This is a genomic window from Lysinibacillus sp. NPDC093688 (assembly GCF_050280145.1).
GTDB classification, from domain to species: domain Bacteria; phylum Bacillota; class Bacilli; order Bacillales_A; family Planococcaceae; genus Lysinibacillus; species Lysinibacillus xylanilyticus_B.
On record NZ_JBNNUX010000008.1, the window covers coordinates 57,672 to 100,925 of the forward strand.

Annotated in this window: 34 protein-coding genes and 1 pseudogene; 8 read left to right on the plus strand and 27 right to left on the minus strand. The window is 38.2% G+C overall.

From position 1 onward, the window contains the following. Positions 1–52 precede the first annotated feature (52 nt). From ACQKN2_RS08960 to ACQKN2_RS08980, 5 genes and pseudogenes are all read right to left on the minus strand, one after another. Entirely contained in the window at positions 53–2,011 is a 1,959-nt protein-coding gene (locus ACQKN2_RS08960; RefSeq protein ID WP_427414668.1) for a beta-glucoside-specific PTS transporter subunit IIABC, read from the minus strand. Positions 2,012–2,444: 433 nt separating this feature from the next. Next, positions 2,445–3,263, minus strand: a complete 819-nt coding sequence (locus tag ACQKN2_RS08965; RefSeq protein WP_427414669.1) for a histidine phosphatase family protein — start codon at positions 3,261–3,263, stop codon at positions 2,445–2,447. 17 nt (positions 3,264–3,280) lie between these two features. Then, positions 3,281–3,508, minus strand: a pseudogene (locus tag ACQKN2_RS08970) (family 1 glycosylhydrolase); the annotation flags it as partial. Between the two features lie 790 nt (positions 3,509–4,298). Beyond that, entirely contained in the window at positions 4,299–5,156 is an 858-nt protein-coding gene (gene licT, locus ACQKN2_RS08975; RefSeq protein WP_427414670.1) for a BglG family transcription antiterminator LicT, read from the minus strand. 364 nt (positions 5,157–5,520) lie between these two features. Beyond that, positions 5,521–6,249, minus strand: a complete 729-nt coding sequence (locus ACQKN2_RS08980) for a MurR/RpiR family transcriptional regulator (RefSeq protein ID WP_427414671.1) — start codon at positions 6,247–6,249, stop codon at positions 5,521–5,523. 277 nt (positions 6,250–6,526) lie between these two features. Here ACQKN2_RS08980 and ACQKN2_RS08985 point away from each other — a divergent pair, with 277 nt between their 5' ends. Next, the gene (locus ACQKN2_RS08985; RefSeq protein ID WP_427414672.1) at positions 6,527–7,855 is read left to right on the plus strand and encodes a 6-phospho-beta-glucosidase; all 1,329 of its coding nucleotides are present in this window, start codon (positions 6,527–6,529) and stop codon (positions 7,853–7,855) included. Between the two features lie 299 nt (positions 7,856–8,154). On the opposite strand, the gene ACQKN2_RS08990 is transcribed toward ACQKN2_RS08985, so the two are convergent. From ACQKN2_RS08990 to acsA, 3 genes are all read right to left on the minus strand, one after another. Then, positions 8,155–9,507: a glucose-6-phosphate isomerase gene (locus ACQKN2_RS08990; protein WP_427414673.1), complete on the minus strand. Its 1,353-nt coding sequence runs from the start codon at positions 9,505–9,507 to the stop codon at positions 8,155–8,157. A 458-nt stretch (positions 9,508–9,965) separates the two neighbouring features. Further along, positions 9,966–10,151, minus strand: coding sequence for a hypothetical protein (locus tag ACQKN2_RS08995; RefSeq protein ID WP_427414674.1), 186 nt, complete (start codon positions 10,149–10,151; stop codon positions 9,966–9,968). A 210-nt stretch (positions 10,152–10,361) separates the two neighbouring features. After that, the gene (gene acsA / locus ACQKN2_RS09000) at positions 10,362–12,089 is read right to left on the minus strand and encodes an acetate--CoA ligase (RefSeq protein ID WP_427414675.1); all 1,728 of its coding nucleotides are present in this window, start codon (positions 12,087–12,089) and stop codon (positions 10,362–10,364) included. 333 nt (positions 12,090–12,422) lie between these two features. Here acsA and ACQKN2_RS09005 point away from each other — a divergent pair, with 333 nt between their 5' ends. The 3 genes from ACQKN2_RS09005 to ACQKN2_RS09015 are packed head-to-tail and all read left to right on the plus strand — an operon-like array spanning position 12,423 to position 14,886. Beyond that, entirely contained in the window at positions 12,423–13,055 is a 633-nt protein-coding gene (locus tag ACQKN2_RS09005) for a GNAT family N-acetyltransferase (RefSeq protein WP_079561699.1), read from the plus strand. A 23-nt stretch (positions 13,056–13,078) separates the two neighbouring features. Beyond that, positions 13,079–13,729, plus strand: a complete 651-nt coding sequence (locus tag ACQKN2_RS09010) for an acetoin utilization AcuB family protein (protein WP_323649164.1) — start codon at positions 13,079–13,081, stop codon at positions 13,727–13,729. Next, entirely contained in the window at positions 13,726–14,886 is a 1,161-nt protein-coding gene (locus tag ACQKN2_RS09015; RefSeq protein ID WP_323649166.1) for an acetoin utilization protein AcuC, read from the plus strand. The genes ACQKN2_RS09010 and ACQKN2_RS09015 overlap by 4 nt, the downstream gene beginning before the upstream one ends. A gap of 105 nt (positions 14,887–14,991) precedes the next feature. On the opposite strand, the gene ccpA is transcribed toward ACQKN2_RS09015, so the two are convergent. Then, the gene (gene ccpA, locus ACQKN2_RS09020; RefSeq protein ID WP_323649168.1) at positions 14,992–15,996 is read right to left on the minus strand and encodes a catabolite control protein A; all 1,005 of its coding nucleotides are present in this window, start codon (positions 15,994–15,996) and stop codon (positions 14,992–14,994) included. A gap of 478 nt (positions 15,997–16,474) precedes the next feature. Next, on the minus strand, positions 16,475–17,560 hold the full coding sequence (locus tag ACQKN2_RS09025; protein ID WP_323649169.1) for a bifunctional 3-deoxy-7-phosphoheptulonate synthase/chorismate mutase: 1,086 nt from the start codon (positions 17,558–17,560) through the stop codon (positions 16,475–16,477). 181 nt (positions 17,561–17,741) lie between these two features. Between ACQKN2_RS09025 and ACQKN2_RS09030 the strand changes: the two genes are divergently transcribed. Beyond that, positions 17,742–19,895, plus strand: coding sequence for a cell division FtsA domain-containing protein (locus tag ACQKN2_RS09030; RefSeq protein ID WP_427414676.1), 2,154 nt, complete (start codon positions 17,742–17,744; stop codon positions 19,893–19,895). Positions 19,896–19,952: 57 nt separating this feature from the next. Here the strand turns inward: ACQKN2_RS09030 and ACQKN2_RS09035 are convergent, their stop codons facing one another. From ACQKN2_RS09035 to ACQKN2_RS09075, 9 genes are all read right to left on the minus strand, one after another. Then, the gene (locus ACQKN2_RS09035) at positions 19,953–20,453 is read right to left on the minus strand and encodes a YtxH domain-containing protein (protein WP_323649171.1); all 501 of its coding nucleotides are present in this window, start codon (positions 20,451–20,453) and stop codon (positions 19,953–19,955) included. A 133-nt stretch (positions 20,454–20,586) separates the two neighbouring features. Then, positions 20,587–21,093, minus strand: coding sequence for a DUF948 domain-containing protein (locus ACQKN2_RS09040; protein WP_323649173.1), 507 nt, complete (start codon positions 21,091–21,093; stop codon positions 20,587–20,589). Between the two features lie 111 nt (positions 21,094–21,204). Further along, positions 21,205–22,518, minus strand: coding sequence for a UDP-N-acetylmuramate--L-alanine ligase (gene murC, locus ACQKN2_RS09045; protein ID WP_427414677.1), 1,314 nt, complete (start codon positions 22,516–22,518; stop codon positions 21,205–21,207). 228 nt (positions 22,519–22,746) lie between these two features. Continuing rightward, positions 22,747–26,109, minus strand: coding sequence for a DNA translocase FtsK (locus ACQKN2_RS09050; RefSeq protein ID WP_427414678.1), 3,363 nt, complete (start codon positions 26,107–26,109; stop codon positions 22,747–22,749). A gap of 550 nt (positions 26,110–26,659) precedes the next feature. Further along, entirely contained in the window at positions 26,660–27,274 is a 615-nt protein-coding gene (gene ytpR, locus ACQKN2_RS09055) for a YtpR family tRNA-binding protein (RefSeq protein WP_427414679.1), read from the minus strand. Continuing rightward, a complete protein-coding gene (locus tag ACQKN2_RS09060; RefSeq protein WP_427414680.1) occupies positions 27,271–28,095 on the minus strand; it encodes a DUF1444 domain-containing protein in 825 nt (274 codons plus the stop codon). The genes ytpR and ACQKN2_RS09060 overlap by 4 nt, the downstream gene beginning before the upstream one ends. Before the next feature lie 400 nt (positions 28,096–28,495). After that, on the minus strand, positions 28,496–29,014 hold the full coding sequence (locus ACQKN2_RS09065; RefSeq protein WP_427414681.1) for a hypothetical protein: 519 nt from the start codon (positions 29,012–29,014) through the stop codon (positions 28,496–28,498). 94 nt (positions 29,015–29,108) lie between these two features. Further along, the gene (locus tag ACQKN2_RS09070) at positions 29,109–29,630 is read right to left on the minus strand and encodes a DUF84 family protein (RefSeq protein WP_427414682.1); all 522 of its coding nucleotides are present in this window, start codon (positions 29,628–29,630) and stop codon (positions 29,109–29,111) included. 78 nt (positions 29,631–29,708) lie between these two features. Then, entirely contained in the window at positions 29,709–30,785 is a 1,077-nt protein-coding gene (locus ACQKN2_RS09075; RefSeq protein ID WP_427414683.1) for a M42 family metallopeptidase, read from the minus strand. A 305-nt stretch (positions 30,786–31,090) separates the two neighbouring features. On the opposite strand from ACQKN2_RS09075, the gene ACQKN2_RS09080 reads away from it, so the two are divergent. Beyond that, a complete protein-coding gene (locus ACQKN2_RS09080; RefSeq protein WP_053485038.1) occupies positions 31,091–31,405 on the plus strand; it encodes a peptidase M4 in 315 nt (104 codons plus the stop codon). A gap of 822 nt (positions 31,406–32,227) precedes the next feature. On the opposite strand, the gene ACQKN2_RS09085 is transcribed toward ACQKN2_RS09080, so the two are convergent. The 8 genes from ACQKN2_RS09085 to pepV all read right to left on the minus strand — a co-directional run bounded on the left by ACQKN2_RS09085 (position 32,228) and on the right by pepV (position 40,459). Further along, complete coding sequence (locus ACQKN2_RS09085; protein ID WP_427414684.1) at positions 32,228–33,454, minus strand: ATP-grasp domain-containing protein; 1,227 nt, start codon at positions 33,452–33,454, stop codon at positions 32,228–32,230. 605 nt (positions 33,455–34,059) lie between these two features. After that, on the minus strand, positions 34,060–34,923 hold the full coding sequence (locus tag ACQKN2_RS09090; protein ID WP_427414685.1) for a YtnP family quorum-quenching lactonase: 864 nt from the start codon (positions 34,921–34,923) through the stop codon (positions 34,060–34,062). A gap of 11 nt (positions 34,924–34,934) precedes the next feature. After that, the gene (trmB, locus tag ACQKN2_RS09095) at positions 34,935–35,582 is read right to left on the minus strand and encodes a tRNA (guanosine(46)-N7)-methyltransferase TrmB (protein WP_427414686.1); all 648 of its coding nucleotides are present in this window, start codon (positions 35,580–35,582) and stop codon (positions 34,935–34,937) included. A 223-nt stretch (positions 35,583–35,805) separates the two neighbouring features. Further along, positions 35,806–36,738 (minus strand): diacylglycerol/lipid kinase family protein, encoded by a 933-nt coding sequence (locus ACQKN2_RS09100; RefSeq protein WP_427414687.1) that lies wholly within the window; start codon positions 36,736–36,738, stop codon positions 35,806–35,808. Between the two features lie 3 nt (positions 36,739–36,741). Next, positions 36,742–37,746 carry a nuclease-related domain-containing protein gene (locus ACQKN2_RS09105; RefSeq protein ID WP_427414688.1) on the minus strand — a complete coding sequence of 335 codons (1,005 nt, stop codon included), beginning with the start codon at positions 37,744–37,746 and terminating at the stop codon, positions 36,742–36,744. Between the two features lie 86 nt (positions 37,747–37,832). Then, on the minus strand, positions 37,833–38,024 hold the full coding sequence (locus tag ACQKN2_RS09110) for a hypothetical protein (protein ID WP_427414689.1): 192 nt from the start codon (positions 38,022–38,024) through the stop codon (positions 37,833–37,835). A gap of 146 nt (positions 38,025–38,170) precedes the next feature. Further along, on the minus strand, positions 38,171–39,025 hold the full coding sequence (dat, locus tag ACQKN2_RS09115; protein WP_427414690.1) for a D-amino-acid transaminase: 855 nt from the start codon (positions 39,023–39,025) through the stop codon (positions 38,171–38,173). Between the two features lie 27 nt (positions 39,026–39,052). Continuing rightward, the gene (gene pepV / locus ACQKN2_RS09120; protein WP_427414691.1) at positions 39,053–40,459 is read right to left on the minus strand and encodes a dipeptidase PepV; all 1,407 of its coding nucleotides are present in this window, start codon (positions 40,457–40,459) and stop codon (positions 39,053–39,055) included. A 354-nt stretch (positions 40,460–40,813) separates the two neighbouring features. Between pepV and ACQKN2_RS09125 the strand changes: the two genes are divergently transcribed. Together ACQKN2_RS09125 and ACQKN2_RS09130 are read left to right on the plus strand one after the other, a co-directional pair. Beyond that, entirely contained in the window at positions 40,814–41,035 is a 222-nt protein-coding gene (locus ACQKN2_RS09125; RefSeq protein WP_049667439.1) for a DeoR family transcriptional regulator, read from the plus strand. A gap of 559 nt (positions 41,036–41,594) precedes the next feature. After that, positions 41,595–42,764 (plus strand): MDR family MFS transporter, encoded by a 1,170-nt coding sequence (locus tag ACQKN2_RS09130; protein WP_427414692.1) that lies wholly within the window; start codon positions 41,595–41,597, stop codon positions 42,762–42,764. The last annotated feature ends 490 nt before the right edge of the window (positions 42,765–43,254 follow it).

The window sequence follows — 43,254 nt, forward strand, 5'->3', positions numbered from 1 at the left end:
TGCGACATCTGCCGGATGAGGCTTCCCCTCCGACTGAATACTAACTTATCACTTAAAGAAGTGGCAAACTACTGTCTGAAGTTACTCCCTCCAACTCGATTAAACGATCACCGACTTCAACGTGCTTAATTCCCGTTATCACTAGATTGTAGTTATCAGAATTGGTCACAACGATTGGTGTTGTTACAACGTATCCCGCTGCCTTAATTGACGCAATCTCAAATTCAATCAGAAGCTGCCCTTTCTCTACACGAGCACCTAGTGCTGTATGAGCAGTGAAATATTTGCCATCAAGTTGGACAGTATTCATCCCTAGATGAATTAAAATTTCTACCCCTTGATCGGTTGTAATCCCAATCGCATGATTTGTTGGAAAAAGCGCAGAAACCGTTCCGGAAATGGGTGAAAATAATTTCCCTTCTACAGGCTCAATGGCAACTCCTTTTCCGAGTGCACCTGATGCAAACGCTGCATCTTTCAGATCCGATACACTCATCACTTCACCTGTTAATGGACTCGCAATCACATCATTTTCAACAGGCATTTCAGGTTCTACGCGGTTCGTATTTTGTGTTGCAGCTAGCGTATTTCCAGCAGCTTGCGCCGTTTTTGTTCCTCTTCCCATTCCAAATAAAAATGTCAGGATAAACGCTAGTACAAAACCGACAAGAATCGCGATAATGGCGCCTGAAAATCCAGCAGTGAACCCGTTTTCCGGATCGATAAAGGTTGGAAAACCAAAGATTCCTAGGCCCCCCATCATAAAACTACGAGTTCCCGACACTCCTAAGATTGCTCCTCCAACAGCCGCAGCAACACAACTCATAATAAACGGTTTTTTCAATGGAAGGGTCACTCCATAAATCGCTGGCTCGGTGACACCGAAAATACCAGAAATAAACGCTGGAATACTAAGAGTTTTCAACTTTTGCTGTTTCGTTTTCATCCACACTGCCAGAACTGCTCCGATTTGAGCGAAAGAAGCCGCAAATGTCAATGCTAAAATTGGATCTGAACCCAAAACCGAAATATTGTTTATCGCAACCGGAACCAAACCCCAGTGCAGACCGAAAATAACAAACACTTGCCACAAACCACCTAGAAAAGCTCCGGCCACTAATGGGCTTAGTTCATAAATCCAAATTGTTCCTTGTCCTAAAAGTTGACCAGCCCATGTTGCAATGGGTCCAATGACCATGAATGTAATCGGTACAATAACAAGCAATGTAAAGAAAGGCACCAAAAACATTTTCACAACATCGGGAATTACTTTTTTAAACCCATTCTCTACTTTTGCCCCAAAATAAGTGGCAAGAATGATCGGAATAACAGACGATGCATAAGACATTAAAATAACTGGAATCCCTAAAAATGTTATATGAATAGGTGATTCAATTATCGTGCCCGCAAACAATGTGTAAAGGGGGTCACCAGTTGTTAGACCTGACAGCGTTGGATAAACCAACGCGGCTCCGATGGCCATCCCGATAAAAATATTTCCCCCGAATTTCTTACTAGCTGTGTAACCGAGGAAGATTGGGAAAAAATAAAACAACGAATCGCCAATCGCGTTTAAGATTTGATAAGTCCCTGACGTATTGCTTAACCAGCCCAATGTTACAAACAGAGCATTAAACCCTTTAATCATCCCGGTTGCCGCTAAAACACCTAGAACCGGAGTAAAGATACTCGAAACGACGTCGATAAATTGGGTAAATAACCCTTCTTTCTTTTTATCAACATCTTCTACAGGCGCTTCTGTACGAAAACCGCCAACCTCGATAACTGCTTTATAGACATCCGGTACATGATTTCCGATGACCACTTGATACTGACCACCACTTTTCATGACCGTAACGATTCCTTCCATATTCTTTAGGACATCTGTCTGTGCCTTTCCTTCATCTTTTAACTTAAAACGCAAACGAGTAATACAATGAACAACGCTGATCACGTTTTCCTTACCGCCAACATTTTCAATAATATCTTTTGCCAATTGTTCATACTTCAACTGATTCCACCTCCACTTTTTATCCTTTTTTTTATAAATGAACACAGACATCAATAAAAACCTACTTAAATTAAATCTCTTAAACCAGATATAACTTCCTTATAGTAGGAATATTAAACCGAAAAGTCGTTCTCTTTTTGAAAAGAGCGAGTCCGGCAAGCCGGGTTCAAAACAGCATCCTAATTTATTGGTAACGCTTTCTCGATAATGGCAAAAAGCTTACCACCTCCTTTAAGGTGAGTCGTCGACACACAATGAGCACTCCTAAATCAGCAACCATTTTGCTAGTGAGAAAACATCTAAAACGAGTGATGGTGATTTTTTCAAATAAAAAACCTGATTCGACTTGAATACAAAGCACAATTCATACATCGTGCCGTTCAAATCAAATCAGGTTATGCCCACAGATGGTAACATTCCTTCCAAAAGATATTTAATTTTGCCCTGCTTCAATATAGCTTAAGTCGTTGACTTTATCTAGCGTATACTTTCCATCTTTGTATTTCACTGTACAAACACTAGCGTTTTTCAAACCGCCTTCAGGAATCTTATAATCATCAAACAATGTAGCTAACAATGCAGATATACTTAATCCATGTGAAGTGATCAATACATTTCCTGTCCCTTCATTCTTCATCTCTTTTTCAACGATGTCTTCAATACCTGCTTTAAGTCTGGTTGTAATCGTCTTATAGTCCTCTGCTGGCCAGTTGATTTTTGCTTCTTCAACATTTTTAGCATCTAATTTTGCTACACTATTAGCAAATGATTCAGGTGTCATATTTTTCATGAACTCTTCTAATGTAACACCTTGATCATCGGCAATATCCTGCCACATCGTATGATTCAAATCACCTTCATACGTACCAAAGTTGAATTCTCTTAATCGCTCATCTGTAATAACTTTTAAATCGGATGATTTTTCATTTTCTTTCACGATCAGATTGGCTGTCTGGATAGCTCTACCACTGTCACTGCTGTAAACATTTTGAAATTCAACATCCTTTAATCCAACCCCCGCAGCGGTTACAACTTCTTCTCCTGCTTTCGTCAATACTGCATCTGACCAGCCTTGAACACGATTAGTTGTGTTCATCATCGTTTTACCATGACGTACGATATACAACGTCAATTCTTCTGGTGTCTTTTTAGCTGTTGCAGCATCGTCTTTTTTCCCATTGCCAGTACTACACCCTGCAACTACTAATAAACTTAGCATTAAAATCCCTAATATTTTTGCTAATCTTTTCATCTTTTTACCCCTCCTTTTTATGTGTTCGTTAAATCTTCCCCATTTGTAGCGATTACTTTTTTATACCAGTCAAATGATTTTTTCTTCGAGCGTTTCAATGTCCCATTCCCTTCATTGTCGCGATCGACATAAATAAAGCTATATTGTTTTTTCATTTCTCCAGTTCCCGCTGAAACAAGATCGATACAGCCCCATGTTGTATAGCCCAGTAGATCAATGCCGTCCAGTTCTACAGCGTCTTTCATGGTCTGGGTCCGGCAGGCCGGGTTCAAAACAGTAACCCAATTTATTAGTAACGCTTTCTCGATAACCTTCCGCCACTTTTAAGGTGAGTCGTCTGCACATAATGAGCACTCCTTGATCAGCAACCCTTTTGCTAGTGAGAAAGCACCCAAAACAAGTGATGGTGATTTTTTCAACAAAAAAACCTGATTCGACTTGGAACAAGGCACAATTCATACATCGTGCCGTTCAAAGCAAATCAGGTTATGCCCAAAGATGGTAACATTCCTTCAAAAGATATTTAATTTTCCTTAGATTATTCACCAACATATACAAAATCCCATAGAAAAACTAAACTATCAGCTTTTCTGTTGGATTAACTTTTTTACTTAAAATATAAAAAAAAATCCATTTCTGTTAAGGTTATCGCGTTGAAACAAACACCAAAGAAAAGAATTCTTATATTGACTACTTTATCGCAAGTACCCTTATATTTCATTCGTTTTATTAAATTAACCCAAGTTGTTTAAAAGGGTTCTCATGCCCGACAATTTTTCTAAAACCTTTTAAGTAATCAATAGAATTAGTTAACTAATAAGTAGTAATGATTCTAAAATTAAATATGTTGATTGATTAGAGGAAGTATTTTCTCTACTTTATTAATAGTTACTTTTTTCATAGTATCCGCATCCCTTATTAGTTGTTTTTTAATAGATTGATAATTATCTTGTAATCACAATATCCAAAGTTGATAGAAAAGTCAAATTTTTCAGTATTTTTTAGAAATCTTACGTTTTTATTCAGGTGAACCAGCTAATTCGTGTATCGGTTGGTGATACGATGAATGTGCAATGTTAAATAAGTTATTTCTTCGTTCGATATAACCCAGCCATACGTATTCTCCAAATAGACCATAATCTTTTGACTGCAGTGAAAGGCCGTTGAATATTTATTTTTTACTTGTTTATAAAGGAATGGGTCATTTCTTTTGGCCTCTTTCTCTTTCTCTTTCTCTTTCCGAATAAACCGGATTGCAGAGAAACGAAGATGTGTTAAGAAACGTTCATGGTTGATTGAGCTTTCATCTAATTCCATCCGGAAATGATATTTAACAATATTCAAAACATTGTTAACAATTTCAGTAACTCGCACGGCTTCAGCCATATCTTCACTGAATAGTTGACTGTTCACTAAATGCAAGGCAATCGAAGCGGCCTCATCTTCCCCAAGTCGGATTCCTGTATCACTTTCAATGATATCTAAGGATTTCAAGGCAATTTGAAACTCCTGCTTATAATATTTTCGAATTTCCCATAACAACACGTTCTTTAAATAAATCCCTTGTTTGTGTCTGCTAATTGCGAGGCTTAAGTGATCGGTTAATGCAACATATAAATATTCATCCAATTTGCTTGAAAGTTCGGATTGGGCATAGTCAAAAATTTTTGAAGAAATATTCACGTATAGTTCAGAAGTATCTTTCAATAAAATAGAAAGCTTCTCAGAGATCTCATGGTTCTCCAATACAAAGGTCTTTTCAATTTTGGAAGCATCAATCGTCTCTCCAATTTTCTTTTGAAAAGCCAATCCCTTCCCCATAACTACAATTTCTTGATTCAATTTAGTAGTCGTCACAACGACATTATTGTTTAAAATCTTTTTGATATACATTTAGACTCCCCCTTCACGAGTTGTTTGCAAATAAAAAAACGATGACATAAAAATCTAAATGTGGATTTAAGAATAGCCTTTTAGCGATTCGATTACAAACGTAGATCTTGCCTGCAAAACAGGAACAACACATGCATTCACCTGTAAGCGTTTTCTTTTTGTTATCTTAACAATTATAATCGTTCTTGGTAAGAACAATATACATCTTGAGTTTTACAAAATGTATAAAATAAACATAAGAAGACGCTGACAAAAGAGAGCGGGCGTAAGTTTATAAGAGTCCGCTCGGAATACTGAAATTGTCTAAATAAAGATCAAAAAATATTTTTTATTACCTTCTACGTTGACAAGGGGAGAATCGTAACTAGTTTTCTTCTTGAGTAAGTCTATAGATTTCTCGGGCCACTGATTCTAAGATATAAATAACGGGTACCTGTGTCGTAATATCTGCGTTTTCAAACCGTTCTTCTGTTACATAATAAGGAATATTTATATCAGAGATTTTCGCAATGGTCGAATGTTTACTATTGGTAATGCTAATAATCTTACTTCCTTCTTGTTTCAACTGATTGATATGAGTGACCGTAAAATCATTTTCTCCTCTGACGGATAAAACGATTGTTACGCTATTTGAGTTGGCTTGAATACGAAAGAACGGATCTTTTATATACACAGAAAATTTACCTAAGCTTGAGAAATATCGTGCTCCGTATTCAGCTAGAATACCAGAACCTCCAATTCCAATAAAAATGACATTATCTGATTCTGACACAACACGAGCAGCTTCCTTAATATTTTCTTCTAGATTTCCTGTTAATGTCCTCTCGAAAAATTCCATCACAGAATGCCCGGAGCCTTTTAACTGAATCGCATTATTTTTTTCTAAATGCCATTTAAGCTTCACTTTAAATTCTGAAAAGCCCTCACAATTTACTTTTCGACAAAAACGTAAAATCGTAGTGGTTGATACATGGGTTTCATCTGCAAGTTCACGTATCCGCATATAGATCACTTTTTCACCGTTTTGACAAATATAGTTGTAGATAGATGTCTCTAACTCATTGAATGACGCAATCGCCTCAATTGTAAACATGACTAAATGATTCTCCTTTCCTTATAAAATGGGGAGACAACCAGTACAATACTTTGAAGGTAGCGTAACATATCTTTTCAATAAAACACAACGTTACGTCGTTGTAACAAATACGTTCTTTTGTTATAAAAAACTAAATGCTCTTTCCCTCTTCACCATCTTACTGAATCGAGTTTACAATCAAATCAGAAAGTGAGAATACGTCACTTTGTAATTCCCTTAAGAGTTAAGAAATTTGATTGCTAGGTTTGCTAAATTATACGGAGGTGCTTAGACGATGACAAAAGGGGTTAAAATTGCAACAATTGGCGGAGGATCAAGTTATACACCTGAATTAGTAGAGGGTTTCATTAAACGCTATGATGAATTACCTCTAAAGGAACTATGGTTAGTCGATGTAGAAGCTGGAAAAGAAAAGTTAGAGATCGTTGGAGAGCTTGCCAAGCGCATGATCAAAAAAGCAGGACTTCCCATCGAAGTGCACTTAACACTTGATCGAAGAGCTGCTTTAAAAGATGCGGATTTTGTGACGACTCAATTTCGGGTAGGACTGCTAGATGCTCGTGCAAAAGATGAAAGAATTCCATTAAAATATGGAGTCCTTGGTCAAGAAACAAATGGACCAGGCGGTTTATTTAAAGGTTTGCGTACAATTCCGGTTATTTTAAATATTTGTGAGGACATGGAAGAGCTCTGCCCTGATGCATGGTTAATCAACTTTACAAATCCTGCTGGCATGATAACAGAAGCCGTATTGCGTTACTCTACCATTAAAAAAGTTGTTGGCTTATGCAATGTTCCAATCGGAATGGAAATGGGGATTGCCAAGTTACTAGATGTAGACCATTCTCGCATCCGTATTGACTTTGCAGGTCTCAATCATATGGTTTATGGATTAGACTTTTATGTGGACGGGGTAAGCGTTAAAGATCAAGTCATTGATCTGTTAATGGACCCTAATAATAGCAGCTTTGTAAAAAATATAGAAAACTTAGATTGGGAACCAGAGTTCATTAAAGCTCTTGATGTTCTACCTTGCCCTTACCATAGGTATTACTACAAAACGAGAGATATGGTAGAAAAAGAAATTGAAAACGCTAAAAAAGAAGGGACTCGTGCCGAGGTCGTTCAAAAGTTAGAAACCGAATTATTTGAACTGTACAAAGATCCGAACCTAGCGATTAAACCACCTCAATTAGAACAACGTGGTGGCGCACATTACTCGGATGCAGCCGTTCGCTTAATTTCGTCTATCTATACAGACAAAAGAGACATTCAACCAGTTAACACACGAAATAATGGAGCAATCGCCAGTATTCCAAATGACTCGGCAGTAGAAGTGAGTTGTATTATTACAAAAGACGGTCCTAAACCAATTGTGATGGGAGATCTTCCTGTACAAGTTCGAGGGTTAGTCCAACAAATCAAGTCATTTGAAAGAGTAGCAGCGGAAGCCGCAGTAACAGGGGACTACAATAAAGCAGTTCTTGCGTTAACAATCAACCCACTGTCTCCTTCTGACACCATTGCCAAAGAAATTGTAGATGAGATGTTAGAGGCACACAAAGAGTTTTTACCTCAGTTTTTTCAAAACGTTACATCCTAAAAATACACCAGTATACGTTGATACTGGAACAATCCGATGATCGCCAAAAGGGCTTGGGAATGAAAAATTCTCAAGCCCTTTCGAGTTGTTCAATTTTATTCGTGTAAAAAGCTTTTGGTTTTCTCGTCATGTTCCTAGCAGAGGCTGATCCTATTCTTGCTACTCTTTCCTACTGTCAAGAGTAGAGTGGACTTGCACCACAGAGTTATCACATACGCCAAGCGCATACCAAAAACCAGTAAAAGAAATAACACTTCTACTGGCATTTATTGTGATCGGATTCAATTTAATTTCAAACGTCATTTTTGCAGTCGTTTCTCCAACAGAGCTTGTTGCTTTTCAAAACCTGGTTTTCCAAGCAAAGCGAACAAATTTGTCTTATACGCTTCAACCCCAGGTTGATCGAATGGGTTAACCCCTAACAAATAGCAACTCATAGCGCATGCCAGTTCAAAAAAGTACACCAAATACCCAAAATGATACTCGTTCAATTCAGGAATTGTAATAAGCAAATTAGGAACGCCTCCATCAGTATGGGCGAGCATCGTTCCTTGAACAGCTTTATTATTGACAAAATCAATCGTTTTCCCGGCTAAATAGTTGAGATCATCCAAATCTATAGCTGCAGCTTCAATTGTCAATTCTTCGCGAGCTTTTCTCACATTCAATACCGTTTCAAATAAGTTGCGACGCCCCTCTTGAACATACTGTCCCACAGAATGTAAATCGGTCGAGAAATTAGCCGAAGCTGGAAACAATCCTTTACCATCTTTTCCTTGACTCTCTCCAAAAAGTTGTTTCCACCATTCCGCTACATAATGCAACGAAGGCTCGTAATTGACAAGCACCTCTGTCGTCATCCCTTTATCGTATAAAATGTTCCTCACAACAGCGTATTGATACGCTTCGTTCGTGACAAGAGAAGGATCATTAAAATTGTTTTGAGCAGCAAGAGCCCCATCCATCATTGATTGAATAGACAGTCCACTGACTGCGATCGGTAAAAGGCCAACAGCAGTCAGTACAGAAAAACGCCCACCTACGTCATCTGGGATAACAAAACACTCATATCCTTCGGTCATCGCGAGTGTTTTAAGAGCCCCTTTCATTTTATCGGTTGTTACATAAATTCGTGATCGTGCTTCTTCTTTCCCATACTTCTCTTCCAGGAATTTTTTTAAAATACGAAAAGCAATCGCTGGCTCTGTAGTTGTTCCTGACTTTGAAATGACATTGACAGAAACATCCTTCCCTTGGAGTAAGGAAAGCAGATCGCTTATATACGTAGAGCTAATATTGTTGCCAACAAAAAACACTTGCGGCCTTTTTCGTTGTTTAGACGATTGTATATTATAAAAGGAATGATTTAATGCCTCGATCGCGGCTCTTGCTCCTACATAAGAACCACCTATCCCGATGACAAGTAGGACATCGCTATCAGCCGTTATTTTTCGAGCAGTCGCTTGAATTCTTGAAAACTCATCTTGATCATATTTCTGCGGTAGATCAAGCCAACCTAGATATTCGCTTCCTGCTCCTTTTCGACTATGTAATGAATGATGCGCCGATGTAATAAAATCTTGCTTGTACTCCATTTCATGATGCCCCATAAATCGCAACGTTTGATCGTACTGAAAACAAATTTTTTCCATCTTAATAAGCCTCCTTCATACCCGTTATGCTACCACTGTACAAAATGTCTCTTCAAAAAGCAAACAACTAAAAATAAATGGATTGATGGCACAGTTCCCTTTTACTATTGATAAAAAAAGGGAACACCTTGATTGTTGGCCATGTAGGCTAATAGCATAACAGCTACCCTTCGTAGGCTAAAAGAAATGGTTGTATCGACCCCTGTAAACATTGAAATGGCCTGCTTAATTTCTGGTATATGCTGATGTACATTCGTTTTATAGATTGATAAACTTTAATTCGCCTCACTAAAATGCGTTGTTTACGATGGCTTATTTCCAGCTCCTGAAACCCCACTTTTCGAATCAATCAATCGCTCTTTTAAGCAATGGTAACACCGAAAGTAAAACCGCTGTTGGATAGCACCCTGGATTTGCGATAAGAGGAGCATATTGAACATTTTCTGCATTCCGTTCAGTTAAGCCATATACACTTTGTTGAACGATTTCCAATGCGCTTTTTTACCGTACCACGCTTCATAGCTCGCTGGATTTTGTAAACGAAAGTCACCAGACAAGTCTATTAATATAGGACCTTTCCCTACCAATGGAGGATAATAGCTCACTTGTCGCCCCTGAAGGCGTACTCGTAAAAACAGCATCACTCTAGAGCCCCATAATCAATTTTTTGTAAAGGTGTATCGGCAATATGAACGAGATGACCAAACTTAGAAGAAAAAATATACCTTCTTCTTTTGAAATAAGTTAAACGAAGGCGGAAACTCATTCACTTTTCGAATGAATCCCCGCCTTCTATTTATGCACTAGACGTATAAATATTTAATTTTTTCAATACCCATACTTATACTACAAAATTAATCTTCCATCGTAGATAAATCACCTGTTGGTAAATTTAACTCCCATGCCTTTAACACACGTCGCATGATCTTCCCACTACGTGTCTTTGGTAGCTTATCCTTAAATTCGATTTCACGAGGTGCTGCGTGTGCAGATAAGCCCTTCTTAACAAAATTACGAATATCCTCAATCAATGCATCTGAAGGTGCTACACCTTCACGTAAGGATACAAAGGCTTTAATAATTTCACCTCGTACAGGATCTGGCTTTCCAATCACCCCTGCCTCGACTATATCAGGATGCTCTAGTAGCTTACTTTCTACCTCAAAAGGACCTACCCGCTCACCAGCTGTCATAATCACATCATCTACACGCCCTTGGAACCAGAAGTAACCATCATCATCCATATAGGCGGAGTCCCCAGACACATACCATTCACCTTTTAAGAAATAGGATTCATAACGCTCTGGATTCCCCCAAATTTGACGCATCATCGCTGGCCAACCACGTCGAATTGCTAGATTCCCCATTGTAAAAGGTGGTACTTCATTACCAGCGTCATCAACAATCGTCGCATGGATACCTGGTAATGGTTTTCCCATTGATCCTGGCTTAATATCCACAGAAGGATAGTTACAAATCATATGTGCACCCGTTTCTGTCATCCACCACGTATCATGAATACGGTGTTTGAGCTCATCAATCCCCCAACGAATTACCTCTGGATTTAATGGCTCACCAACAGATAAAATGTGGCGTAACGAAGATAAATCATAATTCGCAAGCATACCACTACCAGCACCCATTAACATTCTGAAAGCTGTTGGTGCACTATACCAAACTGTTACACTATAATCCTCAATTGCTTGGTACCAAGCTTGCGGAGAGAATCTTCCACCGACAATTAACATTGTAATACCATTTAACCATGGACCAAAAATGCCATATGCTGTTCCAGTTACCCATCCCGGATCAGCCGTACACCAGTAAATATCATCTTCACGCAAATCTAGTACCCATTGCGTCGATTGATATTGTTGAAGCATTGCGTTATGAACATGCAATACGCCCTTTGGTGCTCCAGTTGATCCTGAAGTATAATGAAGAATCATACCATCCTCTCTGTCCACCCATTCAATGTCAAATTGAGAAGATGCTTCTTTCAAGCGTCTATTAAAATCAAAAATTTGTGTTGTTTCCTCTATATCAGATCCTACTAAAAAGACATGCTGCAAATGTGGTAGCTTTGATAAAGGTACACGTTCCAGTAACTCTGGTGTTGTCACTAATACTTTAGCTTCACTATCTGCAAGTCTGTCATAAACAGCACCTTCCATAAATGCCTCGAATAATGGACCTACAATAACACCCATTTTCAATGCACCTAATAAAGAAAAATAAAGTTCCGGTGAACGTGGCATGAAAATAAATAATCGATCACCTTTTTCTAAATTTGTTGCGTCCTTAAAAACATTTGCAGCTTTATTTGTCAGCTTCTTCATTTCATTGAAAGAATAAGCCTCTTTACGTTTTCCATCATTAAAATAAAGTGCAATTTTGTTTTTTCGATGCGTTTCTGTATGACGATCAATTGCCTCATATGCCATATTCACAAGCCCTGTTTCATACCAACTAAATCCCTTTTCTGTCTCTGCCCAATCATGTGTTGCCGCAACTTTCTCATAATCAAGCAAATTATATTGCCCCGGTAAAGCATTCAACTTCTCCAACATTTTCATCCCCATGAAACTACCCCTTTCTTTGCTATTGCCTTAGTACATTAGTAAGCAAATTAATTTCATTATTTACCCCTTCAAAATCCGCCACCTTCTCCAAAGACAAATACGTTATGCGGCACTTGTTATATAACAGTTTAGTCAGTGTAAAATTAATGAATGCTATTCACACTACATTTATCTGTTGAATAACAGATGCAATATACATATATTTTACACGAATTCACCGTTAATGTCTTAATATTTTTACTTTTCCGAAAATACAGGTATATTTTGCAAATAATAGCGTTTTTCCGCAGGAAATCAGCTATAATGGAATTATTAAACTCAGGTGGTGTAATCATGGAACATAAAAGAACTTTTTTTTCTGTCACAAAGGAAACTAAGCACGGTACTGTGTATGTGGAAGGACCTGTTCCTCCAGAAAAATTAGCTACATATTCATTCCACGAAGGCTTGGTTGCTTTTAGACCTCCAAAGCAACAGCAGCAAGCCATTATAGAAATTGCAGGGCTTCCTGAAGGACGAATTATTATTATTCGAAATGAAAACATTATTGTAGGCTACGTCACTTATTTATATCCCGATCCACTTGAACGATGGGCGGAAGATCGAATTGATAACATGATTGAGCTAGGTGCTATTGAAGTCATTCCAGAATATCGTGGTACAGGTGCTGGTAAGGCACTACTAGCCGTGTCTTTTATGGGAGATGAAATGGAAGACTATCTTGTTATCACTACCGAATATTATTGGCATTGGGACTTAAAAGGGACTGGTTTAAATGTTTGGGATTATCGCAAAATGATGGAGAAAATGATGGGCTCTGCTAACTTCGAATATTTTGCTACAGATGACCCTGAAATTACATCACATCCTGCTAACTGCTTGATGGCACGTGAAGGAAAACGCGTGCCCCCTGAGACAATGGAAAGATTTGATAGACTTCGTTTTAGAAATCGCTTCATGTATTAAAACCAACACAAGGGGATGAGTATATGATCGTAGAAGAAATTATGAATGATGAGCCTCACACGCTGGCTCCGACAAATACAGTGTTTGAAGCACTGAAATTAATGCGTGAGAAAAAAGTACGTCATTTGCCAGTTGTAGATGAGGAACATCACGTTCTTGGGGTTATCACTGAAAGAGGTATTAAAGAGGCTTTACCTTCCTCTTTACGGGATGAGCCTAATTCTCCAGTTTTTAATGCAAAAGTGGAAGAAATTATGATTAAAAATCCACTTGTCGGTCATCCACTTGATTTCGTAGAAGAAGTGGCTCTTACTTTTTATGAATCCAAAGTAGGCTGTTTACCCATTGTCTCTGGAGGGAAATTAGTTGGGATTGTAACTACTACGGATTTACTCTATACATATATAGAGTTAACAGGTGCCACTGAACCTGGCTCAAAAATTGAAATTCGTGTAGCCGATACGCCAGGAATATTATTTGAGATCACAAAAGTTTTTCACGAGCATCATGCAAATGTCCAAAGCGTCTTAGTTTATCCTGACTCTGAAAATACGCAAAACAAAATATTAAGCATCCGAGTAAAAACCCTGAATCCACTGGCCATGATTGAAGATCTTCGTAAAGAAGGCTTTGATGTATTATGGCCAAATTTACCAGGTGTTTCATTACAATGAAAAAAGCAGTATTTGTTTACTCGCCAGAACAACTCGGATATAAATTTTCAGATACTCATCCTTTTAATCATAAACGCTTGACGCTTACAATGGATTTGCTAAAGAATATTGATGCTCTTAATGATTTGGATATTGTTCCAGCTCGTGTCGCAACAGAGGAAGAGCTTTTACTTGCCCATGATCCAAAATATATTGATATCGTTAAAAGAGCCGGACACGGTGAGCTTTCAGAGGCACAATGTGAAAGCTACGGCATCGGCACAGAAGATACACCCATTTTTGAAAATATGCATGAAGCAAGTGCACAGCTTGTCGGTGGAACGTTAACAGCTGTCGACTATGTTATGGAAGGAAAGGCCGAGCACGCCCTCAATCTAGGTGGAGGGCTACATCACGGCTTCCGTGGTCGTGCATCAGGTTTTTGTATTTACAACGATAGTACAGTAGCCATTCGCTATTTACAGGAAAAATACAATGCTCGTGTACTTTATGTAGATACTGATGCCCATCATGGAGATGGGGTGCAATGGAGTTTTTATGAAGATCCGGATGTTTGTACATTGTCCATTCATGAAACAGGGCGCTATCTTTTCCCCGGAACAGGTAATATTACGGAACGCGGAAATGGACAAGGCTATGGCGCTTCTTTTAATTTTCCAATTGATGCTTTTACAGAAGATGAGAGTTTCCTAGAAATATATGAAAAAGCTATGCGAGAAGTCTTTGAATTTTTCAAACCGGATGTTGTGCTAACGCAAAATGGCGCAGATGCACATTTTTTCGATCCATTAACACATTTATATGGAACAATGAATATTTATAGAGAAATTCCAAAGCTCGCACATAAATTAGCACATGAATATTGTGGAGGCAAATGGATTGCTGTCGGTGGTGGCGGGTACGATATTTGGCGTGTTGTGCCTCGTGCATGGTCGATGCTATGGCTTGAAATGACAGATCAGCAATTACCGACTGGCCCCCTCCCTCAAGCATGGTTAGATCGTTGGCAGCCTGAAGCGCCAGTGCCTTTTATTCCAACTTGGGAGGATCCTAACCCATTGTATGAACCAATCCCTCGAAAGGCTGAGATTGAAGAAAAAAATGCGCAAATGCTAGCCAAAGCGCTACATATTATTCGTAATGAAAAACGCGTTTAACACTAGCCTCACGACAATCGTGAGGCTTTTTCATTTGCCCTCAGTCATCTATCCGTCTACATAAAAACACGTAAATCCTTAAACAGATTTACGTGTTAAGTATCGTTATTTACTTTTGACAGATTGGCGATGCTCAATACGATGCGGTAAAATAACCGCTTCGTCTTCAACAGGCTCTTTGTTCATTAATTTTGTTAGCAGGCGCATTGCGACAGCTCCGATATCGTACAGTGGTAACGCGACACTTGTTAACTGTGGACGAACCATGCGAGCTAATTTTGAATTTTCAAAGCTGATTACTTCGATATCCTCAGGTACATCTTTGCCTGCATCCTGTGCACCATGAATCAATCCAATTGCTAATTCATCACTACCTGCAAAATAAGCAGTTGGAGGATTTTCAAGTGAGGATAATGTTTCCCACGCCTCTAAGCCCATATCATAGCTCGATTCATCTGCAGCGATTAGTGATTCATCTATAGGGTAACCTGCATCTTGTAAGGCTTTTTTATAAGCTGCAAGTTTGAATTTTCCATTAATAGTATACGAAAGCGGACCTGTTACGAAAGCGATTCGCTTATGACCATTTTGAATAAGTAATGTAATCGCCTCATAAGCGGCTTGGTAATAATCAATATTAACAGTCGCAATTGTTTGTGATTCATCTACTGAACCTGCGAGTACAATTGGCACTGGAGAATGATCCATAGTTTGTTGCATTTTTTCAGTTACTTCATCACTCATCATGACAATACCGTCAACCTGTTTTCCCAGCATTGTATCCAGTAGCTGAAGCTCTTTATCTTCATGTTGGTCTGAGTTGGCTAAAATAATATTGTAACGATACATTGTTGCAATATCCTCTACCCCACGTGCCAGTTCCGCATAAACATTGTTTGCAATATCCGGGATAATCACGCCAACTGTTGTTGTTTTCTTACTTGCTAATCCTCGCGCTACTGCGTTTGGACGATACTCTAATCGTTCAATTACTTCTAATACTTTTTTTCGTGTTGCCGGTTTTACGTTTTGATTACCATTGACTACACGAGAGACAGTTGCCATAGAAACATTTGCTTCTCTTGCAACATCATAAATTGTAACAGTCATCGTACGTGCCTCCCTTTTTCCTTTTATAGCCTTATCATACGATAATTTTAATATTCTTTTCAAGAAGCAGTATGTACATGAAAAGAAAAACCAAGTACAAGTAGTACTATTCTAGACATTATTTTGTCACTATATAGTAAACACCGCCTGCCGATTAAAGCAAGCGGTGTTTATCAACACATCAATTATACCCCGGCATCATTGCGTCTGGAATCAGCTTTGTGCTTAGGCCTGCTGAAGGCCGACACGATGTCGGTCATTTCGGTAATGCCACAGGACGTGGCGTTTTTACCGATGCAGGTCAGTTAGCCGTTATCGCATGGATGCGATGATTTTAGGCTAACATAAGAACTCCTTTCCGATTCCGTGACATCCGCCGGAGGCTTAGGCCAACGTGATGTTGGTCACTCAGTCGTTGCCACAGGAGTGGCGTTCTTAGACTGAGTTCCTCTATTTCAGCGGGTGTTGCTGAAAGAAGTTAAGCATTGATTTCATGGTTTTTCATGAAAGTTTGTAGTGTTTTGTAGAAAGCATCAAACGTTGGAATATCCATTTGTTGTTGTGAATCTGAAAGTGCTACAGATGGATCTGGATGCACCTCTGCCATGACGCCATCAGCTCCAATAGCAATTGCTGCCTTAGCACATGGCAATAGTAAATCACGACGACCTGTTGAATGTGTAACGTCTACGAATACTGGTAAATGCGTTTCTTGTTTTAAAATTGGTACAGCAGAAATATCTAATGTGTTACGAGTTGCTTTTTCGTAAGTACGAATACCACGCTCACAAAGAATGATGTTTTCATTTCCTTTTGACATAATGTATTCTGCTGCGTGAATGAATTCATCAATTGTCGCTGCTAAGCCTCGTTTTAAAAGGACAGGTTTATTTGTTGCACCCGCTGCTTTTAATAATTCGAAGTTTTGCATATTACGTGCACCAATTTGGATCACATCGATGTAATCTAATGCTTCCTCTAAATGACCTGGTGTAACAATTTCCGTAATAACGCCTAAACCGTATTCCTCTGACACACGTTTTAAAATTTTAAGTCCTTCTAACCCAAGACCTTGGAAGTCATATGGAGAAGTACGTGGCTTATAAGCACCACCACGAATTAATTTTTCACCTTTTGCTTTAATAGATTCTGCTACTGCTGCTACTTGTTCGTATGATTCTACAGCACAAGGTCCAAATACGAAAGATGGTTTTCCTTGTCCAATTAGCTCACCGTTTATATTAATGACAGTATCTTCTGATTTTTTCTTGCGCGATACAAGTAACTCTTTTTTCTTATCTGCTTCTAGTTGTTTTAAAGCTGTTTTAAAGATTTGCTTAAATATATAATCAACCGTCATTTGGTTTAATGGACCTTGATTGTGCTCTTTAATAAGATCAAGCATGTGTCGTTCACGCAATGGATCATAGCGGATCACACCTTGTTTTTCTTTAATCTTACCGATTTCATCAACTACTGCTGCTCGTTCGTTAATTAGACGAAGAATTTCTAAGTTTAAACCGTCAATTTGACTACGTAAGCTTTCTAAATCTTTTTGGCTCATGCTTTCTTGCTCCTCTCCTCATGACAGACACTTTCAGAACTCTGAAATGTATGTTACATTTTTAGATATTAGCATCATTATAATCAATGTTGCACAGAATGTCACGCATTTTTAATTTAGCGCTTCAACTCGCTAAATTGTATAATTATATTAACATATTACTAGAAAGGATGCGAGTACTTTGAGTTCAAAATTATTTGCACTTGATATCGGTACACGTTCTGTAGTTGGTATTATTTTAGCAGAAGATAATGACCGCTTTCACGTGGAAGACATTTTAGTAAAAGAACATAAAGAACGCGCCATGGTAGATGGTCAAATACATAATGTCATGTATGTGGCAGATTTAATCAATGAAATTAAACATGAACTTGAAGAGAAGCATGGTCCTTTAAGAAAAGTGAGTGTCGCTGCCGCTGGTCGCTCATTGAAAACAGAACAAGCAAGCGTGACAATCAGTATTCGTAATCGGCCTATCTTTACCGAAGAAGATATAAGTCGTTTAGAACTACAAGCTGTTCAACAGGCACAGCAACAACTCCTTCAACACAAAGATGATGCTAAAATAAGCCACTATTATTGTGTTGGTTATTCAGTTCTATACTATCGTTTAGATGGAGAAGAAATTGGTAGCCTACTCGACCAGCAAGGCGATGAAGCACAAATTGAAGTTATTGCTACGTTCTTGCCACGAGTTGTCGTAGAATCGCTTATTGCGGCTCTTAAACGCGCGGATTTAGAGATGGATGCACTAACATTAGAACCTATTGCAGCTATTAATGTGCTTATCCCCCCAACTATGCGTCGTTTAAATGTGGCGCTAGTTGATATTGGTGCTGGTACATCTGATATTGCTATTACCGATAAAAGTACTGTTGTCGCATATGGCATGGTACCAACAGCTGGTGATGAAATAACAGAGGCCTTAAGTGACCACTATTTACTCGACTTCCCAGTGGCCGAAGAAGCGAAGCGTCAACTGCAAACAGAAGAAGAAATATTAATCCAGGATATTTTAGGCTTTGATCAATATTATCCGAAAGAGGAAGTTCTTCAAGCAATCGATCCTGCTGTCAAGCAACTGGCAAAAGCCATTGGAGAAGAAATATTACGTCTTAATAATCAGTCAGCTCCTAAGGCCGTAATGCTTGTTGGTGGAGGTAGCTTAACACCCAAACTCACAACTGAACTTGGACTAGTACTAAATTTACCTGCCAATCGCATTGCCGTTCGAGGGATTGACGCTATTCAAAACTTAACGAAGGAAGATCATATTAAAGCATCTCCTGAATTGGTGACTCCAATTGGTATTGCCATTGCAGCAAAAAAAATGCCTATTCAATATATGAGTCTAACTGTCAATGAACAAGTAGTGCGCCTATTTGAATTAAAAGAAATGACTGTTGCTGATGCATTTTTAGCAGCCAATATTCGAGCAAAGCAGTTATATGGAAAACCAGGACATGGACTATCAGTGAATGTAAATGGACAAGATATTTTCATCCCTGGTGGTCACGGTCAACCGGCAGAAATTTTAGTGAATGGTCATGAGGCATCCACTAAAACGATGATTAAAACAGGCGATGCCATCCAGCTAATTGAAGGCCAAGACGGTCAGCCAGCTAATGCTACGGTGAGAGATATTGTAGATGATGCTGCCATTAAAACCGTTACGATTCAACATACAAAATATGTAATTGAACCAAAAATAATGATTAATGGTTCCCCTGCAGCACTCGATAGTGCATTAAATGATCGTGATGTTGTGATGTTTGAAATAGCTGAAACAGTCGAGGATGTATTTAAGCTCACAAATAATTGGGAGTTATTAAAGCAATTTGAGTCATTTTATATTCAAGTGGACGGAAAGCCACTTTATTTACCAGAGTTTTCAGCTCATTTAATGATTAATGGTAAACCATCTAAAATGTCCTATGCTGTACAAGATGGTGATGTACTTACATTTCAGCAACAAACATTCCCTACCGTTCAACGGATTGCTGACCAAATGAGTGTTTTACTTGAGGATAAAATCATCATACACTTCCAAAACGAGGTAGTAGAGCTAAAAAAAATGGCCAACGAAGTTCTCGTTAATCAAGTAGTGGTATCACCTCTTTCAACTGTTCCAAATGGATCCAGCATTTCATTTAAAGAGAAAGACCGAAGTCGTTGGATATACCAGGATGTGTTCCGCTTCTCTAATTGGCAACTGCCTACTACATTTAAAGGTAATTTTACGATTTTACGAAATGGTCAACCGGCAAGCTTCGATACGGAGATTTTCGGCGGGGATAAACTAGAAATTTTACTAGAAAAAGCGCCTATATCTTAAAAAAAGGGATACGATACATCGTTGTCAGATGTATCGTATCCCTTATATATATTACGCTTACGCGCGAACTTCTTCACTTTTTTCTTCAGCTTGTTCCTTTTTTTCACTAGCATCCTCTGCTTTAGGTTCTTCGCTAGCAATGAAATCCTCCAGTGGCTCTTCACCCTCGAAAGAAACAGTACCATCGTCAAAAACAGTTGGTGCCTTTGCTGATTTTAATGTTTTTACTTTCTCTACTAATTGTGTAGATTGTTCTTGAATTTGTTTAGATAATTGAACCGTTTTATCTTTTGCAGTTGTCGAGAAATCTGCACTCTTATCTTTTAGGCTAACAGCTTGTACTGCTACATCGCTAAGTAAATCTTTTCCTGATTTCGGAGCTAGTAATAAGCCGGCAGCTGCACCCACTATACCCCCAACTAATGCACCAATAACGAAATCCTTCATGTTCACTCGCTCCTCCTCATAAATTGATTCCTGCGGATGATAAAGCTGTGGCAATGAACTTTCAAGTTGTTGTTCCTTCACTTCATTAAAATTTGGCTTTTGAGTTGTCATGCAACAATTCCTCCCCATCTTATTATCTATTTTGCCTAGACTGGTTGTCCATCTGCCTTCGCGGATGCATTCTTCAACTTATGCCTAAGACTTTATTTTTATTCAGATGGCATTAACGCCTACCGAATAATAATTATTTTTTACGGCCCCATTTTCTTTTCGATTTTTCCGTTTGCTCTGATTCAAAAGGATAAACATCATCTTGAATCACCGCATTGGCCTGATCGGTAATTTTACGTTTTTTCCACTTATCAGCAATGCCGATCGCGACATTGCTCCACTGAACAACCTGTGCAATTTTTTCTTCATTTTGTTCCACACTTGTAGAAATTGAAGAAGTAATTTGCTGTACAGATGTATTTAAACCATTCACAGAGTCGCCAATTCCTTTGACTGCATGAACAACAGAATTTAACTGTTCAGATTTTTCTTGAATATCCTCTGCCAAGCTATTTGTTTTGGATAGTAAGGAAGTCGTTTCACGTGTAATCCCTTCCATTTGTCCTTCGATACCTGATAATGTTCCTGCTAAACTGTTAAGGATTGATTTGAGCGAAAATAATGTCATTCCTACGCTCACACATAAAATTAAAAAACCGATTGCTGCGATGATTGCTGCAATATACAAAATAACTTCCATAACTAGACCTCCTGCAAGTAAAAGTTCTCTTTACTAATACTATCCTTATCTTCGACAAAAAAACCTGAATTCCTTCTCATTTTTGAGAAAAAACAGCTTATTCCTTGCGGATTAAGCTGTTTCGTTGTTCTTTAGCACGTCTTCAAAAGCATCTTGGAATTTGTGAACATCGCCAGCGCCCATAAATAAAAATACTGCGCCCTTATGCTTTGTTAACACATCGATTCCTTCAGTGGTAATCACTGCACTGCCTTCAATTAAAGACGCTAAATCTTGGATTGAAAGTGCGCCTTGTGTTTCCCTTGCAGAGCCAAAAATATCACATAAGTATGCTGTATCTGCAAGACTTAGACTATCTGCGAAATCCTGTAAAAAAGCTTGTGTACGTGTAAATGTATGTGGTTGGAAAATAGCGACTAGCTCACGATCCGGATATTTTTGTCGTGCCGATTGAACCGTTGCACGGATTTCAGTTGGATGGTGTGCATAGTCATCTATTAAAACATTATTCCCAATATCCGTTTCTGTAAAACGTCTTTTTACACCTTTATATGTGTTTAAACGTTCTTGAATGATGTCTGGTGAAATACCTTCATATTGGCAAAGTGTAATAACAGCTAAAGTATTTAATACTGCGTGGTCACCAAACAATGGGATAAAGAATGTACTATAAAATTCATTGCGGACAAATACATCAAATTTTGTACCCTTTGTTGTTTTTTCAACATTACGAGCCTCAAAATCATTTTCAGCCCCAAATCCATAATAAACAACTGGTACCTTTGCTTGAATACGTTGTAGATGTTCATCATCACCGCAAGCAATAATAGCTTTTTTAACCTGTAATGCTAGTGCTTGAAAGGCTGAATATACATCCTCTATGTTTGCAAAATAGTCAGGATGGTCAAAATCAATATTAGTCATTACCGCGTAATCGGGATTGTACGCTAAAAAGTGTCGACGGTATTCACATGCTTCCATCACAAAGAAATCAGCATTTTCATGCCCAGCTCCTGTTCCATCACCGATTAAATAAGAAGTTGGTTTATAACCTCCTACAACATGAGCCATTAAGCCTGTCGTAGATGTTTTACCATGTGCACCCGTAATAGCAATCGACGTATAATTACCGATATATTCACCTAAAAATTTATGATAGCGAATAACTTCTACACCGATTTGACGTGCACGCTCTAATTCGGGATGATCATCAGGAAATGCGTTCCCTGCAATAACTGTCATACCTTCTTTAATATTATCTGCATTAAATGTAAAAATTGAAATATTACGCTCACGTAACGGCTGTTCCGTGAAGAAATATTTATCAATATCTGAGCCCTGTACTTGTTCACCAGCATCAAATAAGATTTGTGCAAGTGAACTCATGCCAGAACCTTTAATGCCTGTGAAATGAAAAACTGTCATTAATTAAACCCCCCGGGAATTCAATATCCCTTCTATCATCTATTAGGTGTATCGTATTTTTTCACTAATTATTAGGTATTAATACCTTTGGAAGTGCTAAAAAATACGTACTAATCAACACATCTCGTCTATTATAGCACTATTTATGCACAAGGATAAATGTGTAACTTTTCTAAAAAAACTAATTTTGACGTAATGAAGATAATCTATACGAAAACAATACAATTCTTATTCAAACATAGCAATTAAATCTTCTTCCGTAATATAACTTTCTCGTGGTTTACTGCCTCTTGCCTCGGATACAAAGCCATGTGATTCCAACATATCGATTAAACGAGCAGCACGATTATAACCAATATGGTATTTGCGCTGAATCAAAGAAGTAGAAGCACCTCCTTGCTCATAGACAAATCGACATACATCCTCAAACAGATCATCTTGTTCAGCAGAAACCTCCGTCTTCTTTAAAAGTTCCTCTTGATCGAATATATAATCCGGCTCTCCTTGTTCACGAACATGCTCAATAATCGCTTCAATTTCATCATCTGTCACAAATGTACCTTGTAAACGCACTGGAGCGGACATACCATTACCCAAATATAACATATCGCCTCGTCCAAGTAATCTTTCTGCACCTTGCCCATCTAAAATTGTACGTGAATCAATTTGTGAAGATACCGCGAAAGCAATACGTGTAGGAATATTTGATTTAATAAGCCCTGTAATAACGTCTACAGAAGGTCTTTGAGTTGCAACAATTAAATGGATACCACAAGCACGTGCCTTTTGCGCAATACGACAAATTGCCTCCTCTACATCTGCAGGAGACATCATCATTAAATCTGCCAACTCATCAATGACAATTAGAATATAAGGTAATTTTAAGCTATGCTCATTATTTTTATCCGCAATTGCATTATAACGTGTAATATCACGTGCACCCGCATGAGCAAATAACTGATAACGACGCTCCATTTCCTCCACTGCCCATTTAAGTGCAGCTGTAGCAGCTTTAACATCTGTGATGACTGGGCTAACTAAATGTGGAATATGATTAAACGGTGCTAATTCTACCATTTTAGGATCAATCAGCATCAGTTTTAATTCATGTGGTGCAGCTTTATATAATAAACTAACCAAAATTGAATTGATACAAACTGATTTACCAGAACCTGTAGCTCCGGCAATTAAGCCATGTGGCATTTTTCGTAAATCAATGGTTACAGGCTTTCCTGTTAAATCCAGACCCAATGCTGCTTCTAACGGTGAATCTGACTCAAGGAAAGAAGCACTATTTGTCACTTCTGATAATCGAACAGCGCGAGATACACGGTTCGGTATCTCAATGCCAATTGAACTCTTCCCAGGAATCGGAGCTTGGATGCGGATATCTTTTGCTGCCAATGCAAGCTTCAAATCATCTGATAGATTGCGGATTTTACTAACCTTCGTACCATGACTCACTGTTATTTCAAATTGTGTCACGGCAGGTCCTTGCATAATGGATTCTATTTGAGCTGAGACTTGGAAATAAGACAAAGCTTCGACCAACGTATCTCCTTGTTGCTCCATCCACTCAGTATCCTGTGTTTTTTCCTCAGGTGGCTCTAAAAACTCATCTTCTGGCTTTTGATACACATGAACAGGTTTTCGAGGTATTTCCATCACTTGATTTTCCACGAATGTTTCATCTGATTTAGAAGGTTGCTCTGGATACTCTTCTAGATCAATATAATTCTCTTCGGGAATCACTACATTTTCGGTAGTAAGCTCCTGTTCAGTAGTTGTTTCTAGTTCCTTTTCGGTTGTTACTTCTACTTCCTTTTCGGTAGTCGCTTCCACTTCCGTTTCAGTTGTTACTTCTACTTCCTTTTCGGTAGTCGCTTCCACTCCCGTTTCGGTGGTTACTTCTACTTCCTTTTCGGTAGTTGCTTCCATTTCCGTTTCGGTTGTCACTTCTACTTCCTTTTCGGTAGTCGCTTCCATTTCCGTTTCAGTTGTTACTTCTACTTCCTTTTCAGTAGTCGCTTCCATTTCCGTTTCAGTTGTTACTTCTACTTCCTTTTCGGTAGTTGCTGAAATTTCGTCGGAGCTTTCAACATCAATCACAGTCTTTTCTAATGTCGCAACGTTCGACATTGATGTTACTGGTGCCATTGTAATGACGGATACACTATCTGTTGCAGTATTGAATGGAGCAGTATTATGAATAGAAACCTCGTCTTCCTCCGACGATTGTGGTGCTGTTTTATCATCCATCTCTAACTCACTAATCTCTAAATGAATGGATTGTTGAATTTGTTCTTTATTGGATGGTACCAATTGTTGTTCTTCCTCTAAATGAATCGGCTCAAAAGAAGTCTCCTGTTCCTCTTGATCCTTTTCAACTATTGTTTGGGTCAGCTTCGTATTTTTTAATTGCTGTCGGATTCTCCATTTCTCTTTATCAGTTTTTAACATTAAAACATTGAATGGAACCCCACTACTTTTTTCTTTCTTTTCTACAGATTGTTCTTGCAATATACCTTGCACATCATCTTCATTCATGGATGGCTGGACTACTGTAACTTCGCCAATGTGGATGGTAGAATTTTCGATTTGTAATTGTTCTACGACTACTTCTTTTACATGAATTTCTGATTGATCAACCGGAAGTTGTTCAATATTCAGCTCATGCTGAACAGCTTCTTTCACTTGGTCTTCAAATTCTACGGCAAAAGAAGTTGTTAGTGGTACAGGTAATTCCGTTGTCGTTTTATCATTAGGATGATTGGTTTCGTCTGATAATTTATCATCAAAAGTAATCGGCGGCTTGGCAGGTGCTTCAATTGTTTTAGGGATTTCTAACTGTTCAAGTCCATCTTTTTGATCTGCGCTATTAGGCTCTTTTTCTTCTAGTATATTTTCAATAGCCCCATTTGTTGTCGCTTCTTTTATAGACTCAGATGCTGTAGGTATTTCTAACTCTTTTTTATCGTGCTCTTCCTTCCGTTTCTCTAATAATTGCTCAATTGGGCTCGGCTTAGTAAAACCATAGACTGGTGACGGAACATCACTTGGTACAAAACGTTTGCGGTTAGCAGGTAAATCAATTTCATCTGTTTTTTCTAATGGATAATTCGTATCCTTAGGCGAAGTCGGTAATTCATCTTGTGCATCTCGAAAAACAAGACTTGCCTTCGAACGATTCTCCGGTTCAGGCTGACTTCGCGTAATCGTCGTTCTACCTGTTCTCTTCGTTCGATTTGCTAATAGGTCTCGAATACCTGAAACTTCAATATCATAAACACTCGAATCCACAATATGATTATTTAAATGCCTCGGTAGCGATAAATCTTCAATTTGTCCGGAGGATGCATCGTCCATATAATTGAATGCTTCTTTTGATGATGGTGTTGATGGTGGAGCTGAAAATTCCTCATCCTCAATTAACGGAAAACGAAAAGTTTTTTGCTTGGCTGCTGTTGTTTCTTTATATGAGTTTAGTTGCTCAGATTGTTCTTCTTCATAGTCATCATAAAACTCTTCATATTCGTATTCATTGTCATCTTTATTTAAAAATTTATCCATTTGTTTTTTTAACCAATTCACATTGTTTCACTCATTTCTCTTACACTTCATTTATAGCATTTACTAAATCAATTATGCCTCGGTAAATCCGCCGGAGGCTTTAGGCCAACAAATGTTTTCTGTGCGAAAGCGTAGCGTCAGCAAGGGGTTTTGTCTGTGCGAAAGCGAAACGACAGCAACAACAGCACGATGTTGGTCACTCAGTCGTTGCCACAGGACGTGGCGTTCTTAGACTGAGTTCCTCTATTTCAGCGGGTATTTGGACACCCGCTGAAAAGTAGCCTAAATGTGCATTCATCTCACCACCTACAGAGGTAGGTGACTTCTGTACCTGTCGCTACGCTTTCGGTACAAAAAATATTTCTGAAAGAAGTTAAATGTCTATAACAAAAAGCATACCATAAAAATGTAATAGAAACTTGTATTTAGAGGCTCATTCTAGACAAAAAAATCGTTATGTTACTAGCATATTAGTAGCATAACGATTTTAAGTACATATAATCAATTCGGTCTTGGTATTAATTAGGATATCACTTTACTTCTGCAAAGCTAAACCGTGTTTCCGAAGACTTTATTTAGTTGGTGTTTCGAACGCACTACCAGTTTTCGCATCTTCCGGTAAAACTAAAATTCCTTTTTCAGAAGGTGCATTTGGTATTGCTAATTCGCGTGCTGAACATAGCATACCGTAGGATTCAACACCTCGCAAATTACCTTCTTTAATAAGCATTCCAGAAGGCATTACTGCACCTATTTTAGCTACGACAACCTTTTGACCCGCTTCCACATTTGGTGCGCCACATACAATTTGTAATGTTTCTTCACCTACGTTTACTGAACAAATGCTTAGTTTATCAGCATTCGGGTGCTTGCCCTTTGTTTCTACATAGCCCACAACAAATTTTGGAGAAAAATCTACATCTAAGCTGATTTCAGCTCCGTTTTTTGCAATAGCTGCCTCAAGCTGTGCAGCTAATTCTGGAGTAACCTCAACTAAACCTTGTGCTTCAGTTTGTATATAGTTGCTGGCATTAAATAAATTAAATGCTTTAATTTCTCCTGTTTGTGCTTCCTTTAAAATAGCGATATCCCCCGCACGTTCTACCTCTGTTTTCACGATTGATTCTGTCGCTAATTGTACTAGTAATACATCTCCAACATGCTCTTTGTTGTAAAATACATTCATTGTTTCTCTTGCTCCTTTTTAACTCTGTTTTTTGCTAATATAAAGATCGGTTCTAGCTCCCCATCTTCATAAATAAAAGATAATGACGTAATCGGTACGGTACCGACAGCAAAGAAATGCATTGTCATCTGTGCTAATACATCATACCCTGTTTCATTACGAATATCACCTACTATTAATACATCCTGATGTGGCACAGATAACGTCATGTCACCCTCAATTTTTGTCTGCATGTCTTTCAAAAAGCTTTCATTTAAAATGCGACTTGCATCGTAGCCATCATTAGCATTAACAAAATAGAAAACATTCCCTGCAACTTCATCTTTCTTATAAACTGCTGGTAGTTGCTTTACAGAGAATCGTGCCATATCACGCACTTGCTCTACTGTTAATTGTAGTACCTCTAACATGGATTCATCAATAAAACGATAAGTTTTTCCTAAATCAAGCGCATAAAAGATACGTGTTTCAGCTGTATGTTCAGTCGTGATGAATGCATGCCCCTCCTTCGAGGCTTGAGGGTAGGATGTCGCACGAATAACTGGATAAATTTGTGTAGTAGTTTGGAATCCTTGTTCCATCTCTTGCTCCATCGCATTAAAGGTTTGCTCGATTGTATAAACGACTTCATCGATTGCAGCCCCTTGCTTGTCATTATATTTGGCTAAAATACCTGGTAGAGAGAGCTCCATCCCTTTACCAATTTTTTTATGGTTAAGACGTAATTTATCGTGCTTTTTGTCAAACTCAAAATCAAACTTTTCCTCATTCAATTGTTGTTTTAATAGGGACACAAGTTGTTCTGATTTAATTTGTTTCACCTAGCTCACATCCTTTCTTCAAAATCAATTTAGGTTCAGCACTGTTGCGCAGATAATGTCACTGGATGTGACGTTTATAAACCAAGTTCCTCTATTGTAGCTTACTATGATCAATTATGCCTCGGCATAATTGAGTCCGGAATCGGCTTTGTGCTTAGGCCTGCACGATGCAGGTCAGTTAGCCGTTATCGCATGGATGCGATGATTTTAGGCTAACATCCTTTAAGAACTCCTTTCCGATTCCGTGACATCCGCCGGAGGCTTCAACTTCTTTCAGCAGGTGTTTTTTGTAGCGAAAGCGAAGCGTCAGCTACAGGTGTTTGGACACCCGCTGAAAGAAGTTGAGTGAAGAGAAAACGGCTCACATGTTTGTGAACCGTTCTGTTCAAAACTATCCAATTTATTTAATCTTAACCGAATGAACGATTTTCGTCATCTCGTGTAAATTATCTTTAATATGTTTTGCCTGAGAAATGGTCGTCATTTTTACACCACCATTACTAACAATAAGCTCAAATTCGTTCTCATTATCAGTTTTTAAAACAGCCGCAAAGCCAAAAATACCATTCTTTTCATAAGTATTTTCTTCGACTATGTATTTTGAACTATCAGCTTTTAATAGATTGTAATATAGTTTACTATTTGCATCTTCACGATCATTAATGAAAAGAATATAACTCTCTTTTCCTTTCGTTACTAATATATTATATGCATCTGAACTGTCATCAACTTTAAAGTTTGAAGGTAAGTATAATTCTACATCCCCAATACTATCTGTTTGCTCCTCTGGCTGTTCCGCAAAAACGGTTGTCGTATGTTGAAGTCCATCTTGAATTTGTTCATCAACCGATTGATTACAACCCGTAAGCCCAAAAAGTAGAAGTAGTAAGCCAACAACTCTCACCGATGTATAAGACATGATCTTCATCCTTTCATTGCTAACTTTTTTCTATTTTAAAAAAGTTTTATCAATTATGCAACTTCACTGTTCCATTATTACTAATCAATAGACACTACTCATGCGCTAATGTGAATAAATATTGACCAACAAGAAGCGAGACTATATGCTCGAACATCGCCTGACGACTTACTAACCCTTGTGTAAAAATACCTACAGCTCCCGCACCTTGTCGGATATCCCGACGTTGTGTATATTGCTCCATTACAGGTCCAAGTTCCTTCCCTGCTCTTATTTCCTGGGCAATTTCTTCTGGTAATATAATTTGTGCGCCCGAAGCTGTATAGGTTGTGCCATTTGATACGGTAAGAGCTCCCCAGTTGCAAATATACATCACACCATCAATTTCAGTCACTCCACCCTCTAATCCAAATGATAATTGCGCACCCGTCTCATCGATTGCGTTTTTCGAACGGTTTATTGCGCCTAAGCGTGTTTCTTCATGAGTCATCGGTTGATCAGATACTTGTGATGCAGCTTTAATGTAAGTGAAATTTGGTTTATCAAAATACTTTCTAGCTATAACTTCAACTGCCTCTGTTTTTGCTTTGTTAGTTGTGCCAATAGCTATGTTCATGTTCTAATCCCTCTTTCTTTGCATAGAAAAAGATGCCCCTAAAGGCATCTTTTAACTTGTTTCAGTGGATGTCTTACTTTACACATTAGCGCGAATCGTTGCTAATGTCGAACGATCTGCTTTTTTCACTAGTTCTACTATTAAAGCTTTTGCAGCTGCATAGTCATCAATATGAATAATCGATGCAGCTGTATGAATATAGCGTGAGCAAATTCCAATTACTGCACTAGGAACACCGTCATTCGCTGTGTGCACACGTCCTGCATCCGTACCACCTTGTGATACAAAATATTGATAAGGGATATGATTCGTTTCGGCAGTATCTAAAATAAACTCACGCATGCCTTTATGTGTAACCATTGTACGGTCAAGAATACGTAATAATGACCCTTTTCCAAGCTGACCAAATTGATTTTTTTCTCCTGACATATCATTTGCAGGTGAAGCATCTAGAGCAAAGAATAAATCTGGTTTAATCATATTTGCGGACACTTGAGCACCACGCAGACCAACCTCTTCCATCACATTTGCACCTGAATATAAATGCGAGGCTAGCTTTTCATTCTTAACTTCTTTCATCAATTCAATTGCCAATCCACAGCCATAGCGGTTATCCCAAGCTTTGGCCATAATTTTTTTCGGATTGGCCATCGGTGTAAATGGGCAGACAGGGATAATTGATTGACCTGGACGAACACCAAGTGCAATAGCATCTTCTTTATTGTCTGCGCCAACATCTATAAGCATATTTTTAATATCCATCGGTTTAGAACGTTCAGCATCTGTTAATAAATGTGGTGGTATGGATGAAATTACACCTGGTATCGCGCCATTATTGGTAAATACCTCAACGCGTTGCGCTAGCATAACCTGGTTCCACCAACCACCTAATGTTTGAAAGCGGATCATCCCGTTATCGGTAATAGAAGTAACCATGAATGCCACTTCATCCATATGACCAGCAACCAACACTTTTGGTGCATCAGCAACTTCACTATGCTTTACACCGAAAATACCCCCTAAATTATCCTGAACGATCTCATCCGAGTACTTTTCCAACTCAGAACGCATGAATGCACGTACTGCATGTTCATTACCCGGCGCACCTGGTAATTCCGTTAATGTTTTAAATAATTGTAATGTTTCCTCATTCATGTTGACTCTCTCCCCACGAAGTAGAATATTCTTCCTTGTCCATTGTAACATATTTATCTATATTCAGCGGAGGACTCCCATTTTCCAATGGGTAACGGGATAAATGCTCTCGTCACAGGGTATCCCAAATTTGCTGAAATATTTATCTGTGCGAAAGCGCAGCGGCAGTAACAATTACGCCAAGGTGAAATCGAATGCCAACTTCGCAATATGGATACATTTCCTAAAAAAGTGCTAACGCGTGAACGTGCATTCACTCTGTATGCTATGTTAAAATGAAGCTATAGAAAAAGGAGGAAAAAAGCATGAAATTACGTGATTTTTTAATTGGTGTTGCTACTGGCCTTGCTGCCGCAGTCATTGTTAAAGAAGCAAGTGAAAAGGTTTCTCCGTATGTACCTGCAGGACAAGTACTCGAAAACATAAAAAAGGAATTTAAAAAAGATTCACCGATTGACGGTTCTTGGATTTTTATGAAAACAGACAATTTTTCAAATGGCATTATGACTATTCCTGTATACCGTGGAGGTATCTCTCGTTTACACGAGGGTGAAATGCAAACATTTGAATTTGCTGCTGACGCTCGCTCTGGTGTTGTAGTAGAGCTACAAGAAGTATAACCCTACTCAGAAATACTCGAACAAATATTATAGAACTCTAAAAAGAAGCCATCTCTATTATTTGAGATGGCTTCTTTCATGTTGTTGAAAAACTATTATATCAATCAAATTAAGGTCATATTAAAGTTCGGTCCTTCTGCAATACGAGGGGTTGATTTCCGTTCCAACTGAGCGCTTTCCTGGGGGCGTCCGATGAGCCGCTTGGGGCAACAGGATGTTGGTCACGAAGGCGTTATCACAGGATGTGATGATTTTAGCCTTCGTTCCTCTATTGCTGATCCCCAAGGAGTCGCTCAGTCTCCACTCCAATCAACCACTTCATATAGAATATATCTACTGGAAAGTTACTATACTTTATTGTTATAAAACAAAACTTTAGCAGATGTTTTTTGTGCGAAAGCGAAGCGTCAGCAAACAATGTATCTATGCGAATCTCAATGATAATGTTGCGACAGTAACAAATACTTTTATATATGAAACTGCATTAATAATAGACTTACAATTGCGTCACTGTTATAAATCTATTCTGTTCAATTATTGCGAGTAACCATAGTGTTCACTTTTGAAATTAATAAATGTATACGCTACTGCTGATTGAAGTGGAAGGCTACTCGACTCCCGTGGGAAAGCGAGACAGGCGAGACCCTGCACGGAGCGAAGCGGAGGAAGCGGCTCGACGCTCGCCCACAGGAAAGCGAGTAGCCTGGAACGGAAATCACCCTCATTTATAAATGCACAACATTCACAATTTCCCCCTTAATCATTTTGTTTTCCGACTCTATGAAAAAGCCATCTCAGTTAATTTGAGATGGCTTCTTTGTTTTATTCAGTCAAACCTTTATTGTTAAAGTACTTTTTATATTTTCGATAATAATTTAAATTATTTAACGTTAGCTTCACCCAACGTTTTGCATTCATATCTTGATTAAAGTAAAGAGAGTTTGTATATTTCCCTTCACGAATTAACTTTTTCGCTTCTAGTTTAAGCTTTTCATTTGATGCATATTTAAATAATACACCTTTAGGAATAATCATCCATAAATGCTTATCTTGAACATAAGTTACTTCCTGTTCAATATTTAACATATGGTCATCAGCTACACACTTCATTAAATTATGACCACTTGCTGTCACATAATAGCTTGAACGGCCATTACGCAAATTGATTTCAAACAACTTATATTGTTTGTCCCGCATATCGTATTTCATATCGAAGTTAGCAAAGCCTGTATAACCGATATCTTCTAAGAAGAATCGTACTTGATCCATTAATTCTTTATCGTATGTTGTAACGATTGCTGCATAACTACCGATTCCTTCAGGTGAATGCTCTTCTAAGATTGGGTTTCCTAGACACATTAACTTCACTTTGCCGTCTTTCCCTACATATGCATTTAATACACGCATATAAGAATCGTCACCTGGGACGAATTCTTGAATAATCATTGTGTCCTGATAAGTTGAGCTATAGATTGCTTTTAAAATAGCTGTTTTTTCCGCTTCATCATGTGCAACGAATACTTTTTTCTTACCTGGGAATGAACATGCCCAGTATTCCACCGAGTTCGATGCCTTTAAAATAATTGGATATTCAAAAGGAGGCGTAAAGTTTTCGTAATTGTCAGCTGTCACTGTCGTCGTACCTGGATACTTAAAATCGTACTTATCACACATTTTATAGAAATTTTCTTTTAATAAAATTTCATCCATTAATGATTCGTCAATATATGGTACTGTAAAATGTTCCTGCAATGCTGGCTTATTTTTGATAATAAGCTTTGCATAATCATCTCCACACGCTAACAACAATAGTTTTTTATCAGAATATTTTTTTGCGACCTTTGCAAGTGCAGGTGCAAATACATCCTGTTCATTTAAGCGATCAATCTCTTGGAAATTTATGATATGGCTGTCTTGCGTTGCCGTTAAATGTGAACGCCCTAATACAAGTGGTTTAATACCATATGCCTCATAAAATGCACGTGCCATACCATATGCATTCATATCTGATCCTAGTAATACTGGTAAAAATGGTTGCTCAGTTGCCATTAAATTTCAACTCTCTTTTGTGTTTTAGTATAGCCTTTAGTGTATCATATTTTCCAAAATGTTCACGGAAAAAGTGTCAAAAAAATGGGGTATAGACAATTAAGCTCATCACCTTAATATAGAGTTGATTTCCGTTCCGACTGTTTAACGGCAATAATTTATATATATGGCATACTTTTGCATGAAAAACAATTGCTGAAGTTCCAATTCATCACTATAAATTAGAGTGACGTACCAGAGATACATTCTATGTGAAGCGTCTGATTGGAGTGGAGACTGGGCGACTCCTCGGGGATTAGCGATAGAGGAACGAAGGCTAAAAGCATCACGTCCTGTGATAACGCCTTCGTGACCAACATCCTGTTGCCCCAAGCGGCTCATCGGACGCCCCCAGGAAGCTCTGCTCTGCGCGAAAGCGAAGCGTCAGCGGCAAATGTTTTATCTGTGCGAAAGCGAAGCGGCAGCAACAAAGCGCCCGGTCGGAACGGAAATCAAACCCTAGTTTTGCCAAAGAACCATACTTTACCTTAATTTCATTGACTCAATACTTTTCTACACCGCAATAAAAAAACGCGCGAACACAAAAGGTTCACACGTTCTATTAATCAGAATGTAATAACAGCTTGTCTACTACGTTCTAGCTTATCTACAATTTCTTTACCTGTTTCATCCCATTTAATCATGCGGTAATACGCGTCATGGTAGAAGATAAAGCCGTAGCCATTCGCAAGTGCTTCTTTCATTATACGTTCCTTCGCATAGACACTCGTCATTGGATAGTCGTCATACGCTAAAACCCATAATGGATTTTGATGTGCATGTGTTGGCATAATATCTGCCATATGCAATAATACCTCGCCATTTTGAGTCAATTTTATAATAGCGTGTCCATCACTATGACCACCAGTATGAATCATTTCAATACCCGGCGCTACCTCTAACGTACCTTCATACGTTTCGATTAAGTGCTGAACTGGCTCCCAGTTTTCTTTCCAATACGTATTTTTCGAGCGAATATTTGGCTCACGCATTTCATCCCACTCAATTTTCGTTACAAAGATTTTTGCATTCGGGAATGTTGGTACAAGTACATCATCTTCCCATTGCGTTAAACCGCCAGCATGGTCAAAATGTAAATGCGTCATTAATACTACGTCAATATCAGCAGTTGTTAATCCTAGCTCCTGTAAGCTAGCCGCTAATGTTGACTCCTCAGTTACCCCAAAGTTTCGTAGCTGTTTTTCATTTAATTTGTTAAAGCCAACGCCTGTATCAACAATATAGTTTTTGCCACCATATTGAATTAAAATCGGCTCAGTTGGTAACTCGATTTGATTTTTTTCGTTGACTGGATATTTGCGTGCCCAAAGTGGTTTTGGTACAACGCCAAACATAGCACCGCCATCAAGGCAAGTGACACCCCCGTTTAGCCATGATAATGACATATTGTGAAACTTTAACTGATCCATCCATACTCCCCCTATTTAGTTAAAAATTGCGATTCTAGACGATAGATTGGCTGTCCTTTAGCTGAAAATTTCTGCTCATATTCAGTCATAACATTGTCCTCAGGCATATTCGCATGTAGGTCGAGTGATACATACTTAAGTAACATACCATATTCAGATATACTAGTTAATGAATACTCAAACAAACCACGGTTGTCCGTTTTAAAATGGATTTCCCCTTCATCCACTAAAATCGACTCATATAATTTCAAGAAATCCCCGTGTGTTAAACGTCGCTTAGCATGGCGCGTTTTTGGCCAAGGATCTGAGAAATTCAGATACACACGATCCACATCATTTTTTTCAAAGTATTTATATAAATCTGCGCCATTTACTTTTAATAGTCGTAAATTCGCTGGAGATTTAGCCTCTAAAATTTTTTCCAATGCACAAACAATTACACTGTCATAAAGCTCAATGCCAATATAATTTATATCCGGATTTTGTAAGGCCATACCTGTGACAAATTGCCCTTTCCCAGTACCTACTTCAATATGTAGTGGGTTGTCATTTCCGAAAACAGCCTGCCAATTTCCTTTAAAGTCTTCAGGATTTGGAACAATCACCTCTGGATTACTCGTAATCATTTCCTCCGCCCAAGGCTTATTTCTTAATCTCAATTTTCTTCCTCATTTCTTTCTCATGAAATTATTGATTTTTTATAGTATAACGTATTACCATAAAATTCGCATGAAATTATTGCGAAATGATATTTTTTGACTCATCACCATAACGCAGGATTGATTTCCGTGACGCTAATCCACAAGGAGTCGCCCAGCTGGAACGAAGATCAACTTTTATGCATAGCATACTTTATCAAATGTCATCCCCTGGACCATTTTTTCAATGTTCCTCTGATAATACCTGCCAAGAATCACGTTGCACTGTACAATGAATCCTCGTTCCCTCTTTAATTTCCCCAATATAGTTACCATCTGTATGACAATCAACGTCATTTCCGTGCACGAAAATGTTAAATTGATGGCCTTGCAAAAAAGTAATCTCTTTAAATTTTGTATGTTTTTCAAAAAATACAGTGACGAATACTAGTAACAATTTAAGTCGGGAAATACCGTGAACGATTGTAATTTCGATTTGTCCATCATCAGGTTTTGAAGATGGGGAAATTTTCATTCCTCCTCCGAAATAAGGTTGATTGCACATCGCAACAAACCATGCTTGCTGAAATTGCCATTCTTGATTGTTTGCTTGAATCTTTACATCAAAGCGTCTAAAGCTAAATAGTCCTCTAACAACAGCCACAGCATAGGATAGCTTACCGAGCCTTACTTTATTGAGGTAAAGCTTCAAGCGAGATGTATTAATACGTTTGGTGACAAATGCGTCAAAGCCCACGCCAGCATTATTGACAAAAATCTCATGCTGATGATTCCCAAACTGAAAGGCACCAACATCCATAGGGAGGTAAACCAGTTCATTTTGTATATAGCTTTCAATTTGAAAGGCATCCTTAAATGTTGTAAAGTACCGTGCGAAATCATTTCCAGAACCAGCACGAACTACACCAATAACTATAAATTTATTATGTACAACGCCACTAACAACCTCATGTATCGTGCCGTCACCGCCAACAATAACAATTAATTTTTTTGTTTGAGCATCTTGCGCCCAATTTTTTGCAAGCTCCTGCCCTTGTCCCTCATATTCTGTAAAGGCGACTTCATAGTTAATTGTTAAATGCTGTTGAAGATGATGCCAAACTTTTTTACCTTTACCGTGCCCAGCTACTTCATTCACAATAAATAATACTTTCATTACCTAATCCCCGGCTGGTTGAGACGATTGCTGCCAAATATCTCGATTAAAGGATGTTGTTTGTACATTGCTTAAAATCGTTTGAGAAGCACGAATTTGCATATGCTTCATAGGAGAGGAAACTTTCCTTAATTGCTCCATCCACTCTCCATAATTTCGACGATCAACAAATTGAATTCCGTAAGGTGATCCTGGATAATCGAAATAACCATTCTGTGTTAAAATAACCTTGCGAATCGGCACATTTATATTATCCTGCTTAAATAATTGAGTTAATACAGACTCCATACGATTTAAACTTATCATTGGATTCAGGACTTTTGAATTCTTCGTCCCTACTTTTTTTATCCAAAATCGCTCACTGCCTCCTACATAAACTGCTTGATTTTCCGCTTCTAGTACTGTTATACAAATACATTCTGTCGGTGACATTAGCACGACATCAAGCTCTATAGGTGCTTTTCTAATTTGTAAAATAGGATAATAAAAAAGCAAATAATTATCAGGTAATTTTTGTAACAAATTTCGCAACAAAGGATCACGCATAAAACGAGGATCTACATACGACTTTTCACGTAGTGTTGAACTTGCCCATTTCATTTGGAAATGGAAAAATTGATCGATAAACATTCGTTTTAATTCATGAACAGATTGTGGTGCATAGACAATTTTGGGTTCAAATGTTAAAGTCGTTTCTTCGTCCGGTATGCTATCTTCATCACTCACTAGTTCATTCGTTATTTCGATCTGTTCAATATCCTCATTTTCTTCCTTCTGACGACCTGAGAATATTTTTTTGAATAAAGAGAACCTTTCTTTTCCCTCAAAAGAATCATTTTCTGAATCGTCGTCGTTATGTTGCCACTCGCTAATTTCCTCTCCTAACTCCCACTGTCGCTTAACACGCTCCCATTGACTTTGCTTTAAGCGTACAAATTGTGTTGGATATCTTGCTAAATCAATTTGATAGCGTGAAATATAATCTTGTAATTTCACCAATTGTGCCATGTGTTTTGGTCACTCCAATCTTACTCGCCCTATATCTAATTTGCTAATTTCTCCACTCTTGCTTAGTAGGCAAATCAATCGCAATATCAATTACGCCTTGGCGTAATTGTCGCTTTCGCACAGAAAACCATTTGTTGCTGTCGCTTCGCTTTCGCACAGAAAACCATTTGTTGCTGTCGCTTCGCTTTCGCACAGAAAACCATTTGCTGTTGTCGCAAAATATTGCTAAATGAAGATAAATAGAAACAATTGCATACATTACATCGACATTTGCCCATTGAAATTAAATCCCGATAGCAATCATTCTACAACTGTAGTCATCGTTTTTTATTTTACATGACGTTTCAGGAGAAAACATCCATAATTTATTCTATAGAAAAAGAGAGCTACCCAAAGTTTAGGATAGCTCTCTTACAGAATTCATTTATTTCGCATTAATGGAAAGCGGTAATTTCGCCTCGAATGCTTGTTGTAATTTACGAGTCCATTCACCTGGAACTCCAGCACCAATTTTGTTACCATCTACATCGATAACAGGTGTTACTTCAGAAGATACAGATGACACAATGATCTCACTCATTGTTAATAAATCAGCCTTTGTCATTGGTTCTTCAATAACAGGTAAATTAATTTCCTCAGCACATTTTAAAATAACTTGGCGTGTAATACCGTTTAAAATGAAGTTATTTGCAGGGTGTGTATAAAGCTTACCATCTTTAATGCCGTAAACATTTGCTGATGAACATTCTGTTACGATGTCACCGCGATGTAAAATAGCTTCATAGCAACCTTTTTCAGATGCTTCCTGTTTTGCCATTACAGCACCTAATAAGTTTAAAGATTTAATATCACAGCGTAACCAGCGAATATCCTCTACCAAGGTAGCCTTAACACCTTTTTCAAAATTTTCATATGAACGCTCTCCAACTTTTACATTCCCTGTTAATACAGCTGGAACACTTGCATCTGGGAAAACATGATTACGAGAAGTTGTACCACGTGTGATTTGGAAGTAAACATGACCTGTTTCCAAATTATTTTTTTCAATAAGTTCATGTAATAATTTGTGTAATACGTCTTTAGTATAAGGAATGACAAGACGAATTTTTTCGGCACTTGCATAGAAACGATCAATGTGTTCTTGTGCTGTGAACATATTTCCGTTATATACTTTTATTACTTCATAAATGCCGTCACCAAATTGGTAACCTCTGTCTTCTGGAGAGACTGCAATAGATCCTTCTTCAACGATTTGATCATTCCATAATGAATATGCCATGTTTCGTTCATCCTTTTCATCTTTAATTTATTTGTTTCCTGCAAGTTCAACAATTGCTTCAGCATAAATAGCTGTTGCTTTTATGAGATTTTCAATGACGACAAACTCATCCGCACGATGCGCTACGTCAGGCTCACCTGGGAACAACATGCCAAATGCTACACCTTTTTTCATGACACGTGCATACGTACCACCACCAGTGGACAGTAAAGGCGTTTCATAATCTCCGGTTTGACGTCTATAGATATCTGCTAAAGTCTGGATAAATGCATCGTCCTCGCTTACATAATGAGGTTTAGAGTCATCTTGAATATCCAATGAAAATCCTTTTGCCGCAGTTAAGCGTTGTGCTTCCGTGATTTTTTCATCAAACGGATATGTGACAGAATAGCGCATACTAATGACCATACTGCCACCTTTAGCCACATCGTAGGTTACAATACCTGGATTTAATGTAGTTTTACCAGACATTTCATCCTCGAATTGTAAATCAAGCTTGTTGCCATAATGGTCTTGATAAAAAACATCTGCGGTAAAGTCAACAAATTGTTTACTTGCCTCTGTCGTCAACTCTTGTTGTAAAAATGCTGTAAGATAAACAGCTGCATTGACACCTTTTTCCGGCTCCATTGCATGGGCTGCCTTACCTTTGATAGTTATTATATAGCGAGAACCCTCCATTAATAAAGAGCCTTCTAGCTGATTTTTGCTTAAAAATGCGTGAAAATTCTGTTCGAATTGCGGGGACACAAATTGCACTGTTGCTTTTGCAAAATCTGGTACCATATTTGGTCGCTTTCCAGCATTAAATAGTAATAGCTGTTCTTTCGAAGCATCGCCTGTTTTATTTTGAGAGAACACTAGCTCTGCAATGCCCTTTTCAGCATTGATGAGCGGGAAATCCGCATCTGGTGCAAATCCAATCGTCGGCATTTCCTCATGTTTAAAATAGTGGTCGACACAGCGGAAGCCAGTTTCTTCATCCGTACCGATTATCATACGGACTCTTTTATTAAGCTCAATGCCTGCATCTTTGACAAGTTTCATGGCCATCCATGCTGCAATTGTTGGGCCTTTATCATCTATTGCACCACGAGCAAATAGCTTTCCATCTGCTACAGTGCCGCTAAAAGGTGGGTATGTCCAATTTGTTTCATCACCAACTGGTACCACGTCAACATGACATAAAATACCTAATAAATCATCACCTTCACCCATCTGTATGTGACCTGCATAATTATCAATATTTTTAGTTTGCAAACCTTCAGCTTGGCCCTTTGATAATAACCATTCAAGAGCCTTTAATGGACCATCACCAAAAGGTACTTCAGTAGTGATCGTATTCTCATCGAGAACACTATTAATTTGCACAAGCTCCTGTAAATCTTGTATCAATTCATCTTGTCTTTCTTTTGCAGCTTGTAACCAATCCATATGATGTACCTCCTCTAAAGTAATAACATTATTCTACTCTTTACAACATAAATTACAATCATCTTTCTGACAACTTTTCAAAATCTTACTTCGAAAACTACCACATATAGCACGTTTTTCACTTATTCCCACAAAATACAGTAAAAATTTTATGTCTTAATTGTAAATTCCTCTTGCATTCACTAGAAAACTGACTTGTTTTTCTATATAATGAACTTATCAGATAATTTTTCTGAATATAAAATTAGAAAAGGGGATGTCTAAGGCAGCTACTTATTAGCCTAAGTGCACTCCGCACATATTGTCGTCCGCTAGTCTTTGCCAAGAGAATTAAGATGAAGGAGTGGTTCATTTATGAAACCAACTACTGATCGAATGCTTAATCGTATTAAAGATGTGTACATGTTTATTTTAGACAAAGGAACCGTGTCTACACAGGATTTAGTCGAAGAGTTTAGTATCACTCCTCGCACCGTTCAAAGAGATTTGAACGTGTTAGCCTTTAACGATTTGGTGATGAGTCCAAGTCGAGGCAAATGGACAACGACGAAGAAAAAAGTAAAATTGACTTCTTAGTTTTTACGTGTAACGCGTAAAGCATTTTGTATTGGAAAAGAATGACCTTTCGTCGTGGTCATTCTTTTTTTGTTTTCTACTTTTTTGATTCCCACACAATTTATCAAGCTACCAAGCAAATACTCACAAAATATCGCGATTACTTTTAGTAAAATTTTCCTCTAATGATAAATATTCATTATCTCATCATAAAAGTTGAGGATGACATTTGTTAAAAAGTATGCCATGTAGGGTGGACAGAGGGACGAAGGCTAAAAACATCACGTCCTGTGACAACGCCTTCGTGACCAACCTCGGTGCGGCTGCCGCTTCGTTTGCACTTCGCTTTCGCGCAAAGAACATCTGTTGGACCAAACGGCTCATCGGACGCCCCAGGAAAGCGCCCAGTCCGAACGGAAATCAACCTCACATTGTGATGAGTTTATGCAAAGCATTCCTCCCCTATAGATTCATGCAAAACATGTTTTTCTCGGCGTTATCTCCAATTTTTTGACTATTTACAATTGCTTAACAATCCGTTAAAATCGAAACATTCTACATTGTGAAAGGATGATTTTCTATGAAAATCCCTAAACTATTTCATCCTCTAGTTTGGATCATTTTAGGCGGAACTATTTTCACACGCATAGCAAGTTTTATGGCAATGCCCTTTTTAGCCATTTACTTACATAATGAAATTGAAGCATCCCCATTACAAATAGGGTTGACGATTGGTATTGCACCGTTAATCTCCACTGTCGGAGGATTCTTTGGTGGTTATTTAACTGACCGATTTGGCAGGAAGAGCATCATTTTACTTACTATTGTTGTTTGGAGCATTGTGTTCTTTGGCTTTGCAACAGCTCATACGGTTTGGTTCTTCGTAGCATTGAATGCCCTAAATGGCTTATGTCGCTCCTTCTTTGAACCCTCGACACAGGCATTAATGATTGATTTTACTCCTGCCGAAAAACGAAAAAGATTGTTCTCACTTCGTTATACAGCAATTAACATAGCGGCTGTCATCGGTCCTGTTATTGGTGTTTATATATCTCAATTGTCTAGCCCAAGTATTCCATTTATGCTGACAGGAATTATGTATATTATTTATGCTGTATTTTTATTTTTCGTTTTAAATCGCTATGAAATGCAGCAACCAAAAGCTTCAACACCTACAAAAATACTTCAAACCTTCACGATACTTTTGACGAATCGTGTACTTCTAAGCTTTATTTTTGGAGCAATTTTAATAAATATTGGTTACTCTCAATTTGATTCAACATTACCACAAATCATTGAACTTAAAATCGAAGATGGTGCCAAGCTCTATTCTGTACTAATCTCACTAAATGCATCAGTTGTATTATTACTACAATTACCTATTAGTATACTTTCAGAACGTTTTTCATCGACAACTACTCTATTAGTAGGGATTCTGTTCTTCGCGTTTGGTCTTTTATTATTCGGCTTCTCAAATAACTATCCACTATATATAATTGCTATGATTATATTCACGATTGGTGAAATTTTCGCCTTTCCGACTATGAGTATCTTGATTGATGAAATTGCACCTGATACACAAAAGGGAGTCTATTTAGGAGCAGCTCAATTTAAAAATTTAGGAGGCTTTATTGGCCCAATTATTGGCGGGTGGCTGTTAACACATTACATGGATGCAATGTTTTCAGTTATCGCTGTTCTTGTTTTATGCAGTTGTATATTTTATAGATCAAAACTTAAGCCACAATAGGGATAAAGTGAAACTTTAATCAGTGGGGGCTTTTTATCCCCACTGATTATTAGTCTTCACCAATCGGGTTTTTACGGGCAGTTAGCCTCCTACCTAATTTCTTTGCTCTCATTACGTTTTGAAGTGGGAGTACTTGACGCTTCGCTTCAGTAAGACAACTTACTGCCCGTTAATACGGGATAAAGTGAAACTTTAATCAGTGGGGGTTCTTTTTCCCCACTGATTATTAGTCTTCACCAATCGGGTTTTTACGGGCAGTTAGCCTTCTATCTAATTTCTTTGCTCTCAATTACGTTTTGAAGTGGGAGTACTTGACGCTTCGTTTTTAGTAAGATAACTTACTGCCCGTTAATACGGGATAAAGTGAAACTTTAATCAGTGGGGGTTCTTTATCCCCACTGATTATTAGTCTTCACCAATCGGGTTTTTACGGGCAGTTAGCCTTCTATCTAATTTCTTTGCTCTCAATTACGTTTTGAAGTGGGAGGTA

Excerpts from the sequence above, each read along its gene's own strand:
- ACQKN2_RS08965 (WP_427414669.1), bottom strand. The coding sequence starts at position 3,263 with ATGAAAAGATTAGCAAAAATATTAGGGATTTTAATGCTAAGTTTATTA.
- licT (WP_427414670.1), bottom strand. The coding sequence starts at position 5,156 with ATGTATATCAAAAAGATTTTAAACAATAATGTCGTTGTGACGACTACT.
- ACQKN2_RS08980 (WP_427414671.1), bottom strand. The coding sequence starts at position 6,249 with ATGTTTACAATTGAGGCGATTGCGTCATTCAATGAGTTAGAGACATCT.
- ACQKN2_RS08985 (WP_427414672.1), top strand. The coding sequence starts at position 6,527 with ATGACAAAAGGGGTTAAAATTGCAACAATTGGCGGAGGATCAAGTTAT.
- ACQKN2_RS08990 (WP_427414673.1), bottom strand. The coding sequence starts at position 9,507 with ATGGAAAAAATTTGTTTTCAGTACGATCAAACGTTGCGATTTATGGGG.
- acsA (WP_427414675.1), bottom strand. The coding sequence starts at position 12,089 with ATGGGGATGAAAATGTTGGAGAAGTTGAATGCTTTACCGGGGCAATAT.
- ACQKN2_RS09005 (WP_079561699.1), top strand. The coding sequence starts at position 12,423 with ATGGAACATAAAAGAACTTTTTTTTCTGTCACAAAGGAAACTAAGCAC.
- ACQKN2_RS09010 (WP_323649164.1), top strand. The coding sequence starts at position 13,079 with ATGATCGTAGAAGAAATTATGAATGATGAGCCTCACACGCTGGCTCCG.
- ACQKN2_RS09015 (WP_323649166.1), top strand. The coding sequence starts at position 13,726 with ATGAAAAAAGCAGTATTTGTTTACTCGCCAGAACAACTCGGATATAAA.
- ccpA (WP_323649168.1), bottom strand. The coding sequence starts at position 15,996 with ATGACTGTTACAATTTATGATGTTGCAAGAGAAGCAAATGTTTCTATG.
- ACQKN2_RS09025 (WP_323649169.1), bottom strand. The coding sequence starts at position 17,560 with ATGAGCCAAAAAGATTTAGAAAGCTTACGTAGTCAAATTGACGGTTTA.
- ACQKN2_RS09035 (WP_323649171.1), bottom strand. The coding sequence starts at position 20,453 with ATGACAACTCAAAAGCCAAATTTTAATGAAGTGAAGGAACAACAACTT.
- ACQKN2_RS09040 (WP_323649173.1), bottom strand. The coding sequence starts at position 21,093 with ATGGAAGTTATTTTGTATATTGCAGCAATCATCGCAGCAATCGGTTTT.
- murC (WP_427414677.1), bottom strand. The coding sequence starts at position 22,518 with ATGACAGTTTTTCATTTCACAGGCATTAAAGGTTCTGGCATGAGTTCA.
- ytpR (WP_427414679.1), bottom strand. The coding sequence starts at position 27,274 with ATGAATGTATTTTACAACAAAGAGCATGTTGGAGATGTATTACTAGTA.
- ACQKN2_RS09065 (WP_427414681.1), bottom strand. The coding sequence starts at position 29,014 with ATGTCTTATACATCGGTGAGAGTTGTTGGCTTACTACTTCTACTTTTT.
- ACQKN2_RS09070 (WP_427414682.1), bottom strand. The coding sequence starts at position 29,630 with ATGAACATAGCTATTGGCACAACTAACAAAGCAAAAACAGAGGCAGTT.
- ACQKN2_RS09075 (WP_427414683.1), bottom strand. The coding sequence starts at position 30,785 with ATGAATGAGGAAACATTACAATTATTTAAAACATTAACGGAATTACCA.
- ACQKN2_RS09080 (WP_053485038.1), top strand. The coding sequence starts at position 31,091 with ATGAAATTACGTGATTTTTTAATTGGTGTTGCTACTGGCCTTGCTGCC.
- ACQKN2_RS09085 (WP_427414684.1), bottom strand. The coding sequence starts at position 33,454 with ATGGCAACTGAGCAACCATTTTTACCAGTATTACTAGGATCAGATATG.
- ACQKN2_RS09090 (WP_427414685.1), bottom strand. The coding sequence starts at position 34,923 with ATGGATCAGTTAAAGTTTCACAATATGTCATTATCATGGCTAAACGGG.
- ACQKN2_RS09100 (WP_427414687.1), bottom strand. The coding sequence starts at position 36,738 with ATGAAAGTATTATTTATTGTGAATGAAGTAGCTGGGCACGGTAAAGGT.
- ACQKN2_RS09105 (WP_427414688.1), bottom strand. The coding sequence starts at position 37,746 with ATGGCACAATTGGTGAAATTACAAGATTATATTTCACGCTATCAAATT.
- ACQKN2_RS09110 (WP_427414689.1), bottom strand. The coding sequence starts at position 38,024 with ATGGGCAAATGTCGATGTAATGTATGCAATTGTTTCTATTTATCTTCA.
- dat (WP_427414690.1), bottom strand. The coding sequence starts at position 39,025 with ATGGCATATTCATTATGGAATGATCAAATCGTTGAAGAAGGATCTATT.
- pepV (WP_427414691.1), bottom strand. The coding sequence starts at position 40,459 with ATGGATTGGTTACAAGCTGCAAAAGAAAGACAAGATGAATTGATACAA.
- ACQKN2_RS09125 (WP_049667439.1), top strand. The coding sequence starts at position 40,814 with ATGAAACCAACTACTGATCGAATGCTTAATCGTATTAAAGATGTGTAC.
- ACQKN2_RS09130 (WP_427414692.1), top strand. The coding sequence starts at position 41,595 with ATGAAAATCCCTAAACTATTTCATCCTCTAGTTTGGATCATTTTAGGC.